A 57,671-nucleotide genomic window follows, 5' to 3' on the forward strand; every position below is an offset into this window, starting at 1 on the left:
CCACCGGGATTCCGCCCCACAGGACAATTCCTAAAATCGAGCCAACAATCAGCCCAAACATTAAATGGCTGTTGTTAGCTAATAAATGCAAACCCCGCCCATTCAAATTGGTGGCAATCGCGCCCCCTACCACTGCGAGGATTCCTGGCAAGGTAAAAAAACTTTGAAAGACTTCCTTGACATTGACTTTGCCCAAGGCAAACGGAATCAGCATGGCCATGGTCAGAAATAGCAAACCGATTTCCACCCCACGGCGCTCGAGGATGGGATATAAAAAATTCATGCGGGTAAACCGAATCACCAACAAGATGGCCGCTGACGCGGCAATCAGATTCGAGCGCGCCCACATGCCTAAAAGCAGCAGCAACAGTAAGCCAATCGTTTCTGTAGTGAACATGCTGTCTCCTTTGCTCCTTGTCCGACGGCAATATCTATGAAGGCCGCGCAAAAAAAAGACCGGCCATAAATATGGCCGATCCCCTCTTTGGTCAAGCAGAACACATGCTACTGGTTGACAAACCATCCTTCTTTATTGCGGACCACGGCATGGGGCAACAAATCGAGCCGTGCCGCATACTCTACGTCCGCGTCTAGGCCTTGCGCGATAATCGCGCGGGCATGCTGCGCAGTTTTGAGGCCCTCATAAAGATGGTCACGCCATTTGTCAAACAGTGCGCGGGCTATTAACGCCCGGTCTGTACACGCCTCTTGAGGCCAATGCAGCACAATGGCCCCAGCTGCCAACACATCCTCTAAAGACACCTGTCCCTCAGTTCCGGCGCACACAATCAATCCCAAATCATGGGCACTTTGTTGCGCTTGCGCCACAGCGCGGGCATTGACCAAAGATCCTAAGGCAACCCATGGAGCATGGGCCGTGCGCTCTACCGCTTGTGTCCCATTGGTCGTGGTCAAAACCACACGGCGTCCTTCAACCACCGCCCGAGGATAATCGTAAGGCGAGTTTCCGGCATCAAATCCCGGCAACGGCCGATTGTTGCGCTCGCCGCCAAGCACTAAACGCGGATCTTGTTCTTTCAGGGCAAACGCTTTCTCTACCCCTCCAACCGGCAAAACGGCTTGCGCTCCATTCGCTAAAATGGTGGCAATGGTCGTCGTCGCCCGCAAGGTGTCGATGACGACAACAGCCGTATGGGATACATCCGGAAGATCGTCCTGCCAGCGAAAAATGACATCAATCGAGCGGATAGGCCACCTCTCCTTTAACGTGCGGCCGGACCGGTTTTGGGCCTAAAGCCGGCGCACTGACTTGGCTTACCGTTAAATAGTAATGGCGTAAGGTGTCTCCGCGCAATCCCACCCGCAAAGCTTCTAGCGCTAAGACATCTTGCGGCTGCACATTGCCCAAATTCACATTGGGTCCAAAGCGCAAAATTAACTCCTGTTGCTGACTTTTTTGCGGCGCTTCCCACAGCAATCGACTGGGATCGGGAATGTGCGCTACCAATTCTTGCAGAGTTTCTTCCAGGACATTCCCAGAGTCGTCATAAATGACAACCCCTTCGCCACTCTCCCGGCCTTCCACAATGACCGTATCCGCCCCCGCATCGAGATCTTGTTGCACCTGTTGCCATAGGGGTTCCCCTGTTACCGCGTCGCGGGGATCTTTTTTGCCGACTTCACTAATCACTAAATGAAAACCGTACGCACGCGCCAGCTGAATCGTCGAAAATCGGGTCTCTGGGTCAATGGCAATCGTTCCATCTGAGACCTCAATCCCTGTAAATCCAAGTTCCCGAGCGCGATCAAGATATTCCACGATGCGCCCTTGCAATAACGCAAGCTCTAAGAACGTACCCCCGGGGAAAATATCCACACCATACGACTTGACCAATTCAATTTTTTGGCGAAGCAAGCGGGTTTTATAAAACGCCGATGTTCCAAAGGTCAGCTTCACCTGATCGACATAGTCACTCGCCAATTCCATTAAATCCCTAGTCTCCGTCATCCCGAGGCCTTTGTCGATTACCATGGTCATTCCCCGCTGCCGTGGTTTGTCTGTCCGGTCCGGGTGGGGAAAGTCCAGGATGTCAAACCAAGCCTTATCCTGTTTGCTCATATGTCGGGCCTCCCATTTGTTTTGCCGTTCCCTGCCACGATATTCGCGGGAAAAGCTGGAGGTGATTCAATAAATTTGATGTCATCTTGCCTTTCAAAACGGGACATCTTAACAGAGCATGAGTGATTTGAAGGAAATGGAGGCAGCGGCATGGCTCAACACGCCCAACATCGCAATAACCAGCAACCGTCAAAGCAAGAAGACCTTAAGTCGCATACGCGCAAGCTCTGGGTGCTAGCCACCGTCCCTTTTATCATGGTTCTGGGCAATTCCATGCTCATCCCGGTTTTGCCAAAGATGATGAAGGTCATGCACTTAAGCTTGTTTCAAGTCGGCCTGTTAATCACCATTTTCTCCATTCCCGCCGGCATCATCATTCCCTTTGCAGGAGCACTCTCGGATCACGTCGGACGGCGAGTGATCATGACCCCTGCGCTTTTGGTGTATGGCATAGCCGGTCTCGGTGCCGGGATTTCGGCATGGATTATCCCCCATCCCTATCCATGGATTATGGGATTTCGCTTACTTCAAGGTATTGGGGCGGGAGGAACCTATCAATTGGCTATGGCGGTGGCGGGCGACATGTTTCAATCGGAAAAACGTGCGGGCGCCTTAGGCACGTTGGAAGCCGCCAATGGTCTGGGCAAAGTCATTTCACCTATCGCGGGATCCGCGCTGGCACTTATCGTATGGTTTGCTCCGTTTTTTGTGTATGGTCTCTTGTCGTTTCCGATTGCCGCTGGGATTTGGTTTTTAATAAAGGAACCGAAAAACCAAAAGGTCGAAGGCGGCATGAGTCAATACTGGAAAGGATTGGCTACGACGTTCAAAACCAAAACGGGATCGATTCTCACCACCTTTTTGGGTGGAGCGGTCGTCTTATTTGTGCTATTCGGAGTCCTAAGCTATCTCGCAGACATTTTGGAAAAGAACTTCGGCTACGGGGAGTTTACGCGCGGATTGGTCATCGCCATTCCAGTGCTGGCCTCCGCCGTTATGTCCTATATCTCTGGCACGGTGTTGCAAAAACGATTAGCGCAGTGGTCGCGCCCCATTGTCGTCATTGGCATGGGATTAATCGCACTAGCGATGGTCATCGAACCGTTTTTTGCCACCACTAATCCTTATTTGGCCATCGGCATTTTGGTCATCCAAGGTATTGGAACGGGAAGTGTCTTACCCTCTATTAATACCCTTGTGACAAGCGCAACCTCCTCCAAAGAGCGGGGCGTCGTGACGAGTCTTTACGGGAGTGTTCGATTCTTCGGAGTCGCAATGGGACCGCCTATTTTTGCCATGGCCATGACCCACCGTTATCTCACCTTTTGGGGTGCGGCAGCATTAGCTGCTGTTACAGCGGTTCTTTCGTGGTTCTTTATTAATGAAAAGCTTATGCTGCCCAAAAATCTCCGGGGTGGAGGTTCAGGCGGCGGGGTGCGCACCATGTCGCAGACCCAGAGCAAAACGGATAAAAAATCACGCAGCCCGGTTCGTTAACGATTCATCACGGTTTCATACGATCCAAAAGATTCATAAATTCTTTCCAAACGTTACCGGAGTAAAAACGCCAGAGGGAGTCATACTAACCTCACCACACAAACAAGGAGGTGAACACGATGGCACGAGGAAGCAACACCGGCAACCGGGCGATGGTCCAAGGCGCTCAAAAGGCTCTTGACCAGTTCAAATACGAAGTCGCTCACGAACTCGGCGTGCAAGGCGTCGACGACGGCTACTGGGGTGATGTGCCAGCTCGCCAGTGCGGCGCGGTTGGCGGCCACATGGTGCGCAAGATGATTGAAATGGCCGAACAAAGCATGGCTGGCCGCACCAACCGGTAATATCCGGACTCTATTGTAGCATTTAAAAATGGACGGGCAACCGTCCATTTTTTATTCCATTACGCTATAATTACCATCAACATTTGCGAAAAGGATGTGGCGGCTCTGCCCTCTCTCTCTCGTTTATTGGCTGGCCTTGCGCTTGCGGGTGTGTTGGCTGGATGCGGTACGTCTTCGGTTGCTCCATCCCAAACGCCTGTGCACGTGGCGTACGCGGGCTCCTTGCAACTTTTGAACAATAATATTTTAGGTCCGACCTTTCATAAGCTAACCGGTATCCCCTTTCAAGGCCAAGGCGGCGGTTCGTTTGGCATCGCCCACGAAATTGCCCAAGGCAGTATTCCCGCGAATGTTTTTGAAAGTATTGGTGATGGCCCCATTCAATTACTGACACCGCAAAAGACGACGTGGGCCTTGGCCATTGCGGCCAGTCCTCTAGTCATCGCATATAATCCGCATTCACCCTTTGCTGCAACTTTTCGTCAAATTCAAGACGGACAAAAACCCTTTTCCGATGTCTTTGCGCTTTTAGCCCAACCTGGATTCAAACTAGGGCGGACAAACCCCAATACCGATCCGCAAGGCCAAGCCTTTGTCATGATGATTGAATTGGCCCAAAAGCAATACCATTTGAACCCGCAAATCGTCCATAATATTTTGGGACCTATTGACAGCGGATCCGAAATCTACACCGAAGAAGGTGTGCTATCCTTGCTCCAAAGTGGCGGTCTCGATGCCTCTAGCGCCTTTTTGTCCGAAGCCGTTGAACGCCACTTAGATTACATTGCATTACCCCCATCCTTGAACTTTGCCGACCCTCAGGATGCCGCGACTTATGCCTCGGCTCAGGTGAAACTCACAAATGGCAAAGTTATTACCGGTGCCCCATTAACGGTAGATGTCACCACCATTGGGCGCCCACCATCCACGCAAGCCGTTCGGTTTATCACATTTTTACTCTCTAAGCGAGGACAAGCCGCCTGGACGAAAAACGGCTATACGGTTTTTCCACCGCAAGTTGTTGGACACGTGTCTGAAATTCCGTCTCCCATTCGGAAGATGCTGCCCCATGCTTAGACGGGCGGGCACTGCAGTGACGGCCGTCGTTATCTTAGTGACGGTAATCCCCATCGCCGTGCTCATCACGCAAGGTGCGCCCAAATTTGGGCAAGCATTATCGGCTCCAGGGGCGGGACACGCGCTAGCCGTAACCGTCGAATCGGGAAGTTTGGCACTGCTCGTTATTTTTATTTTGGGTCTACCCACGGCCTATTATCTGCGTTATATTCGTTCTCCTGCATTCAAACGCTTCGTAGCTGTGGTGTTGGTCTTAGCGCTATTGATGCCGCCTTTGGTGCTAGGCTTGGTACTCGCCTATGTCTTAGCGCCCGCGACAGCAAGTGGAGCCATCTTAAGCCAGTGGCAAGCCGCGTCCAATAGTTTTCCCGCTTTAACACTGGCCGAAGTCTACGAAGCGCTCCCCTACTTTGTTCTAACCGCATGGAGCGCTATCAGTGCCATCCCCAAGGCGTGGGAAGAAGACGCTTGGGCGCTTCACAAATCGCCATGGCAAACGTTCCGTTTTGTCCTATGGCCAGCGTCGCGTCCCGGATTGGTCACGGCGACCGCTCTGGCTTGGGCACGTATTGTCGGCGCATTTGGGGCACCGGTCGTAGTGGCTTATCACCCGACAGCTCTTCCGGTGCAAATATGGATAACCTTAGAAGAGGCGGGGCTTCCTCAAGCCCTCTCTTTAGCCTTGTGGCTAGTCCTAGTGGGTCTTCCCCTACCGGGATTTCTAACGTGGCGACAAGGAACGGCCTCATGAACCTTTATGCCCAGTTCTCTGCGCCCGGATTTTTACATGGCCATAGTGAATGGCCTGCTGGTATGCATGCTCTTATGGGCCCCTCGGGGTCCGGCAAGACCACGTTGTTGCGGTCATTGGCTGGCCTAGGTTCTACGCTCGCTACTATTGGCCTAAAAGACAGTATCTGGCAAGGTCCTTCCCATGATTTTCTACCGGCCTACCGCCGGCCTTTGGCGTATGTACCGCAGCGCCCAAGCCTTATCCCTTTTCGCACCATCGGTCAGCAGATACGCTGGATCCAGCCTGATTCCACAGTCCCCCTGGTTACCCCACCGGGTCTCGCCCTCTCGGACTTTTGGGACCGATTGCCTCATACATTATCGGGTGGCCAACAGCAGCAAATCGCCTTGGTTCGGGCTTTGGCGACAACCCAGCCTGTTTTGTTATTAGACGAATCCTTGTCCCAAGTGGACCACATCCAGCGTCAGCGCATTATGCACTGGTTATTTGAGACGCGTCCCGCCTCTTGGATTCTCTTCTCAACGCATCAACTCTCTGAAGCCCTAACTTTTAGCGATACCGTCACAATCATTTATGAGGGGAAGGTCTTCCCCACCCGTACCCCTGAGGATTGTCTCATCCATCCGGACACCCCGGAAACTGCTCGACTATTAGGTTACTGTGGGAGTTTCGCTCTGGACAATTGCCACCACCTCCTGATTCATCCCGACTATCTCCTGATTGGCGCATTTCCAGACAAGGGAGAAGTGCTCGAAGCGGACGTGACTAGTATCCCTGGCCCAAGCCCCCTTGAGCGCACGTGGCGAGCCGTCTACCATAACCAGGTCGTCCAGTGGCGAGCGCCACACGCTGCTCGCGAAACGACCGCTCAGGCCTTAACCCTTCTTCGCGCCCCCATTGTGTCCTTTACGTTAAATGACCATTGAGGTCCAGTTTTAGACCGTCAAAACCATTCTGAATCAGTTCATCCCATGACCTAGCATTAATAGACAAATCCCTTGTAGGCTAAATAACGATTTATCCGTGTCATAAGCGGCAAATTAAGCCTCAAACCTCTTACGACAGTGTCGTCGACCTCAAATAGCGCAAAAACCCTAGGAGATCGACGACAATTAAAAAAAACCGCAAATCCACGGTTGGTAAGGGATCTCACCGTTTTAAATGCTTAGAAGTATGGCGAAACTCAAAATGGACGACGTTGACATCCTTGATATCACGCGGCAAAATGGGTTTGTAGCCTACCTATGAGGAATTGAAACATCGTCACTGATCATGATTGGACCCTTCTTCCTGAGTTTGTAGCCTACCTATGAGGAATTGAAACTGAGGTTAGAGAAGTACCTGCTACCATGCCAAAAGTTTGTAGCCTACCTATGAGGAATTGAAACCAAGGGCACAGCTCATCAAGCTGGCCAGGGATTGCGTTTGTAGCCTACCTATGAGGAATTGAAACACGGATACTCGCCACATACGCCTGACACGCTACACAGTGTTTGTAGCCTACCTATGAGGAATTGAAACTCATTCTACCACAGCACGCTAACGCATTTCAACTGTTACGTTTGTAGCCTACCTATGAGGAATTGAAACTCAAGGTACAGGCCACTGCGGGACTTCAGCCCGGAGGGTTTGTAGCCTACCTATGAGGAATTGAAACTGAGGCTCAGCGTATCGCCGCTGGGCGGGCTGGCAAATTGTTTGTAGCCTACCTATGAGGAATTGAAACACACGAGATCCACGGGCTTATGCATCACGGCTTGTTGGTTTGTAGCCTACCTATGAGGAATTGAAACGGGTTCCATACTCGCGCTACATAAGCCGTCCGAAAGTTTGTAGCCTACCTATGAGGAATTGAAACTTCAGTACGGTCGCTGCCATGCTTTTAGATGGTATAGGTTTGTAGCCTACCTATGAGGAATTGAAACTCCAGATTGTCTATATAATGGGAATAGCCCCGGAAAAGTTTGTAGCCTACCTATGAGGAATTGAAACCCCGGCAAATGGGCCTCTCCCGCCAGGGCCTCAATAATAGTTTGTAGCCTACCTATGAGGAATTGAAACATAGTGATAAAGCGTCCGCGTAGCAATATTCATAGTTTGTAGCCTACCTATGAGGAATTGAAACCCGTATCGACCGGAGAGCATGAAATCACCTTGATACCCGTTTGTAGCCTACCTATGAGGAATTGAAACGTCAGTGATACGGCCAAGAGCCAAGGCTTCTTCGGGTTTGTAGCCTACCTATGAGGAATTGAAACCTGTCAAGTAAACCCCTCCTTTTTATTCCTGTCGCCTGGTTTGTAGCCTACCTATGAGGAATTGAAACTTTGGGCCGGAAACGATAAAACCACCATTTATCTCGAACGTTTGTAGCCTACCTATGAGGAATTGAAACTCCCGCGCGACACAGCATAAGATGCACGGGCCGGCCCTGTTTGTAGCCTACCTATGAGGAATTGAAACCCGGGCATTGCAAAACTACCGATACCTGGGCAAATGTTTGTAGCCTACCTATGAGGAATTGAAACCAGCATAGAGACACTTCCAAGACACTTCCATGTGCCAGTTTGTAGCCTACCTATGAGGAATTGAAACAGATAATAGCCGAATTCGCGATCATACGATATGGCATGAGTTTGTAGCCTACCTATGAGGAATTGAAACGCCGATTCGAGACCATATTCCTGAAGCTTCTTTGCCGGTTTGTAGCCTACCTATGAGGAATTGAAACCACCACCTCCAGCCAGCCATAGTGCGGAGGCCGGATGTTTGTAGCCTACCTATGAGGAATTGAAACAGCCAAGTACGGGCGCAGGTCAAACATGCGCTGTGGGTTTGTAGCCTACCTATGAGGAATTGAAACGTGGGCACGGTTTCAAAGAAGGAGGTGTCTGTCCCCGTTTGTAGCCTACCTATGAGGAATTGAAACGGAGGGTATAGAACATGCGTGTACAGATTCGGGAAGTTTGTAGCCTACCTATGAGGAATTGAAACTTGTTTGACGCGGACCCATATCGCAGACAGGGCATAGTTTGTAGCCTACCTATGAGGAATTGAAACCTTGCTCGCGAATCTCTTGCATCTCAGTATTAGTTATCCGTTTGTAGCCTACCTATGAGGAATTGAAACCTTCGTAAATCCCTTCTCTAACTTGCATCCTCATTGTTTGTAGCCTACCTATGAGGAATTGAAACGCCCATCAGCCTCTTAAGATCACCGCGGAGTTGCGAGACGTTTGTAGCCTACCTATGAGGAATTGAAACACCGTATCCATAGGGACGGACGAAGGAGAAGAAGAAAGTTTGTAGCCTACCTATGAGGAATTGAAACTTTGGCCACGGACACCGCCGCGTTCCGGGCCGTGATCAGTTTGTAGCCTACCTATGAGGAATTGAAACTCACCACACATACGACGATCGATACGACCATTGAACCGTTTGTAGCCTACCTATGAGGAATTGAAACGCTAATGCAATATCCTGACACTCAGAACAATCCTCAGGGTTTGTAGCCTACCTATGAGGAATTGAAACTGGTGCTGGTATTTACCGCATTCCCTCCTTTCTGTGTTTGTAGCCTACCTATGAGGAATTGAAACGATTTTTGAAACCCAGATTATAGAGGTGTCCCATGGGTTTGTAGCCTACCTATGAGGAATTGAAACGGTAATCGCTCTTCTGTATGGATCGGGAACTGTTCGGGTTTGTACGGCCTTCTGACACGTACCAACTTTCTACCCTTCCATTGTCGTCGTACTAGAGAGAGAGCGGAAACTCGCATTGGTATTCACTGAGGAAGATGAAGCACTTGCCGATGGAGCCATCGCCGAACGAATGCTAAAGAATCACACTTGCTCCCATTCGGAATCCCAAGCTCTTGCTATGCCACATGGGCGGTAGGATGGCTTCTAAGCTCACCGAAGGAATACGGACCGCGTTTAAGGCTTGGAGCGGTCGGCCCGTCTGAGTTTGCCAAGCTTGACCCATATCCATCAATAAAATCTTCGTCATCATTTCAGATTGTTTCCAAGAAGGCTGCGAACGCTAACTCCCTTGAAAAACGAGGACACATCGATTTTAACTGTTGTAGATGCCCTTCACCATTGTGCTTAGGGCACGACCAGCGTTATTGGCGCGTAGCAATAACCAACGTGGATTCGAGAGGGCCAGAATCCGCTTGCATGACAAACGGCATAATTGGACCGCAAGAAAACAAGCTGGGATCAAATAATTCGTCGACTAAGAAGTGTGTAATCGGCACAAAGGTTCCATGGTAGTCACGTGACGCTCCTCGCAGAAGAAATCGTCCGTGTGGCTTTAGAATTCGGGCGACCTCTTGGACATATCTTTGTTGATCAGAATAAACCAGATGATGCATTAATCCTCTGTCTGAGACAAAGTCACAACTTCTTGTTTCTAGGGGCATGTTAAGAGCATTAGCATGGATCCACTCAACGTAGACTTGAGCGTGCGCTGCATTCTGGCGGGCGATGTCCAATGCCGCCCGGCTGATATCCAAACCGATCACATGAAACCCTAACCCCGCCAAAAAAACCGCGTCACCCCCCGATCCACAACCCAAGTCAACCACTTGGCCTCCGGCAGGGATTAATTGAGCCGCAACACAGGTCACAAGTTCTTGGGATGGATGTGAATAATGCCATTGTGCTAAATGTATTCCCCGAGAATACGCTTCTTCCCAATCAATACCCATCCAGCATCTCCTCCTTCGACAACGAAGTGAACGAATAGGGAATTCGCCGACTAGCGCTTTCCCAAACCGCCTCTTGCAAATCAATAGGCTAGCATGTGCCCGAGCCAATTTTCGACTGCCGCCGTAGAGTTCAGCGCGCCACCCGCGGTTCCTATAAACGGGCCAAAGCTGACCTTAAAGGATGATGTACTGTCCCGAGGCGTCCACGTCTCTAGGACAATTGCCCCATTAACGTGCTGCATCTTGGTCAATGTACCATTTTGTGACAGTAATTGCCTCACTGCACGTGTGCATGGGTTTCCCATAGCCACAATCCATCCGTCGGGCTCTAGCACCTGCATGATGGTCTGCAGTAACGTGGTATGATACGCTTGAACTTGTTTGGTGACCGAGCTACCAGGACCAAGGGTCCTTGTTACGGTTTTCCGTGAATGCATCGGTAGATACTCTGCCGCCATGATTCCGTAATCCTTAGCGATATCCCAAAAGGCTTGCAAACGCTTCTGCGACGGATCAACGGCCTCCTCATACTTGTCTTTCAATAACGTAAACTGCTTGTCTTTTAAGGTGCCCGTTATCGTGCCGAGATTGTAGTAATACCTGCTATGGATAGCCCACGGGAGACTTCCCGGCCATGGTGCGGAAGCTGAGAAAGGGTAGTTCAAGTAAAACTGGGCATAGGAATACCACGTGCCAGGAGGTTCTTCCACGTGGTAGGAGCTAGCAACTATTTTTTCCTGCAGTGCTCCCGCGTCGTAGTGAGGATTCAGGCCCCAAAACACTACATGGATTGGCCATCCAGTCACGGTAAAGGGAATCGGGGCGATGGGAACCAGCTGCTGCGTCTGGGGATGGGGTTCCGCATCACGGAATCTGGCCTCCCCTTTCAAACGCAACGCTTGGTTCCACTTCAGCACAATACTTTGTAGAGGCTGAAGGGCCACCTTCGTGTGCTTGTCAATCGCAAATCCTAGATCATTAAGCGCTGTAATAAACCGGTGGGGCAAAAAGGCTTCTGGACTGTTCGTCATTGATTAGCCCCTTAAGTATGTCTTATGACTCCATTTCCAATCCCGCTCATCATTCGCTCACGCTTACGTTCTAGGGCCGGATTTCGTGCGTCAAAGATGACCCTTGCTGCCTGTCGCCATTTCTCATTCCATTATATCCCCCACATCTTGGGCAAAGGAGAACGTTTCGTAGCCGTCATCACAATTTTTCAACGTATGACAAAACTTAGGAACTATCGTGGTTCGTGCAAGCAGGTTGGCCAATCTCTCATGGCCGTTGATACAAATCCAACCGCGTCAAAAACCAATCCTAGATCAAGGCGATTCCTCAATGATAGGCGCATCGAGCATAGCCAGCACGGTATATGAATCCCGCCATTCCCAAGGGGGCAGAAGAACAAGATGTGTTAGTTGTTTTAACAACGCCGCGAAGCGGCTCGAGGTCATGGAACGTCAATTTCCGTAGGTTTCCGAAACGTAAGTGGTCTACAAAGAATCCTCACGAAGCGACGAGCAAATTTGCCTCGCGTTCACGAGATCTAACACTCAAGACGTATAGGTTAGTCACCACCGAGTCGCTACGACCTTGTCCTAAACAGAAACTTGAGGAGTGGATCCTTCCTGTAGTTGTGGTAAGATAGCCGCCAGGGCACAGTCCCTTGGCGGCTTTGAACCCCGCTCTATTTGACAGCGATACCGCGCTCTTTGGCTCGGAACCTTTACGCCCATTCGCTACGATCAAGCTGCGGCTGAAGCGCGCGATTTAGGGATTCCGCGAGCACATCGGCCATATCGTTAATTAACAAATCAATTTCTTTAGGGGTCACCATCAATCCCCCCAAACGCTCTCCGAGAACTTCTTCGATAAGGGCATTTTGATTCGGCTCCCCCATCTCTTCGAGAATCTTATAAAACTTAGCATCATCCGCCAACTGCTGTACTAAGAGCCTCAGCGCTTCTTGGGCGATACTCATCGCTTGCACAACGGTACATACGCCAATCGCCGTGACCGGGACCCCCACAGATTCATGACTTAATCCTTGCCGTTTATTGCCCACCCCAGAACCCGGATGAATTCCAGTATCCGCAATTTGCACGCTGCCCAGCAGCCGGTCTAAACTCCTAGCTGCCAGGGCATCAACCGCAATGACCAAATCAGGATGGGCTTCGGAGACAATGCCTTTAATCATATCAAGGGTTTCGATGCCGGTGGTCCCCAAGACGCCGGGGGCTACAGCGGCGACAGGCCGCATACGCTCTTGAATCTCAGGAGGAACCAGCTCACTTAAATGCCGGGTCACCAGCAAACGTTCTACCACACGAGGGCCTAACGCATCCGGTGTGGCATTCCAATTGCCTAGTCCGACCACCAAGATGCTTTTACGGGTATCTTCGGGAATCAAGGCCTTCAATTCATCCGTTAATACGTCCACTAAATCCGCTCGCAATCCAGCTTCGCGCTCTTTAAACCCCGGCACATCGAGCGTCACGTAATGGCCTTGGGGTTTGCCCATAAGACGCGCTCCTTGGCTGTTGAACACCTCCACCCGCGTCACATCCACGTGGCGATCTTTTTGTTTGTCAACGCGCACTCCCGGCACTTCTTCATGCGCTTCTCCCCGAACAATGTCGCGTGCTTCAATAGCCATATCCGTAGCTACTGAAATCGGACGAAACTCAGCCATTGGCCGCCCCCTTTCCTTAGCGTTAGACTGCGCCCTCGGTTGGCACTTTATGCGAAACGAGGCGCCTCTCGCTTAAGTGCCAACGTTCATACACCGCTGACCATAAGACAACATCACGCCACGCAATAACAGGCACGACGGCCCGGCCAAAGCGAGCAGCCACCGGACTTCCCAGCGTTCCTAGCGCCAGCCAGCGCATGGCCAGCAAAAAATCCAACAGGCCCGCCACGTTGACCGCTACCAATAAAGGGGGGCTGCTGTCCACCCACAGTAGCGCGTACACGACCCATAGCATATATTGCGGGCTATACACCTTATTGCACAACAGCCACCACGCCAAAGCCGCCGTCCCAGCCTCTATGGGATCCAAGCGCCCCTGGGCCTGCGCCCAGAGTAAGGCTACCCCGCCTCCCACGGTCAGCACTAAGCTCAGCAAGTTGACGGTGTCAATGTGCAAGACACCACGCAAGATAAGCCACTGATAAAGGCCCGGGGCGGGTCCGCGGCCACTATTAAATGTAAAAAATTCCGCCCATCCCGGGCGTGCCCACAATGCGCAGGGCAAATTCAAGCCGCCCGCCGTTAAGACGAACCCCCACAGTAACCGCCGGGCCTCACCTCGCTGGTGGCGTTGGCGCAAACCCCAAAACAAGTACGGCACCAGCACCACGGGGAAAAACTTGGTGGCCATACCAACGCCTAGAGCCACGCCGGTGAGAGCCCAACGCTGATCTTTCCATTCCCAAAGCGCCCATCCCCAGGTCATAATGCCCAACAAATCCCAGTTCAATAAACCACAGACGAGAAGAAGGGGTGACGCACTAAACCACAAGGCTGCCCGCCATCCTCGGCTATGCCACAATGCATAGAGGGCTCCCACAAACGCCAACACCAAGCCAATACCAGAGCCCACCCAGTAGCCCCAAAACCCTGGCAGCCATGCCATGGCCCACATGTAAAAGCCGATTATCACGGGATATTCAATAATGTTGTGAAAATAGGGCAAGGCGCGTGCATACAAATGGCGGGAACTATATAGAGCCGCCACATCGGAATACGTCCCGTGGCTAAAACTATAGGAATAGTATTGCCGGTCGGGATGGCCGTGTGCTAAGGCTAACGCCGGCGGGGCCATTCGGATCAATGCCCACAGTAAGGCTCCTATACCCGGCACACTTACAACCCAAAATGTTCGTGTCTTCACCCCACTCCTCCTCATTTCGATAATGGTGCTCTTTTTCCCGCCGTTAGCAATTTCTTTGGCCTTGTCTCATACATCTAAGGGGAGGGATGGACATGCGCAAGAAACGCTCCTTGTGGTGGGGCACGCTAACGTTAACCGGAGCGGCCGTTGCGTCGCGAGGCTTAGGCCTCGTGTACCGCATGCTCCTCGCACGCTTTTTAGGGGCGGAAGGCTTGGGGTTTTTTCAGATGATCTTCCCCTTTTACGTGGCCCTCGTCACACTGGCCGTTGCCGGGACTCCCGTAGCGGTCTCGCAACTCATTGCCGAAGAGCACACCAATCCGAGACGTTTAATGCGTCTGGCCCTAATCATTGTGACCGTAGTAAGTGTGCCCTTAATTGGCTTGGTCATCATGCTCGCGAAACCTTTGGCCGTGATGCTGTACCATGACCCACGGTTTATCCCCTTGATTATTACGATTGCCCCTGCGCTCATCGCCGTGGGATTTTCCGCAGTACTGCGCGGGTACTTTGTAGGAATTCAACAGCTCACCTATCCGGCCTTGTCGCAAGTATCAGAACAACTTAGCCGCGTGGTAATTCTTTACACGATTCTCAACTTCATTGGCCGACATGCCTTTCACAATGCCCCGTTAGTCGCCGTGGCCCTTATTCCCATAGGGGAAGGTGTAAGCCTTGTCATCTTAGCGCTCGCCTATGTCCGGTCCTACGCCCCCCTCGCTGGGGTGATGTCCCACACCTCGAAGGTACGAGACATTCTTCGTCTCTCCGTCCCCGTCACCTTTAGCCGCCTTCTGGGATCCCTTGTTGGGGTAATTGAAGCCTTTTTCATTCCCATGCGGCTAGAAGCGGCCGGCATGTCTCCCTATAACGCCATCCGGTATTTTGGTCAGTTAACCGGCATGGCATTGCCGCTCATTTTCTTTCCCACCGCCCTCACGCTGTCTCTCTCGACAAACTTGGTCCCCGTCGTTGCGCACTGCCATTCCGCGGAAGACGAACAAGGCATCCGTGAGGCTGTGATGGAAGGCTTGGAAGCGACGGCGGTCTTCACCGTCCCCGTCACGATTTTGTTGTTGGCTTTAGGCATCAAGTTAGATGACCTATTTTTTCATGCCCATATTCATGCCGATGTATTCTATCCTTTGGTATTGGGAGGATTTTTTCTCTACTTTGATATTACCTTGTCGGGTGCCCTGAGAGGACTCGGACGCACCGATATCCCTATGCGCAATGACCTCATCGCCAGCGCTCTGGAAATACTCATGATTTACCTTTTGAGCATTAATCCCCGCATGGCGCCGACGGGCATTCCTACGGCCATTGGTTTGGGCTTCGTTCTCAGTATGGTGTTCAACGCCGTGAGCTTTACGCGCTTAAGCCGCATTCGTATCCCGTGGGGGAAAATCCTCCTCCGGCCTTTGGCGTCTTCTATTCCCGTCCTGTTAACCTTGGCGCTATGGCATATCTGGGGAATGGGACGGCATCTGCCCCAGGCAGAAAGCCTCATGGGCAGCATTGGCCTCACCATTTTGGCCTATCTACTGTCCTTGAGGCTTACAGGTCCAACCCATCACCGCTTACTCTGATGCGGGTGAAAAAGGTCAAGAAGAGGCAAGCAGCTTATGCAAATACGGCGCAATGCTTTGAGGAGACAACAAAGCCCCGCTGTAAATGGCCCGGATGCGTCCATGAGGCCCAATAAAGACAGACATGGGCAAGCCTTGCACCCCATAGGCCGCAGCCACGGCGCCTTGGGTATCAAGCAACACCGGGTAGTTAACCCCTTTGGCCTTCATGTACTGGGCCACGGTGGCTTGGGATTGCTGAACATCGACCCCATAAATGTCAATACGCCCTGCGTAGCTCGCTTGCACTTTTTCAATTTGAGGAATTTCTTTATTGCACCAGGGACACCATGTCGCCCAAAAGTTCAGCCAAACAGGGTGCCCACGCAGCGAAGCCAGACTCACCGTCTGCCCCGCGGTAGTGGTTAAGGTGAAATTAGGAGCGAATTGGCCCGCAGTCAGCCCATATTGAGCTGTCGAGGCGGACGCCGTGGACTTGGTCTTAGGCGCCGCCACCGTATGCGGTTTCGTTCCACGCCCCACCAGAAAGCCTGCATATATCAAGGCCGCGAGCAAAACAATCCATCCCGCCCACCGTTTCATCGCGAGAGACACCCTATCGCCTCCTTACATCAGAATACCGGGGCTTCCTTCATGTTCTCAATCGCAAACGTCAGCTCGCCATTGCGCTCATCCACTGTCACTTTTTGATGACCCGTTAATTCTCCATCGAGCATCTTCATGGCTAACGGGTCTTGAATCGTGCGTTGAATGAGCCGTCTTAGCGGACGTGCCCCATATTGCGGATCATAGCCGCGTGCCGCTAAATGGTCTAAAGCCGCTTCGGTAACCACCAGCATAATATCACGTTCGTCCAGTCTTTGCTGAATATCCTTCAAATTCACTTTGACGATCAGCCGCAACTCTTCGGGGGTCAGCCGCGAGAAGGTAATCACTTCGTCAATCCGGTTTAAAAATTCCGGCCGGAACGCTTCGCGCAAAATCCCTTCCAGTTGTTGTTGGCGTCGAGCAGGATCAGACTCCTCCAAAATCACGTGGCTGCCAAGGTTCGACGTCATGATAATCACGGTGTTACGGAAATCCACCGTACGGCCTTGCCCATCCGTCAAACGTCCGTCATCCAGTACCTGCAACAACACGTTGAACACTTCCGGATGGGCCTTCTCAATTTCATCTAGCAAAACCACCGAATACGGGCGACGCCGGACCGCTTCCGTCAACTGTCCACCCTCTTCATAGCCCACGTAGCCTGGCGGCGCACCGACCAGCCGCGACACCGTGTGGCGTTCCATGTATTCGGACATATCGATCCGAATCAAGGCATTTTCATCATCAAACAAGAACTCGGCCAAAGCCTTCGCCAGCTCTGTCTTTCCGACCCCTGTCGGTCCTAAAAAGAGGAAGGAGCCCATAGGACGTCTAGGATCGGCCAATCCCGCTCGAGCCCGCCGGACCGCATTGGATACCGCCTCAACCGCCTGCTTTTGTCCAATGACGCGTTCGCCCAAGCGCTTTTCCATTTCCACCAATTTCGACCGCTCGCCTTCCAACAGTCGGTTGACCGGAATACCGGTCCACTTGGCCACCACCTGCGCCACGTCTTGTTCGGTCACCTCTTCACGTAAGAGCCGATTGGATCCTTCCAAATCCTGAAGCTCTTTTTGTGCCTGCTCCAACTCTTTTTGCAAAGACAGAAGTTTTCCGTAACGCAACTCGGCTGCGCGTCCCAAATCGCCTTCCCGCTCTGCCTGCTGTTCTTCAGTCCGCGCCTGCTCAATGGCTTGCTTGACCTGACTCACTTTGGCAACTTGCTGCTTCTCCTGCTCCCAGCGCGCCATAAGTGCGTTGCGTTTTTCGCGCACATTGGCCAGTTCTTCTTCGAGCTGCGTTAAACGCGCTTGCGACGCGGGGTCATCCTCTTTGGCCAACGCCTCGCGCTCAATTTCCAATTGCAGACGGCGCCGTTCGAGCTCGTCTAACTCCTCCGGCATGCTATCCATCTCGACGCGCAAATGCGAGGCAGCCTCGTCGATGAGGTCAATCGCTTTATCAGGCAAAAACCGGTCCGTAATATAGCGGTGGCTTAACCGCGCAGCCGCAATTAACGCCCCATCACGGATCCGCACCCCATGGTGTACTTCGTAGCGCTCCTTTAATCCCCTCAAGATGGCAATCGTGTCCTCGACCGATGGCTCATCCACATAGACTGGTTGGAAACGCCGCTCTAACGCCGCATCTTTTTCAATATACTGGCGATATTCGTCGAGCGTGGTAGCACCCACAGCGCGCAGCTCGCCCCGCGCCAAAGCCGGTTTCAGCAAGTTGGCGGCATCGACCGCGCCTTCCGCTTTCCCTGCCCCCACAATTGTGTGCAATTCATCGATAAAGAGAATAATCTGGCCTTGAGCGCCTTGGATTTCTTTCAATACCGCTTTAAGACGGTCTTCAAACTCGCCCCGGAATTTGCTTCCGGCAATTAACGAGCCCATATCTAAGGCGAGAACCTTTTTGTCTTTCAGTCCGTCGGGAACATCTTGTTGCACAATGCGCTGGGCTAGCCCTTCAACAATTGCGGTTTTGCCAACCCCCGGTTCTCCAATGAGAACGGGATTGTTCTTTGTCCGGCGCGACAACACTTGAATAACCCGGCGAATCTCCTCATCGCGCCCAATAACGGGGTCCAACTTACCACGTCGGGCCAAGTCTGTCAGGTCTTTGCTATATTTACTCAAAGCCTGATATTTCTCTTCCGGATTTTGGTCCGTTACCCGGGCTTGACCCCGAACGTCCCTCAGCGCTGTAAACACGGCGTCCCGCTTGACGCCAAAGTCTTTAAGAATCCGCCCAGCTGGTGTATCGGGATGTTCAACCAGCCCAAGCAATAAGTGTTCTGTGGAAATGTACTCATCCTTTAAGGCTTCGGCTTCTTTTTCAGCTTGTTCCACCACCGCCGTGAGTTTTTGACTCATGTAAGCCCCGGGCTGGGTTCCCGAAACTTTCGGCAGCTTATCAATTTCTCGCTGCACATTGGCAGCGACAGCCGACAAAGGAATGCCGATTTTTTCCAATAAAGGCCGTACCACACCATCCGTTTGCTTAATAAGAGCCGCAAGCAAATGTTCTGGAGTAATTTCTTGATTCTGCATCTCCCGCGCAATGTTTTGCGCGTCGGCCAACGCTTCTTGCGATTTGACCGTCAACTTATCGAGGCGCACGAACCTCTCCCCCCTTCTCTGAATGGTTCTTTAACAACTCTTGATAAAGCGCGTCATCTTGAGCCGTAAACGGCTCAGGAAAGCGCAAGGTGACTTCCAACAACAAGTCGCCTTTGGCGCCACTGCCCCGTTGCGGCAATCCCAGCCCCCGCAATCGCAACATCTTGCCTTGATTGGTGTGTGGAGGAATTTTCACCATTACCGGATCCCCGGATAAGGGGGTCACAGGAACTTCACCCCCGGCTGCCGCTAACGGCACCGGCACCATGAGCCGACCTAAGAGGTTGCTGCCTTGCCGGACAAAGCGGGGATGCGGGGCAATCTCAACCCGAAGCCGGGCATGGTTGCCGACACGCAAAACCGATCCCGCTTCCACCCCTGGCGGCACCGTCACCGTAAACTTCTTCGGTTCCATCACTTGTCCTAGTCCTCCACACCGCGGACAATCGGCATTCGTACCGTGGCACACAGGGCACACTACAGGTTCTGACACAGAAATTGGAAGCGACACGCCACGCGCGACTTGTTCCAACGTCAACGTCACCGTCTCTTCGGGGACACGCTGGGTGCGCGTGTACGTGGCCCCAAGGTCCGGTCCGGCTTGGGCGAATAAATCTTCGAAAATGCTGCCCCAATCCCCAAATCCGTCCCCATCGTAGGAGACGCGCTGATAGCCAGGACCTTGGCTGCGGGCCTTGCGATTAGCATATCCTCGCCGCATCTGGTCGTACTCTTCGCGCTTTTTGGGATCTGAGAGCACCTCGTACGCCTCATTAATTTCTTTAAACTTGTCCTCCCCAGCTTTACCGCTAACATCAGGATGATATTTCCTGGCCAATTTTCGGTATGCAGCTTTAATCGCTGCCTTGTCAGCGGATTCGCTCACCTCGAGGATCTTGTAATAGTCCTTTGGAGCCGCCATCCACCCTCACCTCATCTGGAAAATGGGAGGACCGCTGAGCTGTGCTCTTGGTCCTCCCCCGTTATCATTATTCAGTCGGCCGGAAATCCGCGTCGATGACGTCGTCTCCGGGTCCCGCACCCCCGTCTCCCGGTGGTGGGTTGCCGGGATTCTCGGGATTGGCTCCCTGCTCTTTGTACAACGCCTCTGCCAACTTATGCGATACCGACTCGAGACGACTGAGCGCCGATTCAATGGCACTCTTGTCACTCTTCTCAATGGCCGCACGCACGTCTTTAATCGCCTCTTCGGCTTGGCTCTTGTCCGACGCGTCAACCTTGTCGCCCAAGTCTCGAATAGTCTTTTCCGTTGCGTACGCCATTGATTCAGCACGGTTCTTCAAATCCACAAGAGCCCGGCGCTCTTCATCCTCCGCGGCCTTCTCTTGCGCTTCCCGTACCATTCGTTCCACTTCTTCCTTCGACAATTGTGTCGAAGCGGTTACTGTAATCCGTTGCTCCTTCCCTGTGCCCAAATCCTTAGCCGAGACATTGACAATGCCGTTAGCATCGATGTCAAACGTCACTTCGATTTGGGGCACACCCCGGGGCGCCGGTGGAATATCTGCTAGACTAAAGCGTGCCAGCGTCCGGTTATCCGCCGCCATTGGGCGTTCTCCTTGCAAGACGTGAATTTCAACCGACGTCTGATTGTCCGACGCCGTTGTAAAAGTTTCGCTCTTGCGCGTCGGAATCGTGGTATTGCGCTCAATAAGCTTGGTGAACACGCCACCCATCGTTTCAATCCCTAAGGACAACGGCGTTACGTCTAACAAGATAACGTCTTTGACTTCACCTGCAAGCACACCACCCTGAATGGCGGCACCAACGGCCACCACTTCATCCGGATTGACGCCTCGGTGAGGCTCTTTCCCGGTAAGTTTCTTCACTAATTCCTGGATGACGGGCATCCGGGTGGACCCGCCCACGAGAATGACCTCATTGATTTGGCTTTCCGTAAGCTTCGCGTCCTTCAAAGCTTGTTTGAAGGGAATGACCGTACGTTCTGTCAAATCTTGGGTCAATTCCTCAAACTTGGCACGGGTAATCGTCATCTCCAAGTGCTTAGGCCCGGTTTGGTCCGCGGTGATAAACGGCAAACTGACCTGCGTTTCAGTCACCGACGACAATTCGATTTTGGCTTTTTCCGCCGCCTCAATGAGGCGCTGCAGGGCTTGCCGGTCATTGCGCAAATCAATGCCATTTTCCCGCTTGAACTCAGCAGCTATGTAATCGACAAGTTTCATGTCGTAGTCATCGCCGCCTAAATGCGTGTCCCCAGCCGTTGATTTGACTTCGAATACGCCATCGCCCACTTCGAGCACGGATACGTCAAACGTCCCGCCACCCAAGTCCCATACTAAAATGGTCTCGTTCTTTTGCTTGTCCAAGCCATAGGCTAACGCCGCCGCCGTTGGCTCGTTGATAATGCGTAACACATCAAGACCGGCAATCTTGCCTGCGTCTTTGGTCGCTTGCCGCTCTGCATCGTTAAAATATGCGGGAACAGTAATGACCGCCTGGGTTACACTTTCGCCCAGATATTTCTCGGCATCGGCCTTGAGTTTTCCGAGAATCATCGCCGAAATTTCTTCGGGGGTCATTTTCTTGCCCGCATTCGGCAAATCCACCAACACTTGTTGATTGGGCCCTTGAACGACCTTATATGGCACCCGCTCACGTTCTTGAGCCACTTCATCGTAGCGCCGTCCAATAAAGCGCTTAATTGAAAAGACCGTGTTCTCAGGATTCATTACCGCTTGTCGACGGGCTAGTTGACCGACAAGCCGTTCCCCTGTCTTTGAAAATGCCACCACTGATGGGGTGAGCCGACTCCCTTCCGTATTCAAAATAACGGTGGGCTGTCCTCCCTCCATCACTGCAATTACAGAGTTAGTCGTTCCCAAATCGATTCCTACGACTTTGGCCATAAGTCAATTTCCTCTCCTTGTCATCCGTAGTACGTTCTATGGATTGCTTCGCGGGCACCTCGGTGATTCCAAGAACCATGCGTATTCCCGCCGCATTCACGCCTTGTCGAGTGAGATCCCGAATTCTGACTAGACGATAATAGTCATTTTCGGAATACAACCGATTATTTGTCTCAGTCCGCGCGGGCGACAGAAGACACTCTTTTTCCCATACGCGAAGCATCTGCGATGACACTCCGACCAGCCGTGCCATGACGCCAATCGTGTAAACTGGCTCGTCAGGACCGTGGATCGGCATATCACATCACATCCTTAAATCGTACTCCGTTAGTCATGGTTATCTGACACCCCTATTGTAACAACAAACTTAAAAAAGATCTATAAGAAATCTATAATGCTTTGACAAGAATATGACAACAGCGGTCAGCATATGTATCTCTTGGAATTAAAAACAGTGTTGTGCCAGAATCCCCCCAAAGGAGGAACCCTATGCGCAAAGACCGGTTACTCCCTGGCTCCATCGCGCCCCGGATTGTTTCGTGGCGGCTTCCGTGGCAACAAGGACATGGCCCCGATCACCGCACCTTGCAAAGCCTTTATGGATGGAGTATTGCTGCCACCGCACTCTTAGTATCGCTCTACCAGTTCTTTAGTATTCTCCCTGCGGGCCGCGCGTTGACCCGTATGCTGTTGGGCATTGTGTTCGTCGTGGCTGGCGGATACGGACTGGTCGCGGGTCTATCCCGCGTAACCGGTATTTTGCTGCGCCGCATGGGGTTTTATCAATCCCAGAGAGAACTTGCCGCGCTCTTTATGGCCCTAGGGCCGTGGATTGTCCTGGCGACATTGGCAGCCGTGTTAACATCACGCACTTGGGTCACCGGTCTTGTGGGCATCTTAGGACTCATAGCCCTGGCTTATCACATGCGCCGAATGATAGGCGTGTCCTTGATGCAAGCATTCACCATTATTGCCGTCGAATTCGTGCCGCTAGTAGCCCTCGCCATTTACTGGTCGTGGTCCATGGGCTGGAATTTTACTCCTTTTTACTAAAATTTGTCCGGGGCATAAAAAAACCCGGCACAAAGCCGGAGACGAAGGGATGGGAATAACTCTCATCCCCTTTACCGTTGGTAGAGTACATGGCCATTTTTAATGGTACTAAGCACCTGATATTGCGCATCAAAAATCGCTAAATCAGCCCAAGCGCCTTCTTCAATCCGGCCGCGGCCGCCCAGAGCCAAGCGCCTAGCCGGCGCCTCACACCATGCTTGCACCACCTCACGCAGCGGCACCCCCCACTGCAACAAATTGCGCAAGGATTGATCGGGGGTCAAAATGCTCCCTGCCAAGGTTCCGTCATCAAGGCGCGCGGATACGCCGTCTACGTGCACCATCCACTGCCCTAATCGGTACCGGCCCGGGGTTTGGTCAATAGCTGAAATACCATCCGTTATCAAAATGATGCGGTGCGCTGCCAACTGAAACACCATGCGCACAATATCGGGATGGACATGAATGCCATCGGTAATCAGCTCCAGCCATAAATTCTCGGCGGAGAGCCCAAGACCCAGTAAGCCTGGCTCCCGGTGGTGCAACGGAGCCATCGCATTAAACAAGTGCGTAATGGCATCCGCCCCCGCTAACATCCCTTCCCACGCCTGTGAGCGGCCAGCTCCCGAATGCCCCATATTCACGTGAATCCCGTGATCGGTTAAAAGTCTTATCGCCTGGTCTGCAGAGCTTTGATTCGGCGCCAGCGTCATGACGCGCAACGGTCGCTCAGCGTGGCGCAAGGGGACAATAGCGCGTTCAATTTCCTCCAAATTGACTGCACGAATTGCTTCGAGGGGTTGCGCCCCCTTATACTGGCGATCTAAGTACGGGCCCTCCCAATGCATTCCAATACACGTACTAAGGGGACTCGGTGTCCATTGGCGAGCGAGGTCTGCCACCGCCATCAAATCGTCCCACGGCGCGGTAATCGTCGTCGCCAAAAACGCCGTCACCCCGTGACGACTGAGCGCATGCTCGATCTGTTCCCATGCCTCCGCATGGGCTTCCATGACATCATGACCACAAGCCCCATGAATATGTTCGTCAATAAAACCTGGTAAGACCACAGGCAAGGCCGTAGACCGGGTATCTAAGCGGGTCAAGCGTGTAATACGGCCTTGGACGTTCCACTCAATGCGCGCGGGCACCAATTGTCCTACAGTAGAAATATAAACCCGTCCTTCAATGGCTTGGTTCAATATGATATGGCCGCCCTTCTTGTTCCCACAACGCGCCCAACCGAATGGCGCCATAGACGGGATTTTCTGATATCACGCGCCACGAAGGACGCAAGGTTCGCACATACGGCTCCCACGCTTTGGCGAGTCCGCCACTGAGACCAACCAGAGAACACGCAGGCGCGCTGTCGACCATGCACACGATACCATACGCCTCCTCCGTTAATAACTTTTGACTCACAAGATCGCCCTCCCTGGCCAACGCAAAGACAAGCGGTGCAAAATCAGCAGGCGCTCGTACAGGTCGGCTGGGATCGTAAAGATAGTTTATTAGGCCCACCACATCCCGCGCTTGTGCCCACTGAAGAGCCGCTTCGGCTAACGCCGTCGGTTCCCCGGTCCCTTCTAATGCTTGAACCGCTAAGCGTAACCCTTGTTGGCCAAGCCATAATCCCGACCCCGTATCCCCAAGCTTCCAGCCGTACCCCCCGCGGCGCTCGGTTTTCCCCTGACATACCGAAAAGACCAACGATCCCGTCCCTAAGATCACAATGGTGCCGTCAGCGCCCCCCGTTAGAGCCGCCCACGGCAACCAATAATCTCCCACAATCCACGTATGATCCAGGTGTCTGTCACGAAAAAAAGCCTGCCAGCTTTCCCATACGGCCGGCCGGTCCGCCCCGGCTATCCCGACCAACCCGCTCTCCTGAGGTGAAGGGTTGAGAACTTCAAGAACCTGAGCCATGGCCTGGTACGCCGTGACTTGCCCTACCGCCAATATATTCGAGGGGCCTTGGGCCACGACCGGGCCACAGTCATGGATTCGTTCACAGCGCACGCCCCGGGTGGTTGAACCCCCTCCATCAATTCCCCACATCTTCTTGCCTCCCACAATCAAGGCTATTCGGCATCAGGCGCGATTTTCCTGCTTCTAACTGGCAAATGACTGACCCTGGGTCCATTGATGATATTGCGTAAAAAAGTCGGGATAACTAATCGCCACGTGCTGAGCCCCCTCTAAAAATACAGGCCCGTCCGCAACAGCGGCCGCTACCGCCAACATCATAGCCATGCGGTGGTCGCCTGCGGCCTCTACGGATGCCCCATGAAGCCGGGTAGGGCCATGAATCACCATACCGTCTTCCCGCTCTTCAATGCGAGCCCCCAGCGCCCGTAAATTTTTTACCGTGGCCGCTATACGGTCACTTTCTTTCACCCGCAATTCATGAGCGCCTGAAATGACCGTCTCCCCTTGTGCCTGAGTTGCGACCAAAGCGAGCAAGGGCACTTCATCAATCATGTCAGGAATATCTTCGGGCAATACGGTCACTCCCGCTAGCTGCCCTGGCGCAACGCGAATGTCCCCAACGTCGCCCTCTGCTCCCTTCCGCTCCGTCGTCACCATCGCCCCCATCGCTTGCAACAGACGATAAAATCCCATGCGCCGTGGGCTTATGCTCATTTCCCGTAATGTCAAATCTGAGCCCGGAATCAGTGCGGCTAAAGCCGCCCAAAAGGCCGCCGATGAGGGATCGCCTGGCACCATGGTATCGACAAGATGCAAGGAGCTGGGTTCGACCGTGATGAACCCCTCTTGATGCTGAACCTGTGCCCCCATCGCTCTCAACATACGTTCCGTATAATCGCGAGTAGGATAAGGCTCTTGGACACGGGTCGCTCCCAACGCCGTCACGGCCGCTAAGAGTATCGCCGATTTGACCTGAGCCGACGCCACTGGCATTACGTAGGTTGTTCCGTGATGGGCTCCCCCTTGAACAGTGACCGGGGCATGACCATCTTGGGTTTCGACAGCGATTCCCATACTGCGCAGGGGTCGTGCCACTCGCTCCATAGGCCGTGCGGATAGCGAATCGTCCCCGCTCAATTGGTAGCGTCCAGATCCGGCCGCTAGGAGTCCCATCGCTAAACGCATGGTCGTACCGGAGTTCCCACAATCGAGCACGTCCTGAGGCTTGCTCCACCCTTGTGGTCCAGGAGACTGTAAGATCCAGCGGTCTTGTTCGGCTCGGACTGTTACGCCCAAGCTCTCCACCACATGCCGACTCGATAAGGTATCGGCGGCAATCAGAGGATGTTCAATCACACATGCCCCTGGGGCCAGCGCAGAGAACAAAATTGCCCGGTGCGTTACCGATTTGTCGCTGGGGGGTCTTAAATGGCCTTTTAAGGGATTACGGCAGGGTGTCAGTTCCATGCGGAATATCGGTCCTTTCAGAAGAGGATAAGGTGCGTACGCGCTCGACTAATTGACGCACCGACGCCGCGTCCCTAAGGGCTTGGGGCCATAAACCTTGTTGAATATGATCATTCCATTCATTAATCAATGCGGTGTAGCGGGCGAAGGTGTCTTGGACGTTCTGTCGGTTGGCATTCAGAATGTCTTGCCAAAGGTCCACGTCACTTGCGCCAATGCGGGTCACGTCCATAAATCCCGTCCCTGCTACGTACGGCCAATGAGGCCATAAATCAGGCACCTTCTCCGTCAGGGCGAGAACCGACGCGGAAATGAGATACGGCACATGGCTCACCATACTCATTAGCGGATCGTGCCACTCCAGTGGAACCGTGACGGGCGTCGTGCCTAAAATCTGCATCCATGAGTCGATCAATTCCGCTCGGGGCTCGGCGTTGTTCCATGGCACCACTAAACAAGGCCGACCCCGAAACAGGTTCCCATCGCGGTGGGCAAACCCCCGCACTTCTTTACCCGCCATCGGATGGAGAGACACCAAGCACGAAGGAGAAAAGACGTGGCGGTAATAGGGCACCAAGGGCATTTTGACCGAGGAGACATCAACAATGACCAACGATTGGCTCGCCTCGTTTACCAGCCGTACAATCCACTCGCCCACGGTCGCCAAGGGAGCTGCAATCACAATCTGGTCAACCTCATCCAACCAGTCTTGCCAAGGCCCAAAGTGCATCGCTGCTTGCTCGCAGGCCTCTTTTAGCGTTTGATCGACGTCCCAGGCCCACACGTCCCAGCCGGCATTGCTAAATGCTTGGGCAATGGACCCTCCAATGAGCCCCAACCCGATGACTCCAAGTTTCACACGGTCCGTCCAATCGCCTCGGCAATCAACCCGAGAGAAGACACTAACTCGCCCAGATGGGGAAGATTTAAGCTTTGCGGACCATCAGACAACGCTTCGGTCGGATTGGGATGCGCCTCAATAATCAATCCATCCGCTCCTGCAGCCACGGCCGCCCGTGCCATAGGTGCCACCCAATTCCATTGCCCCGTTGAATGAGACGGATCAATCACAATCGGCAAATGTGATAACTGTTTAACCACTGGAATCGCACTCAAATCGAGGGTGTTGCGCGTCTTGGTTTCGTAGGTACGAATCCCCCGCTCACATAACACGATGTCGCGATTTCCATTGGCGGCAATGTATTCCGCAGCCATGAGCCATTCGTCAATCGTGGCGGAGAGTCCCCGCTTGAGCAACACCGGCTTTTGAATCTGGCCGACCGCTTTGAGCAACTCAAAGTTCTGCATATTGCGCGCCCCAATTTGAACCATATCAGCCCACTGAGCCACATGGTCCAAGCTTTCCCGGTCTACAGCTTCTGTCACGACCATAAGACCATAACGCTCACGGGCTTGAGCTAAAATTTTTAATCCGTCCACGCCCATGCCTTGAAAACTGTAGGGCGATGTACGCGGCTTGTACGCCCCACCACGCAGGACCGATAGCCCAAAGTCATGAACCGCTCGAGCCGCCTGCATGACCTGGTCCTCACTCTCCACCGCACAAGGTCCTGCAATGACAATGACGCGCTTGCCCCCAAAAGCGGCCGGTCCCACATTAACCACAGTATCTTCAGGATGAAAATCGCGACTTACCAACTTGTATGGGCGCCTCACCGGCACGACTTGTTCAACCGACTGCATGGATGCCAACCGAAAGACCTCCTCTGTGCGTTCACCGATCACTCCAATAATGGTTCGCTCGACGCCGCGAGAAATGTGGACTTGAAACCCTTCAGACTTTAATCGTTCTGTCACCGCATCAATATCCGTATCCGGAGCGTTTTTCGACATCACCACAATCATTGCTGATTCATCCCCTCACCACGCCGTTTTTGAAAAAAAATAAGGCCTCATTGTCCCTAGTTAGGGACGAAGGCCTTGTCTCCGCGGTACCACCCTATTGGTTGGTTGCCCAACCTCTCAGCTAGCTGCTAACACAGCTACTCCCTTTTAACGGTAGGACTCCGGATTCTCTACTAGCGTTTTGCCGCGTTCGATGCACACTCATGGGGGTACGGTCTGGATTCGAAGTATCGGCTTACACCACCCGCCGACTCTCTGCGCCTTCGAGAATCCGACCCCTTCCCAATCATCGCTTTCGTTATTTCCCGCATCATACACCGCATAACCAGCGGTGTCAAGGCCTTCTTAGGGATTTAATGCCTCACGCAACGAGGCCACAAATGCGCGTGCCGCTTGGGGGGCTTCGTCGCCCGCGTCATCGATAATACGCACCAACGCACTGCCCACAATGACACCATCTGCAACCGCCCCAATGCGGCGTGCATGTTCCGGTGTGGAAATTCCAAAGCCAATGGCCACTGGTTGGGTGATAAAGCGTTTGATGCGGGCGACCATGGATTCTACGCCGCTGTCAATATCTTGACGGACGCCCGTCACCCCGGTCAAAGACACCCCATAGATAAATCCGGTCGCGATCTCCAACGACGCTATATGGGCATCTGTAGACGTCGGTGCAACCAAGGGAATGAGAGAAATGCCTTCCGCCTCGCAATCATGAAACACCTCTTGGCTTTCTAGCCATGGCAAATCGGGAATAATGAGCCCTTTGACCCCGCTTTGGGCTGCCGCCCGAATAAACGCGCGGACCCCAAAGTGGTAGACGGGATTCATATACGTCAAATACACAATGGGCACAGAACTTTGGCTAATCTCTTTAGTTTGGTCCAAAATATCCCGCAGTTTGGTGCCGTTATTCAAGGCTTGGGTCGCAGCATGCTGTAAGACGGGGCCATCGGCTAAAGGGTCTGAAAAGGGAATCCCGATCTCGATAATGTCAGCCCCGGCCTCGTTCAAGGCCGAGATGAGCTGAGGTAAATCGTTCAAGTGAGGGTGTCCCGCGGTCACATACGGAATGAGAGCGGCTCGCCCCTCGCCTTTGGTTCGTGCAAATACCCCGCGTAGAGTAAGATCTGATGATGTCAATGCATTCCCTCCTCATATTCCCGGACTGCCTCAACATCTTTGTCGCCGCGGCCAGATAGATTAATTAAGACACGAGCTCCCAAGCTCCTGAGCCGCTCTTGCTCTTTAATGACCCAAGCGACCGCATGCGCGCTTTCCAGCGCGGGGATAATCCCCTCGAGCAACGACAACTCGTGAAACGCCGCCAATGCTTCTTGGTCGGTTATCGCGTGATACTCAGCGCGCTGGGTGTCGTGGAAATAGGCGTGCTCTGGTCCCACGCCCGGATAATCAAGTCCGGCCGAAATCGAGTGCGCGGGAATGATTTGGCCATCTTCGTCTTGCAACAAATAACTCAAACTGCCATGCAAGATGCCCTTCATGCCCACCGCAATCGTCGCCGCGTGCTTGCCAGTCTCCACCCCTTCTCCCCCTGCTTCAATCCCCACCAAGGTGACGGGATCATTTCGAAAAGCATAGAAGACGCCCATGGAATTTGATCCCCCACCAACCGGAGCCACAATGTGCGTGGGTAATGTCCCTGTGACGGCATGAAACTGACGACGCGCTTCATCGCCAATCACCGACTGAAAATCCCGCACCATCATCGGATACGGATGCGGGCCCACGACCGACCCAATGACGTAAAACGTGGAACGGACATTGGTGACCCAGTCCCGAATTGCCTCGTTCGTCGCATCTTTCAACGTCCGCGATCCCGATTGCACGGGAATGACCTCCGCACCTAGCAACCGCATACGATATACATTTAACGCTTGGCGTTTGACGTCTTCCTCGCCCATATACACTTGAGCCGACAAACCAAACAGAGCCGCTGCAGTGGCTGTCGCCACGCCATGCTGACCGGCGCCCGTTTCGGCAATGATGCGGGTTTTTCCCATTCGACGAGCCAACAGAATTTGGCCCATAGTGTTGTTAATCTTATGAGCCCCCGTGTGGTTTAAATCTTCACGCTTTAAGTAGACGTCGTATCCGACTTTCGCGCTTAATCGGTCCGCCCTCCGCAAAGGGGTAGGACGACCTACATAATCTTTGAGCAACGCGGCTAGCTCCGCTTGAAATGTCGGATCGGTTTTCGCCTCGGCATAGGCGCTGGTCAGCTCGTCGAGCGCTGGCATCAACGTTTCTGGAACATACCGACCTCCAAAACCGCCGTAGCGTCCTGCTTCGTCCGGTCCATCTTTCATGACTGCCATTGTTTGGCCTCCTTAATGAATGCGGTGATCTTGACAAGATCCTTTTCTCCGTCTGTTTCCACCCCGCTTGATACATCCACACCCGATGGCTTCAATGTCTCGACCACCTGCCGTACGTTGTCGGGAGAGAGCCCGCCAGCAAGCCATAAGGGTTGTGAAATCCACGGCCGCTGCCACGCCCAGGTGCGTCCTTGACCCGGTTCAGGCCCATCTAAAAGCACGATGTCCGCACGCTCATCCACCTGCGTGGCAATAGCTTGGCGTCCAGCGTGATGCACCATGCCGATCCAATCAAAAGTACTTGCACCATGATATTGAACCCCCCACACCCCGGTGGCGGCCAACAATTGCTCGAGGTCCTCTGCAGCCATATCCCGTACGACAGCAATAAAGCGGATGTGAGGCAACTGGCGTGTCAATGCTTGAGCTTGGTCTAGGGAAACGCGCCGGGAACTGGGGGCTAACACTAGGCCAATGAAATCCGCCCCCTGGTTGACCGCAGCTTCCGCCATCGCAGCGGTTTTCACGCCGCAAATCTTGACGCTTACCTCACTCATGACGCAAGTCCTCTAAGAGGGTGCCCCCTCGCATTAAATGTTCGCCCACTAATATGGCCGAATATCCCGCGTCATGAAGACGATCGACATCCTGACGCGTTTGAATTCCGCTCTCACTAACCTTCACAACCGTTTTCGGCATGAGAGGCGCCATCTCGAGAGAAAATTCCAGTCGCGTCTCAAACGTATCCAAGTCCCTATTGTTAATTCCTACCACCATGGGATCAATCTTCAATGCGCGCTCAAGCTCATTGGCGGCGTGCACTTCCACCAGCATTTCAATGCCCACGGCGCGCGCGGCTTGCGCTAAGTCATGCAGCTGGGCATCATCCACAATCCGGATAATGACCAGGATTGCATCGGCTCCCATCGCCCGGCCTTCAAAAATTTGCACCGGATCGATGACAAAATCCTTGCGTAACACCGGAAGGTGCACAGCCGCTTTCACCTTTTGCAGATCGGCCAGATGTCCGGCAAAAAACTCGGGTTCCGTCAAGACTGAGACGGCATGAGCTCCCTGGCGTTCATAGCCCAGCGCTTGTGCCGCAGGCTGATAATCATGGGTCAACCACCCCTTTGACGGCGACTTTTGTTTGCACTCCGCGATCACGCCCACAGGCATACCTCGATGCTCACGCAACGCCGCCGCTAACGACCGCACAGGCGGCAGCTCAAGTGCTCGGTCAAAGAACCACCCGGATTGCCCTTGAATGTTCTGCACGCGAGTCTTCACCGACGCCAAAATCTGATCAAGAAACATCTCCTGCCTCCTGCTCAATCGACTCGGCGCTCCTTTGTATGAGCGCTTCCAACACCGCCGCTGCGCGTCCTTCTTGAATTGACCTGCGCGCCATTTCTACGCCCTCACGCGGCGACTCGGCCATTTCCGCCGCATAGAGAGCGGTACCCGCATTGGCCAGCACCATATCCAAATAGGCACCGGGTTCTCCGGCAAGAATTCCGCGACAGATGGCGGCGTTGGTCACAGGATCTCCCCCGCGAAATGCGTCTTTCGGATACGTCGGTAATCCAAAATCTTCGGGAGACCACGTGCCGAAGGAGGTGGTGCCATTTTGTGCGACGCCATACACGGTCGGCCCCGCCAACGATACTTCGTCAAGCCCTCCAGCGCCATGCACAACGACCGCACGTTTAAGACCCAAACGCCCCAACACTTCGGTAATCGGCTTGACCCACGGCTCCGCGAAAACACCTAGCAGTTGGTATTCGGGGTGCGCCGGATTGGTTAGAGGGCCTAAGAGATTAAACACCGTACGCACCCCCAGTTCCTTGCGAGTCTGGGCCGCGTAGCGCATGGAGAGATGCACTTTTTGGGCAAACAAGAAGCCAAAGCCGACTTCATCCACTAATGTTGCGACCTCTTCAGGACTCTGCGTAATGTCAATCCCTAAGGCCTCGAGCAAATCGGCGCTCCCGCTTTTGGAGGTCGCAGAACGGTTGCCATGTTTGGCAATATGCGCTCCGGCTCCTGCTGCCACCATGGCCGATACGGTGGAAACATTGAACGTGAAAGACCGGTCGCCTCCGGTGCCGCAGGTATCAAGCAGGGGACGATGCGCGATGGGGACCGCTTGCGCATGACGGCGCATAGCCCGTGCAAAACCGGTTAATTCATCGACCGTCTCCCCACGAACGGCCAGCGCCATTAAAATACCTGAAACTTGGATGGGAGTGGCCTGACCTTGCATAATGGCATCCATCAATGCATACGCGTCATCTTCCGTTAAAGACTTCCCTTGGCTTAAAGCCAATAGGTTGTTCGCAATTACTTCCGTCGCATTAACCATTGGCATGATCTCCTTGGACTGTGGCAGATTCGGCCAGAGATGGCACGTTCTGCACAAAATTTTGAAGAATATCAAACCCTTGGGGCGTAAGAATGGACTCGGGATGAAATTGAATCCCGTAAATGGGAAAATGCCGATGGCGAATTCCCATAATCGTGCCATCGGCACTGGTTGCGGTCACTTCAAGATCTGACACACCTTCTACAGAAACGGCGAGGGAGTGATACCGGCCGGCCCGGAAGCCTTGGGGCAGTCCCTCAAAAATCCCTTGCCCATTGTGAAACACTTCATCATCCTTCCCATGCATCAAACGTACGGCTGGTTCGACAGAACCTCCAAATGCATAGGCAATACCCTGATGCCCTAGGCACACGCCTAATATGGGCGTAGACATCCCCAACTGGCGAATCACGTCAATCATGATACCGGCATCTTCTGGACGCCCTGGACCGGGCGACAAGACAATCCGGTCAGGGTGCATAGCGGCGATATCGTCCACACCCAACGCGTCATTGCGAATCACTTGCAAATCCTGGCCCAACATGCCCAAATACTGCACCAGGTTGTAGGTAAAGGAATCGTAATTGTCCAACACGACGATCACAGCCATTCCTCCTCACTGGCATCTAGAACAGATAAGGCAGCGCCCGCTTTATTCATCGACTCCTGAAATTCCCCAGCCGATTCCGAATCTGCCACAATACCGCCCCCGGCTTGCACAAAGACTTCATCCCCAATCACATCCATCGTGCGAATCGTAATACACGCGTCCAAGTCTCCCCGGTGTGAAAGATATCCAACGACTCCACCGTAAGCACCGCGCCCTTCCGGCTCGAGCTCTTCAATAATTTCCATGGCACGAATTTTGGGCGCACCCGTCAGCGTACCGGCAGGAAAGCAAGCGGCTAATGCATCGAGGGCATCATATCCGGGCTTGAGCACCCCCTGGACTTCAGAAACAATGTGCATGACGTGTGAATAGGTCTCACGGCTCATCAACTGCGACACCGTCACCGTCCCGAATTCTGACACCCGCCCCAAATCATTACGGGACAAATCAACGAGCATCACATGCTCGGCGCGTTCCTTCGGGTCCGCTATTAATTCCTCCCATAGCTGATCGTCCTCAGCCCCACTACTCCCTCGGCGCCTGGTCCCAGCAATAGGACGGTTGTATGCCGTCCGTCCCGTCACCCGCACCAAAGCTTCTGGCGAGGAGCCCGCTAAAATCCGCCGTGGCGTCTCTAAATAAAAGAGATAAGGTGAGGGGTTCACATGCCGCAACTTGCGGTAAAGCGAGAAGGCGTCGCCCGCGATGCGAGTCGACAGGATTTGTGATAAGACCACTTGAAAAATATCTCCGGCCACAATGTGCTGTTTGGCTTGCTCCACCATATGGTCATAGGCCACACGCGTCATGTTCGACTTAATCGGCGTGAGCCGGCGAACGCGTGGCTCGGCCAGCATCACCGGCTGCCGCAATGCGTCGACAAGAATTTCCATGCGCGTAAATGCCTGTTCCATTTGATCGCGTAGGGACTCGACCACAACAGCTAGCTGTTGCTTGCGGTGGTCGAACGCCACCACGGCTTTGGGCCAAACCCATTCCCAATCCGGCCCCCGTTTGGCGTGGCGACGCGGTAATTTTTCCAACCTGCGAATCCAGTTGTAAGCAAAATACCCTATCGCTCCGCCTACAAATGGCCACTCGACCTCAGGTGGGACAGGGATGCGTTGGCGCTTTTGCTGCTTGCGAATTAATTCCAGCGGATCATCAGAGACTTCGGTTCCGTCAGGACTGACCAAAATCGCTTGGCCATCCGCCTCTAAAAGCCGCGCCCATTCCCCAATGCCAATAAAGGAATAGCGCGCCACTTTATCATCCCCTTCCACACTCTCTAACAACGAGTGGGCCCCAAAGGGACGCAAGCGGAGAAACGCAGAAATCGGGGTCACTTGATCGACAGCAAAATACCGCACCACCGCGATGTGATCGCATTCTGGACTTTCCCATATCGCGTTGTGTCCAATGCGCTCCATGAATTGGCTCATCCTTTCGGAAATAAAAAAATAGCCTCTCATCCCTTACTGAAGGGACGAAGGCGTCTTCGTGGTGCCACCCTAATTTAGACTGATACCAGTCTCTTTGTCCATACGGGCTTAAAGCCGATATGGCTTCCCTGATAACGGAGGAAGAATCCGACCAAGCCTACTCTTGTCATTTCGGTTGGCTGCTCGTGGGCCCATTCTCCACCATCGACCTTGCCGAACTTTCACCAACGTCGGCTCGCTGAAAAGGTAAAGACGGCGATACTATTCCCAGTCATAGCATGTCAAGCGTTTAAGAATTCTTCTGTATTCTAAGACCTTATCTCCACCCTGTCAAGAACGGGTGGACATCTTGAGTCTCGCGAGGTGCCAAGCCGCTTAATGCAACACCTGCGACGGCATGGCGTCATCGAGTGCATCCCTCACCCATTGCCACAACAATTTGTGCTCAGGATAGGCAAAATGGGGATCGTCGGCCACTAACTTGACCGCCACTTGACGCGCCTCTTGCAACCAAGCCAGATCTTTGACGGGATTAGCCAGTTGAAATCCTGTTATGCCATGCTGGCGCATGCCCAGCACTTCGCCTGGTCCCCGGATGCGAAGATCTTCCTCCGCCAACTTGATGCCTTCGTGGTACTGGACCATGGCCTGTAATCGCTCCCGGGCTTGTTCGGTGCGAGGATCCGCAATCAAAAAACACTGCGCCGGCTTATTCCCGCGTCCGACCCGCCCACGCAACTGATGAAGCTGGGCCAAGCCAAACCGGTCTGCATCCTCCACCACCATGACCGTCGCATTGGGGACATCAACCCCCACCTCCACAATGGTGGTCGCCACCAATACGTCAATCTCATGGGCACGAAACCGGGCCATCACCTCGCTTTTGTCACCTGATGACATTTTTCCATGCAACAACCCAATGCGCCACCCCGGCACTTTTTCCATGCCACGCGCTAAATCCACGGCGGCTTTTGCCCCGCCATTTTCGTCATCGCCTTGCACCAACGGACACACCACATAGGCCTGCTCCCCGCGCATGACGGCTTGACGCACGGCGGTGTAGGCTTCCTTGCGCCTTTCATGCGTCACGTGCACCGTTTCGACAGGTTGCCTCCCCGGCGGCAACCCTGTAATTTCTGAAACGTCGAGGTCTCCATATACCGTGAGCGCCAACGTCCGGGGAATCGGAGTCGCCGTCATCACCAGCATATCGGGATACGTCCCCTTAAGCGATAGACGCGCTCGCTGCTTCACTCCAAATCGGTGTTGCTCATCAACGACCACGACCCCCAAACGAGAGAATCCGACGCCCTCCGCAATGAGCGCTTGCGTCCCGACCACTAACGGCAGTGTCCCTTGCTGTAACGCCTCGTGTGCCGCCGCTTTTTGCTTGTCCCGCCCCGTCAACAGCGCACACGGCACTCCCAATGGTTCTAAAAAGCGATGCAGCACCTGCCATTGCTGCTCCGCTAACAACTCTGTGGGCGCCATAAAGGCGGCTTGATGCCCCGCATCCACCGCCGCCAACATGGTTAAAATCGCCACGACGGTTTTCCCTGATCCGACGTCGCCTTGAAGCAAGCGGGCCATAGGGCGAGGCTCGCGCAAATCGCTTTGAATTGTCTCCCACGCTTTTTGTTGTCCGGGGGTTAGTTCAAAAGGCAATGATGCTAAAAAGGCTTTGACCATTGGTCCGTCGGGATTTTGCACAAGTCCTGCAACTTCGGGGTCCACATGATGCATGACCTGTACTGCCAGCGCAATGCGAAGAAACTCATCAAACACCAAGCGCTTGCGTGAAGCCTCCAACAGGGTCAAATCAGGCGGAAAATGTTGATACAACACCGCCTGTGCACGGCCAATCAACTCATAGCGCTCTTGAATAGCCACCGGCACGGGATCGGCTACTTGAGGGGCTAAACGCGGTACGACCTCTTTCATGAGCCGCTGAAGAAATCCCTGGCGAATCGATCCGGACAGCGGATAAATCGGCACGAGTCCTAACAGGGGCGGTTCTCCGGCTTTCAACGTCTGAACTTCGGGGTGGACCATGGTCATCTGGCTTGCGCGGCGTTCTACCTTGCCGGTCAATACCACTTGCTGCCCGGTAGGTAATTGCCGTTGGAGCCATGCCGCATGAAAAAACACCACACTCAAAGTGCCACGCCCGTCGCTTAATTCGATGCGCAATATTTGCCTAAATCGGTCGTATTGAGCACGCTGGACAATGCCCTGCACCGTCATGAGCTCAGCCTCGTGAACTTGGTCTAAAGGGGTCATCACACGACGATCTTCGTGCCGATGAGGCCAAAGCCCTAATAAATCTTCTAGGGTGTGCACGCCCAAGTTAGCAAATTCCTGCGCCCGCTTGGGTCCAATCCCCGGCCATTTGGTAATGGGATCGCGCGCACCATAGTGAGGAACTTGAGAACCTTCACGCATGGCTTTCATGAGGCGCTTGGCGCCTTCTCCTCTTTGACAACCTGAACCCCTTGCACTTCCACAATGACGCGCCTAGGACGCATAGAAACCGATTCCGCTAAACGGTCACTGCATTGCTGCACAATTTTTTGCCCTAGGACGGGAATCCGCTGGCCGTACGCCACGATAACAGCGACATGAATAACCAATCCTTGGTCGGTATCCTCTAGCCACACACCGCGCACGCTTTGGTCCTTCTTGACCATTTCGGTCAGCCCTTCACCCACCCGGAAGATGCCCATATCCACTACACCAGGCACGGCGAGGACCGCTGACTGGACAATGGCCGCCAACACATCATCGTGTACCGCCAGCGTGCCATATTCTGTGCGCACCTCCATAACTTCCCACTCCTTGCAGTTCATTTCCCCCTATGTTACCATAGCAACGAATGTCATGGCATCGAGGAGGTTCCACAAAATGGCGTTTCGCTGTGAGGTCTGCGGAAAGCACACCGTACATGGGAATAATGTGAGTCACTCCCATCACAAGACCCGACGCGTATGGAAGCCCAATATTCAACGGGTGCGCGCACGCGTCAACGGCAAGGTCAAGCATGTCTATGTTTGCACCCGTTGCCTACGGTCGGGCCGTGTCGATCGAGCAATTTAATCGGCGGCTTGGATTAACAATTGTTCAATTTGTTGCAAGGAGAAATGGTAGGCGCTGTGGCAATAATGGCAGACAACCTCTGCTCCTTTATTTTCAATTAACGCTTCAAGTTCAACCCGGGGTAAACTGGATAATATTTCCAAACTCCGGGTTTCACTACATTCACACCCGTAATAAATTGGTTCGGGATCGAACCAATGGACCGCGCCCCCGATTACATCCTCGGCCAATGCCTCAATCGTCTCATGATTGGCCAATCGGTGACTAATCTGAGCTAAACGCGGCAAGCGCTCAATAACCGTGTCAATCACATCTTGACTGCCCGGCAAGGCCTGAATAACTAAACCTCCCGATGCCATAATCTCCCCCGATGTGCCCACCAGCACTCCGACGGCCACAGCGCTCGGAATTTGCTCCGACAAGGTGTAATACTGGGCAAAATCTTCCCCAATTTCTCCGCTCACCAACGCCACTTGTCCCTGATATAGGGCCCCAGAGGAGTCCTCACGCGTCACCCGAAATACACCAGGCACTCCCACAGCTTGTCCCACGGCTAATTTGCCATCGGCGCGCAAGGGCAGCTCAATGTGAGGGTGGTCCGCCTTGGCGCGGACCCGCCCTCCGTCGCGCACTTCAGCCACCACGCGCCCCAAAGGGCCACTGCCCTCGACTTCCACAAGCATCAGCGCGGGATCTTTAAAATCTGAGGACAAAATCGCCGCTGCGGTCGCAAGCCGCCCCATGGCGGCGGCAGCGACCGGCGACGCGTTATGCACGCGTTGAATAGCGAGTGCCGTCTTTGTCGTATGGGCTGCAATAAGACGCAAACTGCCCTGTGCTGCCGTCGCCTTTCTGCGATAATCCGTGATAATCACCCCAACCTTATTTTTTATCCTTAGACCAAAACCCTAACACAACTTGTAAGATCTTGCCTACAATCCGCGGCACTTTGACCACTTGCACTTGCATAATGGGATCCTCTCCTTTTCGCCACGTTCTTAATAGGACTGGATTGCTTACCAACGATGCAACAAGCGCCACCCGAGCCATAACAGCGCAAGCCCCACGATCACGGGACCTAGTGCGGCCCATACCAGCCACAGGCCCACTGCCAAAGGCCAAATCCATAGCGGCAAGACTTTAATAATCAACAAGCCGCCGGCTACTGACAGTCCTGCTCCTCCTAGGCGGCGTTTGAGGACTTGCCGGGGGCCATATGCGTAATGACGAAACCGCCCCATCCCCTCACCCCCCTTTTACCGGTCCACTCCCCATGCTACGAAACCCACAGGAAATGGTGCATGGTTTTTTCGGTAAAAGGCCAAACGGGGGTGACCACCTTGGTTGGTCCCGTGCTATCCTATGCGAGAAAGCCTGTCTCTCAGTCATCATGCAGCCCCGGGAATATCAAGAAACCGCGTGGTAACTTTCGCCAGCTAATACGGCTTGACCCATTGCTCCAACATCACCTTGTAATGGGCATAACGGCCAAGGTCGAACCGCCCGGATTGTAGCCCGTCTAAAACGGCGCAACCGGGTTCATCAAGATGATAGCAACTGGCAAACCGGCATCGTGCCCCGTCCCATTCCCAAAACGCATCGCGAATGCGGGCCGCGTCTTTAACCGTGGTCTCTAAGGCTGTATAACCCGGCGTATCGGCCAACCAAAACGTCCCGGTCCGCAAGAGCCGTACCCACCGTGTCGTTTGCTGTCCACGCCCAATGCGGCTCAACTCCTGAACCTCAATGCGTTCATGTGGCAACAGAGCTTTGGCCAAAGAGGACTTGCCTGCCCCGCTTTCGCCCACCAAAACCCATACCCCTTCCCGCTTGGCACTGACCAACGCGTTGATGCCCTGCCCAGTCACGGCACTGACTGGCCACACCCGGTACCCGATATTTTGATATAGCGTAATCACATGGTGTTGGCGGCCTTCGGCATCGTTTAAATCCGTCTTGGTTACGACTATTTCCGCTGCCACCCCCATCATGTGTGCCAACACTAGGCGCTTGTCCAACAGTTCCAGACTGCCTTTGGGTTGTGACGCGCTAAACACCACAAACAAGCCGGCGACATTAGCAATCGGCGGACGCACCAGCTGATTACGCCTGGGCCACACCTTCGTCACAATCGCCTCGTGGGGATCTGTACGTTCAATCTCGACCCAGTCCCCCACCAAGATCCGCCCATGGTCCCGTTTAATTTTACCGCGCAAGTAACAAAGATAGCGCGCGCCGTCCTCCGTTTCCACGGTAGGACGATTTGCTTCAAGCAATACAACCAATCCCTGCACGTTATGCCTCCTTGCACCCTCGCCTTACGATGGGGGCGTCGTACCCACCGCGGGGCTGGTGGTACTGCCATTCGCCACTAAAGGCTGCGGGGCTTGGGCTTGCCCATTCAGAAAGACGAGCAACTGACCGGATGTGCCGTACCATGTCACCGGAATTTGAATCTGCTGACCTGGGTTGACTTGTTGATAAAAGACCTCTTCGTTGCCAGCGCTATCCGTCACCACCACTTTCAGAACCGATTTGGGCGCCGCGCTGTTAGGAATTTGCCATGTGGCCAGGGTGATATTCTTGGGCAAATGAGCACTTTGCGGACTCGGTCCTTGGGACACGGTTACATTGACCGACGTCGTGTTATTTAAACTGGAATACGGTTCCGGACTCTGATCAATAATCGTATTCACCGGTTCCGTGCTGTAGGTGGTGGTCGGCGTGCCCACCGTCACATTCATCGCGATTAGCAAGCTGGCCGCTTGCTCGACCGACAAGCCTTCCAAATTGGGCATAACGGCCACAGCTTCAGCCGGTCCCTTGGATACCCATAAGGTGACCGCTTGGCCTTCGGCTAAGCTCGCATTGGGCGCAGGGCTCTGACGCACGACTTCCCCTTGTGGACTATTGCTCTTAACGTGGTGAATAATCGCCTTAAGATTTTCTGTCTTGAGATTTTGAACGGCTTGAAAGACGTCTTGCCCTTTCAAATCCGGCACCGTTACTTGCTGTGGCCCTGTGGATACCACGACCTCCACATTTTGCCCCGCCTTGATTTGGGTACCCGCTGGGGGAATTTCATCCAGCACATAGTTTTTCGGCAAATGCGATGAAGGTGCTTTGCCCGTCACACTGACCGTTAACCCTAAGCGTCCTAGCTGGGCTTTAGCACGTCCCAGCGATTGCCCTTTAACGTTGGGCAACGTGACCACCGGCGAATAGATCCAGTGCTCGAAGGCCAATATGCCCCCACCGAGTAAGGCCACCACAATGGCTCCCGCCACCGCCCATGGCACCCACCGCCGTTTCTTTTTGGCCGGTTTGGGCGTCTGGGGCACGGGGGACGGGACAGGTTCGGGCAAATGCTCTTCAGGATGCAAGGCACGCTGAATGTCTTGGCGCATCGCTTGCGCGCTTTGATACCGTTCGGCGGGATCTTTGGACAGCGCTCTGCGCACAATTTTCGCGACCGGTTCAGGAACATCACTGCGAAATAGCGTCACATCGGGTGCGGTGTCTTGCAAATGTTTGATCGCCACCCCAATCGGGCTATCCGCCTCAAAAGGCAGCTTGCCTGTCAGCATTTCAAACAGCACAATGCCTAATGAATACAAATCCGACTGAGGTCCTACAATTTTGCCGCGGGCTTGTTCGGGGCTTAAGTATTGAACAGTCCCCAAAAGCGAACCGGTATTGACCAATGTCCCCGATGTGGCGGCATAGGCAATGCCGAAATCCGTGACTTTGACGGTACCATCTGTGGCAATCAAAATGTTTTGAGGTTTAATGTCGCGGTGCACCACTTTTTGGGCATGGGCGGCCTCTAACCCTTGTGCCACCTGATCTGCAATATCTAAGGCTTCAGCAATGGGCAATGCGCCCTCCCGGTCTAGTTTACTGCGCAAAGTCTCGCCCGCGACAAGTTCCATCACCATATAATGAATGTCTGGCTCTTCGCGCCCCACGTCATAAATTTGCACAATATGGCGGTTCACCAACGATGCCGCGGCCCGCGCCTCTTGGTCGAAGCGGTGCACCACTTCATCGTCTTCTGCCCACTGGTGTTTCAAAATCTTGACCGCCACTAAACGATTGAGGGTAATGTCCCGGGCCCGGTAGACCAAAGACATGCCCCCATTGCCAATGCGTTCCAACACCTCATATCGGCTTCCAAAAATTTTACCGACCATCGGTCTCACCCGCACCTGCATTATCCACTGCGACCACCACCGTTACATTATCCGGACCTCCTCGGCCCAGAGCGCCCCCAATCAGGTGATCAATCAGGTCTTCCCCCGAATAGGCCATACACATGCGCAAAATCTCCTCGTCGGGCACTACCGAGGTGAGCCCATCTGTACACAATAACAGCAAGTCGCCGGGCGTCCAGGGCATATCCGCCACATCCACCCGCACTTTGTCGAACGGTCCCAGCGCTCGCGTGAGGACATGCCGCTTCGGATGCTCCGAGGCTTCTTGCGCCGTTATGGTTCCCGCTCGCTCCATTTCGCCCGCCACGGAGTGATCCATGGTGAGCCGGATAATTTGGTCCTGGGCAATACGGTACGCACGCGAATCGCCCACGTGCGCTAACAAGAGCCGATCGGGATATAGCACTGCCGCCGTCAAGGTGGTGCCCATGCCTTCGAGGACGGGATTGTCTTGACCCATAGCAAAGATGGTGCGGTTGGCTAAGGAAAAAGCAGAGGTGAGCCGCGAGACGTCCGATACCAGAAGTCCTACCGCATTGTCTAAGGTGGTTAAAGCCAAATGACTGGCCCGCCGCCCAGCGGGTCCCCCTCCGATACCGTCGGCCACCGCCACTAAATAGCCGCCATTTTCTACCGGGCGGATCAAAAAGTCGTCTTGATTTTCACTCCGCACCAACCCTTGATCTGATCGGCCAAACGTCTTCACGGTGATACCTTTGCCTCCTCGCGCCGCCGTAACTGACCGCACGCCGCATCAATTTCCTGTCCCATTTCCTTTCGTATGGTACAGGAAATCCCACCTTCCTGCACGATGCGTTGAAATTGTTCGACTCGATTTTTAGATGATGGGGTAAATGGATGCTCCGGCACCGGATTCCACGGAATCAAATTCACATGACACGAAAAGCCTGACAAAATGTCGACCAACTGCCGTGCTTGCTCATCAGAGTCATTGACGCCGGCTAACAGGGCATATTCAAAACTCACCCGACGCCCGGTTTTCTCGCCGTAATAACGGCACGCGGCGATCAAGGGCGCAATCGGATACGCTTTATCCACAGGCATTAATGATTGCCGGAGGGGATCCGTCGGGGCGTGCAACGAGACCGCCAAGGTTACCGGCAGCCCTTCATCCGCCAAGCGGTAGATTCTAGGAATCAGTCCACTCGTCGACACCGTAAAGTGACGATAACTCAAGTTCAACCCGGCTGGATCATGCGCTAAACGCATGAACTTGACAATATTGTCATAGTTATCAAGCGGTTCGCCAATGCCCATTAAGTCAACGCGGCTAATCACATGGCCCCGCTCCTGAATGAGATCATTGGCTAAACGCACTTGGTCCAAAATCTCACCGGCTGTCAAGTTGCGCGACCGTTTCAAGAGGCCCGAGGCACAAAAATGACATCCCATGTTACATCCCACTTGACTCGAGACGCAGACACTATACCCATAGTCATGGGGCAACACCACCGTTTCGACTTGTTGCCCGTCAAATAGCTTGACCAAAATCTTGAGGGTCCCGTCGTGCCCTTCCTGGACCCGACTTGGCTCGACGCGTCTTAAGGGATAGGCCGTTTCCATGGACAGGCGCAGAGCTTGGGGCCATACTGTAAGCTCGCTGTAATTGGCAATTCTGTGACGCCACAGCCCTTCAAAGAGTTGTCGGCCCCGGTAACGTGGTACGCCTTGCGAAATCATGAGCTGTTCAAGTTCTTCAACCGAGGATGACAAAATATCCACCTTCTGAGACTCTGCCATTATTCTGCCTCCCTCACGTCTGCCCGTAACCGGGCAATGAAAAATCCGTCCATCCCTAGGTCCCCAGGAAGCAAGGTCAAGAAACCTTCCTGTGTGAAATCCTGAAAAGCCGACGCGGGAAGAAAATCTTGGACCGGCTCAATGTGTACAGTGGAATGACTCTCCAACACCTTGCGTACGACGTCCGTCGTTTCTTCCGGTTCAACAGAACACGTACTATAGACCAACACACCACCAGGCTTTAACAGGCGCACCGCGGCATCCAGCAAAGCCTTTTGTGTGGTAGCCAGCCCTCCTAAATCTTTTTCCTGCTTTCTCCACCGTGCATCTGAACGTCTCCGCAAAACCCCCAAATTGCTGCACGGAGCATCGAGCAACACGCGACCGAATTGCTTCGGGTGTTCTAAAGAAAAGATCCGGCTGTCTTGACCAACAATCGACACGTGATGCGCATAACCCAAGCGCATAATATTTTCGCGCAACAACGAAAGCCGGTTTTGGGCTAAATCGACCGCCGTCACTTCGGCCTCGCCCTGCGTTTTCTCTAAAATGTGTCCCGTTTTTCCTCCCAACCCCGCGGTTAGGTCCACAATGCGTTCATGCGGCTTGGGATCTAAAGCCCATGTCACCAACATGGCACTTTCGTCTTGAACCGTCACGTTTCCTTCTTGAAAGGCGGGGAGGTCCTCTAACCATAAGGGTCCTGATACCCTAATGGCTTCGGGAAGATAACGCGACGCTTCCGCCCGCACTCCTTGCGCCTGGAGTTGGGCCAAAACCGTCTCCCGAGCAATGCGCCCTAAATTGACGCGTAAGGTCAAAGGTGGTACTTGGTTGTCTACCCACAACATGTGCCGCGTCCGCTCGAGTCCATAACGCGCCTGCCAGCGCCTGACAATCCAATCCGGGTGGGAAAACTCGACGCCCAGCGATACATTTTTAGGCTTCTGACTGGGCGCCCGCCGCAAGATCGCATTCACCATGCCAGTAGCCCGGGGAGCTACCGTTTTTGTTTGTTCGACCGCCGCATTCACAACCGCATACGTCGGCACGCGATCCAAAAACCCGATTTGGAACAAGGCCATCCGTAAAATATCGCGCACACTAGGATCAAGTTCGCCTCGTAAAAACGGTTCAAGCCACGCATCCAAATACCGTTGGTTGCGCAAAACTCCGTGCACAATCTGGGTCATCAGGGCGCGGTCCGCCGGGGAGAGAGAACGCTTCCCCGCTTCACTTAGCGCCTCACTCACCCCCGCGCCGTGACGAACGCGTTCCAACACGTTCCAGGCTTCCAGGCGTGCGGGACCCGCCCCCTGTGCGGACTCTGTCATTCGCAGACCACCTCGCCTGAAATATGTTGTCCCCGGATGAAATCGCCTGGGGTCATGTCTTTACGGCCTGCGGGCCGAATTTTGGTCACCGTCAGCACACCGTTCCCCGTTCCAATCTTCCACGCATTGCCGTAAAGACGAGCCCGCCCTCGCATCTGCTCCCCCTCATCGTACGCACACTCGGTGATTTTGATACGGGTTTGGCAACATTCCGTATACGCGCCTGGGTCGGGTGTCATACTTCGCACCAGCCGGTGGATTTCTATGGCGGGGCGCGTCCAGTCAATTCGGGCATCATGTGGATCAAATTTGGGCGCGTAAGTAATACCTGCTTCCGGCTGCGGCGTCCTCACCGCCGTGTTATCCATAAGCTGGCCTAAGGATTGAACCAAAAGCTCACCAGCCGCCTTGGCCAACTCTTGGGTCAACGAGCCCGTCGTCGCATTGTCCCCTATTGTTACTTCCGACATTCCCACCACTGGCCCCGTATCCACGCCTTCATCCATGGCCATTAGCGTCACACCCGTCACCGTATCGCCTGCCCGAATAGCCCACGCAATCGGATTGGGCCCACGCCAACGCGGCAAAATTGAGGCATGCAGATTAAATGCCCCACGGCGTGGCAATTCCAACAGCCAGGGGCGAAGAATTTTTCCATAAGCCGCCGTAATAATCAGATCGGGGGCGAAGTCCTCCCACGCCTGACGAAACTCTTTCAAGACCGCGGGTTTGTCGATCTGCACCCCCGCCTCCTTTGCCGCTTGAGCAACGGGGGACGGCGTCATCTGCAAACGCCGTCCTTGAGGCACATCGGGTTTCGTCACCACGCGCACTTCCCACGTAGGGTCTTGTAAGAGACTCAATAAAATGATTCGGGCATAATGGGGCGTTCCAAAAAAGAGTATCCGTGGGCCGTTCAGTCCAACACCACCTCATCCTCCGCTACTGGCGTCTCGCGCGGCACCACTTTCAAGGCCAAATCTGTGAAGAGAATCCCATCAAGGTGGTCGATTTCGTGCTGCAAGCACCGCGCCATCAACCCGTCACACTCCACCCATACCTGCCGTCCATGCCGATCGAGTCCCGTTACCCGAATGGTCTGGGCGCGTTCCACTTCCCCCATCAAATCGGGAATGGACAAACAGCCCTCAAACCCGGTCTGCGTGCCTTCACGGTATAAAATCTCAGGATTCACGAGCTCAACCAGTCCGTCTCCAATATCGGCAACCACCACGCGGCGGGATACCCCCACTTGGGGCGCCGCGAGTCCAATGCCATCTGCTTCATACATCGTTTCGGCCATTTCCGTCAATAACTTTTGAATCTCCTTGTTCACGCGCCGCACCGGTTTGGCCTTTTGGCGCAAGACGTCGTCCCCTACGATCCGTATGTCTAACACGGCTTATCACCTCGTTCATCGTCATATCTCACTCTTTATAGCATATAATACGGGTCAACTGTAATGCGGCAGCCAAAATCTTCCCGTTCCAGTTCACGCAAGACGTGATACACGTCTTCTGATTTGGGTCCCTTCACTAAGATATGAAAGCGGTACCGCTCCCTGAGTTTCGGCAAAGGCGCTGGCGCAGGCCCTAGTATCTCACACCCGTAGGCCATGAGCGATTGCACCACGTGCGCGACGCGTTCGGCCTTGCGCCGGGCTTCTTGAACAGAGGCATCGGCCACTTCCAACAGCCATAAATTCGCAAAAGGCGGATACTGCAGCTCTTGTCGAAATTCAATCTCCTGACGATAGAAGCCGTCATAATCGTGCCGGGCGGCATGGGCAATGGCAAAATGCTCGGGATCATAGGTTTGCACGACCACCGTGCCCGGCCTATTGCCACGGCCCGTACGCCCCGACGCTTGCACCATCAATTGGAATGTGCGTTCGGCCCGTCTAAAGTCGGGCAAGTGCAAGGCCACGTCCGCTGCAATGATGCCCACCACCGAGACATTAGGGAAATCCATCCCTTTGGCAATCATCTGCGTGCCCACCAATACATCCGCTTTGTGCTCAACAAAATCAAAATACAATGCCTCATAGCCTGCACGGTTGCGTAGGGTATCGCGATCAGCGCGGGATACACGCGCGTTGGGCCATAGTTTCTGCACCTCTTCGACGACCCGTTCCGTCCCCGCCCCAAAATAACGGATTTTGGGGCTGTGGCATGACGGACACGCTCGCGGTGGCTTCGTTGTATAAAAACAATAATGGCAAATCAGTGCGTCTTCGTGCTGGTGATAGGTCATCGTCACGGCACACCGCGGACACTCTATGGCCTTTCCACATTCCCGGCACAGGACAAAACTCGCATAACCACGGCGATTTAAGAACAAAATGACTTGCTCATGCTGTTCTAAGGCTTCTGATACGGCGTCTTGCAGGACGCCGCTGAATATGGAATGGTTGCCTTCTTTTAACTCGTGCCGCATGTCGACCACGGTAACCGGCGGCAGCGCTCTATCCCCCACGCGCGAGTCTAACCGGATCCAGCCGATGAGACCTTGACGCGCATAGAACGCGGTCTCCAGTGACGGCGTAGCGCTGCCCAGAACCAACTTGACCCCGGCTTGGCGGGCCAACCACATCGCTACCTCCCGGGTATGATAGCGCGGATGCTCTTCTTGCTTATACGTGCTTTCATGTTCCTCATCCATCACAATGAGACCCAGTTTGGCAAATGGTAAAAACACCGCGGAGCGCACGCCTACCACCACGGATATGCGCTGGGTACGCACATCGTGCCACGTCTTCGTACGCTCGGCAGGACTTAAACCACTGTGCCATAGGCCCACCATATTGATAAACCGTTCGGAAAAGCGCAGGACAGTCTGTGGGGTCAGCGCAATTTCAGGCACCAAGACAAGCGCTTGTCCCCCTGCACGCAAGACGGATACAATGGCCTGCAAATACACTTCCGTCTTCCCCGAACCGGTCACGCCTTCTAATAGCCACACTGAACCGGGTGCCGAAGTGATGATACGTTCAGCCGCTTGTTGTTGTTCGGTCGTCAATGTAAAGGGCGAGGGGGCAATGGATTGTGGTAAACGTTGGGGTAGCACGTGACGAATTACGACGCTTCCTTCTTTAATCAGCCCCCGCAAAGATCCCGCAAGTTCCGGCATTTCTTCGTGAATGCGTGTTTGCAAAACTGGTCCACGTTCCCGCAAAATGGTCCATAGGCGCTGCTTTTTGGACGCACGCTTGGCCCGTTCGCCCACGGCCTCCACCAGCACTAAGGTAGGTTCCTCAGCATCCAAACCGTTCGGCAGCATGGCTTTATATGCTTGGGATGGAAAACACAAATATTCCTCAGCCATCCACTGCCCAAGGTCTACCATTAAAGGACTCAAGGCGACGTAGTTATCGGTCACCGCCTCAATACACTTAAGCCCACTAGGCACCGCGTCATTAGCCTCGCGGACGGCTAACACAATACCTTGGGCCTTGCCCTTGCCAAAAGGGACCCGCACTCGGCACCCTTTGGAGATTTCCATGCCCGCCGGTACCTCATATGTCCAAGTACGGTCCAAGCCCCGTGCAATACGGTCTAATACGACATCCGCCAGTCTCATGTCCCACGCCGCATTAACACAACCATTTCCGCCACCATATACCCTTCGTTCTCTCGATCTTCGGCCCGCACTGACACTGTCACCAAGCCCCCTTGGGGCACGGTTTTAAGCGCGGTACATTGAACTCGCGCGTGCAGGCATGTCCCAATGGTCACGGGGCGGATAAAGCGCACCCGGTTTAAGCCATAGAGCGCTAAAATTTCAGGGGCCTTCAAGGGAATCAAGCCAAAGGTTAACGACAAGACCCCAAGCCCGTGCAAGATCCGTTGGCCGTAACGTGTCTGTGCTGCAAAGGCCTCATCCGTGTGCAAAGGGTAATGGTCTCCACTCCAATTGGCAAACACAGTCAAATCTTCAGCCGTTACTGTGCGCGCAGGACTGATATATTCATCGCCAACGGCTATGCGGTCAAAAGGACGATCAAACACGGTCAGACATTCTCCTTGCTGTGTGCAAATCCGTGACCAGCTCTGCCACCTTTTCTGCTAGTCTTTCTTTGGTCATAGGTTCTAAGGTGCCGTCCACGTCGCCACCTCTTAAAATGGCCGCCTGGTATTCCCCTTCGCCAAACCCCAGCCCTTTTCCCACTGCGTTCGCAACAATCGCATGAAGCCTTTTGCGCTCTGCCTTCGCGAGTGCCGACGCCACCACGTTATGCGTTTCTGCTGCAAATCCGATAAGAATCTTGGAGTCATGATACAAGCGGCCCATTTCCGCCATAATATCGGGGTTAGCCTCCATTAACCACGCCTGCTCCAATGCACTCTTGGGCATTTTTTGGCTTGCCGGATGAACCGGTCGGAAATCGGAAACCGCAGCCGCTCCTATTAACACATCGGCGGCGGGCATAAGCGCTGCGACGGCGTCTAACATATCCCGCGCCGATTCGGTCGCCACATAACGAATCCCTGGCCATTTCACGGTGGACACGCCGGGACCGTGCACCACTGTCACCTGGGCTCCACGCGCCGAAAGCTCTTTGGCCAACGCGATGCCGACGGACCCCGTCGATGGGTTCGTCAGCAACCTAACCGGATCAAAATGTTCCCATGTCGGCCCCGCCGTAATGACGACCGAAACCCCGGCCAAGTTCTTTGGCTTGGCAAGACGCCACAACGCGTCGATTATTTCTGCAGGCTCTGCCATCCGGCCTGGTCCCATATAGCCTGACGCCATGCGGCCATGATTCGGACCAACGACCACCACCTGGCGTTGATCAAGCAGGTCCTCCATCCGTTTTTGGGTCTGGGGGCTCAGCCACATTTCCGGCTCCATGGCAGGCGCGACAATAATAGGGCCTTGAAATCCTTGAAAGACTAATGACAGCATGTCCGACGACAATCCTAATGATAAACGGGCGAGCAAATTTTGGGTTAAGGGTGCTATTATCATTACTTGAGCCCAGCGGGCTAAGCGGACATGAGACAACGGCCCCATCGGTTCATCGGCTGCTGCAATGGCGACCGGCCGGCCACTAAGCGCGCGAAACGTTAAGGGGCCAACGAATTCAGAAGCGGTTTGGGTCATGACAACCGATAATTCGTGGCCCTGCTGAACCAAGCGGCTCGCTAAATCACAACTTTTATAGGCGGCGATACCGCCGCCAACCCCTAAGATTACACGCATAGAGATTATTTAATGCCAATAGGAGGGACGTCCACCGAAATGGCCCCATGCCGGATTTCTTCCAATGCAATAGTGACGGGCTTACTGGCCGTTGACTCCACCAAAGCCTGACTGCCTTCGGTGATTTGGCGCGCGCGCCGGGCCGCGGCCACGGCCAAAGCGTATTTGCTGTCATGCCGGTCCGTCAAATCTTGGACTGTGACGCCTTTTTGATTCATGACTTTTCCTCCTCCACGACCTCGTCGTCTTCATCCTCGTCCTCTTCCAATTCCACAGCAGAGGTCTCCCGGCTGGCTAATCGGTTGGCCACGGTTTCAGGCTGCACGGCGGACAAAATGACGTGATCGCTGTCCGTAATAATCACCGCACGTGTCCGGCGACCATAGGTAGCATCAATCAGCACCCCGCGGTCGCGAGCTTCCGTTATAATGCGCTTAATGGGCGCAGAATCAGGACTGACAATTGCCACGATGCGGTTTGCCGATACAATATTGCCAAATCCTATGTTGACGAGTTTTATATCCAAGCCGAGGTTCCTCCTGCCATAACGTCACCGCCACTGATCGCCGGTGCTGATATCGTGTTAAATGATATCATACAAAACCTGTCACATAGTACGCTGCAAGAGTTAATTTCACGACGAGCTGTCAAAAGCTTGTTTGGCCCATTGCGCTAAAAGACCCAAGGCGCGGTCGCCAATGACGGTAATGTTCTGGTTACCCGCGTGAAAGGCCAATGTGCTCCATAAACCGTCTGTCATCCCGGTAAAACCCGGATAGCCGCTGATATGCTCCGTAAACTGCCATGCCGGTCTCAATGGCTGGTGACTGGGAGACATAACGACGATGATTTGATTAAGGCCATGGCCATACCGCACCATGACTTGATTTCCTGCATATGCTACTTGCGTTCGCACGAGTGGTCCAAAGTGACCGGGAATACTTCTTAGGTGAGCATTTCCTTCCGCGAAAAACAAAGGACTCGTATCATAATCCGATATTCTTTCAGCATGCAGATCACGACTAAACCTTTGATACACAAAATGCCCTGTTTGTGGGATGAAAGCTCTTGTGTCTTGTGCATGGACCAACGGCTGTACCATCAGTCCAGCGGCCATACCCAAAGCTCCCACAGCACTCAACACCGTTCCCATGCGCACCCAGCTCATGATCCCCACCTCCTTTGGGTATTCTGCCCGCAAATGGGCCAGATATCCTCCGGTCATCCACGTATGCTATACTAAACGTCCAATGCTTTTCGGCACCATTCGATTCCATGAACAGGGCCTAATCACATGATTCTCGCTGGAGGGTGAACTGTGCTAAGCGCAATCCATACCGTTACGGTTTGGCTCAATGAGGTGGGGTATTTGGCTGTTTATCTCGTACTCTTTGTCGAAAGCATTGGCGTACCAAGTCCGTCCGAGATTATTTTGCTATTTTCCGGCTATGAAGTCTGGTTAGGGCATTTCTCCTATCCCATCGTGGTTCTTGTCGCTGCCGCGGGCAGCACAACCGGGGCGACCGGCGCCTATTTCATTGCCCGACTTGGGGGTCGTCCTTTATTACTCAAACATTTCCGTTGGATCTTCCGCACTCCGGAACGTCTGGCCTATTGGGAGAATTACTTTCATACCAAGGGCGACAAAGTCGTGCTCATTGGCCGTGTGATTTCCGGTGTACGCATGATTATTTCTTATCCGGCGGGTATCTTTGAGATGCCCTATCCCCGGTTTTTGTTGTTTACCATTATTGGGTCTATTTTATGGCCGTTAATTGCCGTCACAGCAGGCTGGCTCTTAGGCCCGCATGTGGTCTCTGGACTTGAGGCCGTTAAACAGTATGAGGCTCCGGTAGCCATTGGTATTGTCCTGCTATTGGCTCTGTGGTGGTGGTGGGACCGCCAGAAAAAGAAACGTCAGGTACTTCCAGTGGCTGACGATCCCCCAGTAAAATCCACCTCGAGTAAAAAACCCACGCCTTAACGCAGCGCAAATGTCCCTTCACACACTTCCTGGGCCGGACCGGTGAGAAAGACATGGCCGGTGGCTTCATCCCACAAGGCTTCCAAAGTCCCGCCGGGCACGGATACCGTGACCTGACGTGCAGTGCGCTGGGTTAAAACCGCCGCCACAGTAGACGCGGCGACGCCTGTACCACAAGCCAAGGTTAATCCCGCGCCCCGCTCCCAATGCCGGATTTTTAGATGCGTATAATCCTCAACTTCTACCGAATGCACATTGGTGCGCCGTGAAAATAGGGGATGGTGCTCAATGGCTGCCCCCCGTTTCGCCATGGTGTCTTCGTCCCATAAGGGTCCAAAAATTATCACGTGCGGGTTCCCCATCGAAACACACGTCATGCTATAAACTTCTCCATTGACATCCAAGGGTTCCTCAAGACAGTGCGCGTCAGGCTGCCCGGTCATTCCCATGTCTTGTCTGGTCAGCCGCGGAGGGCCCATGTCCACGCGGATAATGCGGGCACTGCCGCCTTCTTGCGATACAATTTCGGGATAGAGCAATCCCGCTCCGGTTTCAACCGCTTGCCCGCTTTGAAATTGACCTCGGTCAAAGAGCCATTTGGCTAGAGCGCGCAAACCATTGCCGCACATTTCCGACTCGGAGCCATCCGCATTGAAAATCCGCATACGCACGGGCGCCACGTTAGAGCGCGCAATCAATATAATCCCGTCTGCCCCCACGCCAAAGTGGCGGTCACTCATCAGCACCGCATAATGACTCCAAACGCTGTCTGGCTGATCGGCCATGTCCCGGATATCAATATAAAGATAATCGTTACCTAGTCCATGCATTTTGGTAAAGCGCAAAGGTTCCATGCTTAGAAATGTCCACCTCTTTGTAGGAATTTGTTAAACAGTATAGCCTCTGCCAATCCGAGAATATAGAGGTTTTTAATAATACCACGACTTTATTTGGCCTTACGTATTTCGCATTAAACCAAACAACACAATCCAACAAATTTGCAAAAAAGACTTGACCTCCAGATATTTTGCTTTTATTCTCATAGTAATCGTTTACGTGTAAACGTTTACGAGTTAGGAGGTAAGACCCGATGGCTACAATCCGCGATGTCGCTCAAAGGGCAGGGGTGTCGATTGCTACTGTCTCGCATGTCATTAACGGAACCCGCCCTGTTGCTGAGAGCACTCGCGCCACCGTATTAGAAAGCATGAGGCAATTAAATTTTGTGCCTTCAGCATTAGGGCGTGGCTTACGGACAAATAGTTTAAAAACCATTGGTTTTATCGCCGCAGACCTTACTAATCCATTTTTTGCCCAGGTATTTCGGGGCGTAGAAAGTATGGCGCGAAATGCCCATTACACGGTTATTGTCAGTCATTCTGGAGAAGATGTAGACCGCGAAGCGGAGTCAATCAGTAATCTCATCGCAAAAGGCGTTGATGGCATTTTATTGGCGCCCGTGCGGGCTTTATGGGACGAATCGTCCATTTACACCAGTATCCCGGTGCCCGTTGTCACCTATGATCGCCAACTACCTTCCGCGCAGTTACCCAGCGTCGTTACCGACAGCAAAACGGCAGTGTTTGAGGCGGTATCTTACTTTAAAGCCCGAGGACATTCCAATTTCGCACTCATCACCGGCAAGCCTGGACTCTCAACCACCCTAGCACGCCGCACCGGATTTGAAGAAGCATGCCACGACGCAAACTCCTCAATTTTTGAAGGAAATTCACGTTATGAGGGGGGAGTACAAGCCGCACACTGGCTAGCATCACAAAAGCCCCAACCCACTGTTACGATTGTCGGTAATAACCTCATGGCGATGGGGCTTGTCTCGACCTTACAACTTACTTATCCTCGAATTCTTGAGTCCACGATTTTAGTTACGCTAGACGAAGAACCGTGGAGCATCTTCGTAAGGCCCGCATTATCAGTAATTTCACAACCCACACACGATATTGGTGTCATGGCTGCAAAATTGTTGCTACAAAAAATTCACCATGAAGAGATTCCATTGCTGACAACTTTACCATGCACTTTTATTCCACGAGGCGATAATGCTCTGCATCGTGACGTCCCATTTGAAACTAAGGAGGGATAATTTATGGCAAGCCATTTGAAAATAGCACCATTAGCCCTAGCCGCAGCCGGTTCTCTATTGCTTGCTGGTTGTGGAACTTCTTCTAATTCATCTCAATCCAGTTCCATCAATTTGACCTTTGAAGAGGGAATTCAGTCCCCTCAAACCCAAGCTTATGTTCAAAAACAAATTAAGCTCTTTGAAAAAGCACACCCTAATATCCACATATCTATGCAGAATTACGGGGCTGCCGATACCGAAATTCCTAAACTTGAGAGCGCAGTTGCAGCCCACAATCCGCCTAACTTGCTGTGGATTGCCCCAGCTTACACCGGCCAATTTGCATCGTCGAACGCCATCGTAGAGTCACAAAAATATTTTAAGTCTGAACATTTTAATCCTTCTACGATATTTAGCGGATTGCTCAAAACGGGAATGTACCGTGGAAAGGTATGGACAATGCCCTTCGACGCTAACGATTTAGGAGTCTACTATAATAAGACTCTCTTTCAAAAGGCCGGGATTACCACTCCTCCTACAACATGGTCTCAATTTCTTGTGGATGCGAAAAAATTGACGCACAATGGAACCTATGGATTTGAAATGCCGATTGGCAATCAAGAGTGGACCGTATGGATTTGGGAAACGCTCTTATGGCAGGCTGGGGGCCATTTGCTTAATTCATCCCAAACACGGGTCGCCTTCGATAGTCCAGCCGGAATTAAGGCCCTCAATTATTGGGTAACCCTCATGAAGGACCACGTAGCCACATTTGGTCCGTTAAATTTGTCGTATCAGCTCGGAGACTTTGAATCAGGAAAAGTAGCTATGATGATAAATGGTCCGTGGAACTATGGCGCATTACAACAGCAACACGCGGTTAACTACGGAGCATTTCCGCTTCCAAAAGACAAAATTGCCGCTACTAATATTGGAGGAGAAAGCCTCTTTATTTTCAATACGACACCTGCGCAAAACAAAGCGGCATTCCTTTTTGCAAAATACGTAACAACGCCGGCATTCCAAATAGGATACGATACGGGCAGTGGTTACCTCCCTGTTTCTAAAACAGCGGAAGATTCCCCTCAGTTCCAAAAGTATCTTAAAGATAACCCATTCATTGAGGTATTTGCCAAGGCCATGTCAGTTGGCAGGGCGCGTCCACCTATTCCTGCATACTCTCAAATAAGTGCAGACATCGGCAACGCGATAGAAAACGCCCTGTATGGCCGCATGTCAGCCGCTCAAGCATTGCACCAGGCAGCCATTCAAGCCCAACAGGCCCTGTCGAGCTCACAATGAATAATCATAACCCCTATCGAGAATTAGGAGGAGGAACGCAATGGTAGGGCAGAAGCGTTTATGGTGGTGGGTAGGCATTTTCTTAGCTCCCGCAGTACTCCTCACAGCCGTCTTCTTTTATTACCCAATGGCGTATATCGTATGGCTCAGCTTTCATCAGTGGAATGGATTGACTGCCATTAAACCTTTTTCGGGTTTTCGCGAGTATCGCAACCTTTTTGCAGAACCAATCTTTGATATGGTTTTGCGCAACACAGTGATTTTTGTAGTCGGCACTGTAATACCGAGCATTGCTATCGGATTGGGGTTGGCCTTAATGGCCAACCGCCCCTTTCCTTTTCGCAACCTCCTCCGCGGGATTAGTTTTGCTCCATACCTCGTTTCATTTGTATCGGCTGGTCTTGCTTGGGTCTGGATGGGGAGTTCCTCGGGATTGTTTAACCACGTCTTAAATATCTTTGGCCTACATCCCGGTAATTTTGTCAATAATCCCGCATATGCCCTCCCCTATGTTATAGCGATGTATACATGGAAAATGTCGGGATACAACATGGTGTTATACTTAGCGGGCCTACAGACTATTCCACGGGAAATATACGAAGCTGGCGCTATTGATGGTCTTCAAGGAGGATGGACACAGTTTCGAACTATCACGTGGCCTCTGTTGCAGGAAACCACATTCTTTGTACTAATCATTAACCTGATTTTCAGTTTTCGAGCATTTTCGGCGATTTATGTCATGACAGACGGTGGCCCTGTCCACGCCACCACAACCCTCGTCTATTATATTTGGCGCCTAGCCTTTGTGCATAATACATGGGGCCAAGCAGCAGCTGCCTCCACCTTACTATTGCTGGTAGTTCTTATTCTCACTATCGGCATGGTTCGTTACTTTACTACAGACTCAACGCGCGCATCGTAATTCCTGACCAGACGGAGGTTCGACATGGCAACAATTATAAAGCGTTCTCAATTAAGTTCTCCTCCTAGGAAAATCACCCAACCCCACACATGGTGGTATGGACTTTTTATGATTGTCGCGATTGTGATATTTGGGTTCCCTTTTTATTGGATTATCGTCGGCTCCTTAAGCTCCAACACAGCCATTAGCACCGGTTCAGTTCCATTGTTCCCATACGATCCTCACTGGGTCAACTACAAGGACGCATGGATTTATACGAATTTTGCGCGACAAGTTTTGAACACAGCTATTATGGCAATATCGGTTACTGTGCTCCAAGTCATTACGTCATCCATGGCCGGCTTTGCCTTGGCTCGCATGCATTTCCCTGGCCGCCAAGCCATATTCGTAGGATTCATCGCCACATTGATTATCCCATTTCAGGTTATTGCCTTGCCCATATTTGTCCTTATGGCTGACCTACACTGGATAAATACTTTTGGTGCTCTCATCGTTCCCACCGCAGTCAACGCATTTGGTATCTTCCTCTATCGCCAATTCTTCTTAACAATTCCGCAGTCTTTTGAAGAAGCGGCGATGCTTGACGGGGCGAATCCTTGGCAGGTACTGTGGCGAGTTTATTGGCCTTTAGCCAAACCCGCCACAG

General features: G+C 53.2%; 56 protein-coding genes, 1 CRISPR repeat array and 1 other annotated feature (2 of these 58 only partly in view). Of the genes, 13 read left to right on the plus strand and 43 right to left on the minus strand.

What is annotated here, in order from left to right; genetic code table 11:
* The 3 genes from CO251_RS16680 to CO251_RS16690 all read right to left on the minus strand — a co-directional run.
* Window positions 1-397 carry the 5' portion of a DUF441 domain-containing protein gene (locus CO251_RS16680; protein WP_103376933.1) on the minus strand. It extends 74 nt beyond the left edge of the window, so only the first 397 of its 471 coding nucleotides appear in the window; the start codon lies at window positions 395-397; its stop codon lies off the left edge, out of view.
* Between the two features lie 107 nt (window positions 398-504).
* Window positions 505-1,209 (minus strand): 2-phosphosulfolactate phosphatase, encoded by a 705-nt coding sequence (locus CO251_RS16685; protein ID WP_103376934.1) that lies wholly within the window; start codon window positions 1,207-1,209, stop codon window positions 505-507.
* A complete protein-coding gene (locus CO251_RS16690) occupies window positions 1,196-2,080 on the minus strand; it encodes a phosphosulfolactate synthase (protein WP_103376935.1) in 885 nt (294 codons plus the stop codon). Before CO251_RS16690 ends, CO251_RS16685 begins: the two co-directional genes overlap by 14 nt.
* A gap of 150 nt (window positions 2,081-2,230) precedes the next feature.
* Between CO251_RS16690 and CO251_RS16695 the strand changes: the two genes are divergently transcribed.
* The 5 genes from CO251_RS16695 to CO251_RS16715 all read left to right on the plus strand — a co-directional run bounded on the left by CO251_RS16695 (window position 2,231) and on the right by CO251_RS16715 (window position 6,678).
* Window positions 2,231-3,577 carry an MFS transporter gene (locus CO251_RS16695; protein ID WP_242968668.1) on the plus strand — a complete coding sequence of 449 codons (1,347 nt, stop codon included), beginning with the start codon at window positions 2,231-2,233 and terminating at the stop codon, window positions 3,575-3,577.
* A gap of 119 nt (window positions 3,578-3,696) precedes the next feature.
* Window positions 3,697-3,921: an alpha/beta-type small acid-soluble spore protein gene (locus CO251_RS16700; RefSeq protein ID WP_103376936.1), complete on the plus strand. Its 225-nt coding sequence runs from the start codon at window positions 3,697-3,699 to the stop codon at window positions 3,919-3,921.
* A 96-nt stretch (window positions 3,922-4,017) separates the two neighbouring features.
* Entirely contained in the window at window positions 4,018-4,998 is a 981-nt protein-coding gene (locus tag CO251_RS16705) for an extracellular solute-binding protein (RefSeq protein WP_242968669.1), read from the plus strand.
* Entirely contained in the window at window positions 4,991-5,749 is a 759-nt protein-coding gene (locus CO251_RS16710) for an ABC transporter permease subunit (protein WP_103376937.1), read from the plus strand. The genes CO251_RS16705 and CO251_RS16710 overlap by 8 nt, the downstream gene beginning before the upstream one ends.
* Complete coding sequence (locus tag CO251_RS16715; RefSeq protein ID WP_158246406.1) at window positions 5,725-6,678, plus strand: ATP-binding cassette domain-containing protein; 954 nt, start codon at window positions 5,725-5,727, stop codon at window positions 6,676-6,678. The genes CO251_RS16710 and CO251_RS16715 overlap by 25 nt, the downstream gene beginning before the upstream one ends.
* 303 nt (window positions 6,679-6,981) lie before the next feature.
* Window positions 6,982-9,416: a CRISPR direct-repeat array (repeat unit 30 nt; unit sequence GTTTGTAGCCTACCTATGAGGAATTGAAAC).
* Between the two features lie 172 nt (window positions 9,417-9,588).
* Here the strand turns inward: CO251_RS16715 and CO251_RS17500 are convergent.
* From CO251_RS17500 to CO251_RS16735, 5 genes are all read right to left on the minus strand, one after another.
* Entirely contained in the window at window positions 9,589-9,765 is a 177-nt protein-coding gene (locus tag CO251_RS17500; RefSeq protein WP_158246407.1) for a hypothetical protein, read from the minus strand.
* 112 nt (window positions 9,766-9,877) lie between these two features.
* Entirely contained in the window at window positions 9,878-10,465 is a 588-nt protein-coding gene (locus CO251_RS16720) for a class I SAM-dependent methyltransferase (RefSeq protein WP_103376939.1), read from the minus strand.
* Between the two features lie 80 nt (window positions 10,466-10,545).
* A complete protein-coding gene (locus tag CO251_RS16725) occupies window positions 10,546-11,496 on the minus strand; it encodes a hypothetical protein (protein WP_103376940.1) in 951 nt (316 codons plus the stop codon).
* Between the two features lie 698 nt (window positions 11,497-12,194).
* A complete protein-coding gene (gene gpr, locus CO251_RS16730) occupies window positions 12,195-13,160 on the minus strand; it encodes a GPR endopeptidase (protein ID WP_103376941.1) in 966 nt (321 codons plus the stop codon).
* A 22-nt stretch (window positions 13,161-13,182) separates the two neighbouring features.
* Window positions 13,183-14,364, minus strand: a complete 1,182-nt coding sequence (locus tag CO251_RS16735; protein ID WP_103376942.1) for a glycosyltransferase 87 family protein — start codon at window positions 14,362-14,364, stop codon at window positions 13,183-13,185.
* A gap of 92 nt (window positions 14,365-14,456) precedes the next feature.
* Here CO251_RS16735 and CO251_RS16740 point away from each other — a divergent pair, with 92 nt between their 5' ends.
* Window positions 14,457-15,953 carry a polysaccharide biosynthesis protein gene (locus tag CO251_RS16740; RefSeq protein WP_103376943.1) on the plus strand — a complete coding sequence of 499 codons (1,497 nt, stop codon included), beginning with the start codon at window positions 14,457-14,459 and terminating at the stop codon, window positions 15,951-15,953.
* A gap of 15 nt (window positions 15,954-15,968) precedes the next feature.
* Here CO251_RS16740 and CO251_RS16745 read toward each other — a convergent pair whose 3' ends face one another.
* From CO251_RS16745 to CO251_RS16765, 5 genes are all read right to left on the minus strand, one after another.
* Entirely contained in the window at window positions 15,969-16,547 is a 579-nt protein-coding gene (locus CO251_RS16745; protein ID WP_242968670.1) for a TlpA disulfide reductase family protein, read from the minus strand.
* Between the two features lie 17 nt (window positions 16,548-16,564).
* The gene (clpB, locus tag CO251_RS16750) at window positions 16,565-19,168 is read right to left on the minus strand and encodes an ATP-dependent chaperone ClpB (RefSeq protein ID WP_103376944.1); all 2,604 of its coding nucleotides are present in this window, start codon (window positions 19,166-19,168) and stop codon (window positions 16,565-16,567) included.
* Window positions 19,155-20,090 (minus strand): DnaJ domain-containing protein, encoded by a 936-nt coding sequence (locus tag CO251_RS16755; RefSeq protein WP_103376945.1) that lies wholly within the window; start codon window positions 20,088-20,090, stop codon window positions 19,155-19,157. Before CO251_RS16755 ends, clpB begins: the two co-directional genes overlap by 14 nt.
* 67 nt (window positions 20,091-20,157) lie before the next feature.
* A complete protein-coding gene (gene dnaK, locus CO251_RS16760; RefSeq protein ID WP_103376946.1) occupies window positions 20,158-22,059 on the minus strand; it encodes a molecular chaperone DnaK in 1,902 nt (633 codons plus the stop codon).
* Window positions 22,022-22,357 (minus strand): MerR family transcriptional regulator, encoded by a 336-nt coding sequence (locus CO251_RS16765; RefSeq protein ID WP_103376947.1) that lies wholly within the window; start codon window positions 22,355-22,357, stop codon window positions 22,022-22,024. The genes dnaK and CO251_RS16765 overlap by 38 nt, the downstream gene beginning before the upstream one ends.
* Window positions 22,358-22,548: 191 nt before the next feature.
* Between CO251_RS16765 and CO251_RS16770 the strand changes: the two genes are divergently transcribed.
* Window positions 22,549-23,112, plus strand: a complete 564-nt coding sequence (locus CO251_RS16770) for a hypothetical protein (protein ID WP_103376948.1) — start codon at window positions 22,549-22,551, stop codon at window positions 23,110-23,112.
* A gap of 71 nt (window positions 23,113-23,183) precedes the next feature.
* Here CO251_RS16770 and nagA read toward each other — a convergent pair whose 3' ends face one another.
* The 14 genes from nagA to CO251_RS16840 all read right to left on the minus strand — a co-directional run bounded on the left by nagA (window position 23,184) and on the right by CO251_RS16840 (window position 37,952).
* Window positions 23,184-24,314 carry an N-acetylglucosamine-6-phosphate deacetylase gene (nagA, locus tag CO251_RS16775; protein WP_158246408.1) on the minus strand — a complete coding sequence of 377 codons (1,131 nt, stop codon included), beginning with the start codon at window positions 24,312-24,314 and terminating at the stop codon, window positions 23,184-23,186.
* Entirely contained in the window at window positions 24,298-25,170 is an 873-nt protein-coding gene (locus CO251_RS16780) for an N-acetylglucosamine kinase (protein WP_103376950.1), read from the minus strand. The genes nagA and CO251_RS16780 overlap by 17 nt, the downstream gene beginning before the upstream one ends.
* Window positions 25,171-25,224: 54 nt before the next feature.
* On the minus strand, window positions 25,225-26,508 hold the full coding sequence (aroA, locus tag CO251_RS16785) for a 3-phosphoshikimate 1-carboxyvinyltransferase (protein WP_103376951.1): 1,284 nt from the start codon (window positions 26,506-26,508) through the stop codon (window positions 25,225-25,227).
* On the minus strand, window positions 26,486-27,367 hold the full coding sequence (locus CO251_RS16790) for a prephenate dehydrogenase/arogenate dehydrogenase family protein (RefSeq protein ID WP_103376952.1): 882 nt from the start codon (window positions 27,365-27,367) through the stop codon (window positions 26,486-26,488). The genes aroA and CO251_RS16790 overlap by 23 nt, the downstream gene beginning before the upstream one ends.
* The gene (aroF, locus tag CO251_RS16795) at window positions 27,364-28,374 is read right to left on the minus strand and encodes a 3-deoxy-7-phosphoheptulonate synthase (protein WP_103376953.1); all 1,011 of its coding nucleotides are present in this window, start codon (window positions 28,372-28,374) and stop codon (window positions 27,364-27,366) included. The genes CO251_RS16790 and aroF overlap by 4 nt, the downstream gene beginning before the upstream one ends.
* Before the next feature lie 345 nt (window positions 28,375-28,719).
* A complete protein-coding gene (gene trpA, locus CO251_RS16800; protein WP_103376954.1) occupies window positions 28,720-29,517 on the minus strand; it encodes a tryptophan synthase subunit alpha in 798 nt (265 codons plus the stop codon).
* Window positions 29,514-30,713, minus strand: a complete 1,200-nt coding sequence (trpB, locus tag CO251_RS16805) for a tryptophan synthase subunit beta (RefSeq protein WP_103376955.1) — start codon at window positions 30,711-30,713, stop codon at window positions 29,514-29,516. The genes trpA and trpB overlap by 4 nt, the downstream gene beginning before the upstream one ends.
* Complete coding sequence (locus CO251_RS16810; protein ID WP_103376956.1) at window positions 30,701-31,270, minus strand: phosphoribosylanthranilate isomerase; 570 nt, start codon at window positions 31,268-31,270, stop codon at window positions 30,701-30,703. Before CO251_RS16810 ends, trpB begins: the two co-directional genes overlap by 13 nt.
* Window positions 31,263-32,030, minus strand: coding sequence for an indole-3-glycerol phosphate synthase TrpC (trpC, locus tag CO251_RS16815; protein WP_103376957.1), 768 nt, complete (start codon window positions 32,028-32,030; stop codon window positions 31,263-31,265). Before trpC ends, CO251_RS16810 begins: the two co-directional genes overlap by 8 nt.
* Window positions 32,020-33,078 carry an anthranilate phosphoribosyltransferase gene (gene trpD, locus CO251_RS16820; protein WP_103376958.1) on the minus strand — a complete coding sequence of 353 codons (1,059 nt, stop codon included), beginning with the start codon at window positions 33,076-33,078 and terminating at the stop codon, window positions 32,020-32,022. Before trpD ends, trpC begins: the two co-directional genes overlap by 11 nt.
* Complete coding sequence (locus tag CO251_RS16825) at window positions 33,071-33,682, minus strand: aminodeoxychorismate/anthranilate synthase component II (RefSeq protein WP_103376959.1); 612 nt, start codon at window positions 33,680-33,682, stop codon at window positions 33,071-33,073. The genes trpD and CO251_RS16825 overlap by 8 nt, the downstream gene beginning before the upstream one ends.
* A complete protein-coding gene (locus CO251_RS16830) occupies window positions 33,679-35,118 on the minus strand; it encodes an anthranilate synthase component I family protein (protein ID WP_103376960.1) in 1,440 nt (479 codons plus the stop codon). Before CO251_RS16830 ends, CO251_RS16825 begins: the two co-directional genes overlap by 4 nt.
* Window positions 35,119-35,167: 49 nt before the next feature.
* Window positions 35,168-35,414, minus strand: a binding site (T-box leader).
* Window positions 35,415-35,505: 91 nt separating this feature from the next.
* Complete coding sequence (gene recG, locus CO251_RS16835; RefSeq protein WP_103376961.1) at window positions 35,506-37,581, minus strand: ATP-dependent DNA helicase RecG; 2,076 nt, start codon at window positions 37,579-37,581, stop codon at window positions 35,506-35,508.
* Complete coding sequence (locus CO251_RS16840) at window positions 37,578-37,952, minus strand: Asp23/Gls24 family envelope stress response protein (protein ID WP_158246409.1); 375 nt, start codon at window positions 37,950-37,952, stop codon at window positions 37,578-37,580. The genes recG and CO251_RS16840 overlap by 4 nt, the downstream gene beginning before the upstream one ends.
* Window positions 37,953-38,031: 79 nt before the next feature.
* On the opposite strand from CO251_RS16840, the gene rpmB reads away from it, so the two are divergent.
* Window positions 38,032-38,223 (plus strand): 50S ribosomal protein L28, encoded by a 192-nt coding sequence (rpmB, locus tag CO251_RS16845; RefSeq protein WP_103376963.1) that lies wholly within the window; start codon window positions 38,032-38,034, stop codon window positions 38,221-38,223.
* On the opposite strand, the gene hslO is transcribed toward rpmB, so the two are convergent.
* From hslO to CO251_RS16920, 15 genes are all read right to left on the minus strand, one after another.
* Entirely contained in the window at window positions 38,220-39,098 is an 879-nt protein-coding gene (gene hslO / locus CO251_RS16850) for an Hsp33 family molecular chaperone HslO (RefSeq protein ID WP_242968671.1), read from the minus strand. The genes rpmB and hslO overlap by 4 nt on opposite strands.
* Before the next feature lie 141 nt (window positions 39,099-39,239).
* On the minus strand, window positions 39,240-39,464 hold the full coding sequence (locus CO251_RS16855; protein WP_103376964.1) for a hypothetical protein: 225 nt from the start codon (window positions 39,462-39,464) through the stop codon (window positions 39,240-39,242).
* A 195-nt stretch (window positions 39,465-39,659) separates the two neighbouring features.
* Complete coding sequence (gene rsgA, locus CO251_RS16860; protein WP_103376965.1) at window positions 39,660-40,517, minus strand: ribosome small subunit-dependent GTPase A; 858 nt, start codon at window positions 40,515-40,517, stop codon at window positions 39,660-39,662.
* 24 nt (window positions 40,518-40,541) lie between these two features.
* Window positions 40,542-42,416 carry a PASTA domain-containing protein gene (locus tag CO251_RS16865; RefSeq protein ID WP_103376966.1) on the minus strand — a complete coding sequence of 625 codons (1,875 nt, stop codon included), beginning with the start codon at window positions 42,414-42,416 and terminating at the stop codon, window positions 40,542-40,544.
* Complete coding sequence (locus CO251_RS16870; RefSeq protein WP_103376967.1) at window positions 42,406-43,143, minus strand: protein phosphatase 2C domain-containing protein; 738 nt, start codon at window positions 43,141-43,143, stop codon at window positions 42,406-42,408. The genes CO251_RS16865 and CO251_RS16870 overlap by 11 nt, the downstream gene beginning before the upstream one ends.
* A complete protein-coding gene (rlmN, locus tag CO251_RS16875; protein WP_103376968.1) occupies window positions 43,140-44,198 on the minus strand; it encodes a 23S rRNA (adenine(2503)-C(2))-methyltransferase RlmN in 1,059 nt (352 codons plus the stop codon). The genes CO251_RS16870 and rlmN overlap by 4 nt, the downstream gene beginning before the upstream one ends.
* Window positions 44,198-45,532 carry a 16S rRNA (cytosine(967)-C(5))-methyltransferase RsmB gene (gene rsmB / locus CO251_RS16880; RefSeq protein WP_103376969.1) on the minus strand — a complete coding sequence of 445 codons (1,335 nt, stop codon included), beginning with the start codon at window positions 45,530-45,532 and terminating at the stop codon, window positions 44,198-44,200. The genes rlmN and rsmB overlap by 1 nt, the downstream gene beginning before the upstream one ends.
* Window positions 45,529-46,452, minus strand: coding sequence for a methionyl-tRNA formyltransferase (fmt, locus tag CO251_RS16885; RefSeq protein WP_103376970.1), 924 nt, complete (start codon window positions 46,450-46,452; stop codon window positions 45,529-45,531). Before fmt ends, rsmB begins: the two co-directional genes overlap by 4 nt.
* The gene (gene def / locus CO251_RS16890) at window positions 46,449-46,931 is read right to left on the minus strand and encodes a peptide deformylase (RefSeq protein WP_103376971.1); all 483 of its coding nucleotides are present in this window, start codon (window positions 46,929-46,931) and stop codon (window positions 46,449-46,451) included. Before def ends, fmt begins: the two co-directional genes overlap by 4 nt.
* Before the next feature lie 35 nt (window positions 46,932-46,966).
* Window positions 46,967-49,111 carry a primosomal protein N' gene (priA, locus tag CO251_RS16895; RefSeq protein ID WP_103376972.1) on the minus strand — a complete coding sequence of 715 codons (2,145 nt, stop codon included), beginning with the start codon at window positions 49,109-49,111 and terminating at the stop codon, window positions 46,967-46,969.
* A complete protein-coding gene (locus CO251_RS16900; RefSeq protein ID WP_158246410.1) occupies window positions 49,108-49,539 on the minus strand; it encodes a MaoC/PaaZ C-terminal domain-containing protein in 432 nt (143 codons plus the stop codon). Before CO251_RS16900 ends, priA begins: the two co-directional genes overlap by 4 nt.
* Window positions 49,532-50,737 (minus strand): bifunctional phosphopantothenoylcysteine decarboxylase/phosphopantothenate--cysteine ligase CoaBC, encoded by a 1,206-nt coding sequence (gene coaBC, locus CO251_RS16905; RefSeq protein WP_103376974.1) that lies wholly within the window; start codon window positions 50,735-50,737, stop codon window positions 49,532-49,534. The genes CO251_RS16900 and coaBC overlap by 8 nt, the downstream gene beginning before the upstream one ends.
* 5 nt (window positions 50,738-50,742) lie before the next feature.
* A complete protein-coding gene (rpoZ, locus tag CO251_RS16910; protein WP_103376975.1) occupies window positions 50,743-50,955 on the minus strand; it encodes a DNA-directed RNA polymerase subunit omega in 213 nt (70 codons plus the stop codon).
* Window positions 50,952-51,263: an extracellular matrix/biofilm regulator RemA gene (remA, locus tag CO251_RS16915; protein ID WP_103376976.1), complete on the minus strand. Its 312-nt coding sequence runs from the start codon at window positions 51,261-51,263 to the stop codon at window positions 50,952-50,954. The genes rpoZ and remA overlap by 4 nt, the downstream gene beginning before the upstream one ends.
* Before the next feature lie 108 nt (window positions 51,264-51,371).
* Window positions 51,372-51,905 (minus strand): hypothetical protein, encoded by a 534-nt coding sequence (locus CO251_RS16920; RefSeq protein ID WP_103376977.1) that lies wholly within the window; start codon window positions 51,903-51,905, stop codon window positions 51,372-51,374.
* Between the two features lie 150 nt (window positions 51,906-52,055).
* On the opposite strand from CO251_RS16920, the gene CO251_RS16925 reads away from it, so the two are divergent.
* Window positions 52,056-52,721 carry a DedA family protein gene (locus CO251_RS16925; RefSeq protein ID WP_103376978.1) on the plus strand — a complete coding sequence of 222 codons (666 nt, stop codon included), beginning with the start codon at window positions 52,056-52,058 and terminating at the stop codon, window positions 52,719-52,721.
* On the opposite strand, the gene dapF is transcribed toward CO251_RS16925, so the two are convergent.
* Window positions 52,718-53,575, minus strand: a complete 858-nt coding sequence (gene dapF, locus CO251_RS16930; RefSeq protein ID WP_103376979.1) for a diaminopimelate epimerase — start codon at window positions 53,573-53,575, stop codon at window positions 52,718-52,720. The two genes, CO251_RS16925 and dapF, sit on opposite strands and share 4 nt — an antisense overlap.
* 236 nt (window positions 53,576-53,811) lie before the next feature.
* Between dapF and CO251_RS16935 the strand changes: the two genes are divergently transcribed.
* The 4 genes in view from CO251_RS16935 to CO251_RS16950 are tightly spaced (at most 40 nt apart) and all read left to right on the plus strand, a layout consistent with a single transcriptional unit that may run on beyond the window.
* A complete protein-coding gene (locus CO251_RS16935; RefSeq protein ID WP_103376980.1) occupies window positions 53,812-54,822 on the plus strand; it encodes a LacI family DNA-binding transcriptional regulator in 1,011 nt (336 codons plus the stop codon).
* A 3-nt stretch (window positions 54,823-54,825) separates the two neighbouring features.
* Window positions 54,826-56,103: an ABC transporter substrate-binding protein gene (locus tag CO251_RS16940; protein WP_103376981.1), complete on the plus strand. Its 1,278-nt coding sequence runs from the start codon at window positions 54,826-54,828 to the stop codon at window positions 56,101-56,103.
* A gap of 40 nt (window positions 56,104-56,143) precedes the next feature.
* Entirely contained in the window at window positions 56,144-57,025 is an 882-nt protein-coding gene (locus CO251_RS16945; protein WP_103376982.1) for a carbohydrate ABC transporter permease, read from the plus strand.
* Window positions 57,026-57,049: 24 nt separating this feature from the next.
* A protein-coding gene (locus CO251_RS16950) for a carbohydrate ABC transporter permease (protein WP_103376983.1) crosses the window boundary here: on the plus strand, window positions 57,050-57,671 show its 5' portion. It continues 245 nt past the right edge of the window; only the first 622 of its 867 coding nucleotides appear in the window; its start codon is at window positions 57,050-57,052; the stop codon falls past the right edge of the window.

Origin of the sequence: Sulfobacillus sp. hq2 (genome assembly GCF_002903155.1) — a bacterium.
GTDB classification, from domain to species: domain Bacteria; phylum Bacillota; class Sulfobacillia; order Sulfobacillales; family Sulfobacillaceae; genus Sulfobacillus; species Sulfobacillus thermotolerans.

Bases quoted from the DNA above. Each gene is read 5' to 3' on its own strand.
- CO251_RS16690 (WP_103376935.1), bottom strand. From the start codon at position 2,080: ATGAGCAAACAGGATAAGGCTTGGTTTGACATCCTGGACTTTCCCCAC.
- CO251_RS16695 (WP_242968668.1), top strand. From the start codon at position 2,231: ATGGCTCAACACGCCCAACATCGCAATAACCAGCAACCGTCAAAGCAA.
- CO251_RS16700 (WP_103376936.1), top strand. From the start codon at position 3,697: ATGGCACGAGGAAGCAACACCGGCAACCGGGCGATGGTCCAAGGCGCT.
- CO251_RS16710 (WP_103376937.1), top strand. From the start codon at position 4,991: ATGCTTAGACGGGCGGGCACTGCAGTGACGGCCGTCGTTATCTTAGTG.
- CO251_RS17500 (WP_158246407.1), bottom strand. From the start codon at position 9,765: ATGATGACGAAGATTTTATTGATGGATATGGGTCAAGCTTGGCAAACT.
- CO251_RS16720 (WP_103376939.1), bottom strand. From the start codon at position 10,465: ATGGGTATTGATTGGGAAGAAGCGTATTCTCGGGGAATACATTTAGCA.
- CO251_RS16725 (WP_103376940.1), bottom strand. From the start codon at position 11,496: ATGACGAACAGTCCAGAAGCCTTTTTGCCCCACCGGTTTATTACAGCG.
- gpr (WP_103376941.1), bottom strand. From the start codon at position 13,160: ATGGCTGAGTTTCGTCCGATTTCAGTAGCTACGGATATGGCTATTGAA.
- CO251_RS16740 (WP_103376943.1), top strand. From the start codon at position 14,457: ATGCGCAAGAAACGCTCCTTGTGGTGGGGCACGCTAACGTTAACCGGA.
- CO251_RS16755 (WP_103376945.1), bottom strand. From the start codon at position 20,090: ATGGCGGCTCCAAAGGACTATTACAAGATCCTCGAGGTGAGCGAATCC.
- dnaK (WP_103376946.1), bottom strand. From the start codon at position 22,059: ATGGCCAAAGTCGTAGGAATCGATTTGGGAACGACTAACTCTGTAATT.
- CO251_RS16765 (WP_103376947.1), bottom strand. From the start codon at position 22,357: ATGCCGATCCACGGTCCTGACGAGCCAGTTTACACGATTGGCGTCATG.
- CO251_RS16770 (WP_103376948.1), top strand. From the start codon at position 22,549: ATGCGCAAAGACCGGTTACTCCCTGGCTCCATCGCGCCCCGGATTGTT.
- CO251_RS16780 (WP_103376950.1), bottom strand. From the start codon at position 25,170: ATGTGGGGAATTGATGGAGGGGGTTCAACCACCCGGGGCGTGCGCTGT.
- aroA (WP_103376951.1), bottom strand. From the start codon at position 26,508: ATGGAACTGACACCCTGCCGTAATCCCTTAAAAGGCCATTTAAGACCC.
- aroF (WP_103376953.1), bottom strand. From the start codon at position 28,374: ATGATTGTGGTGATGTCGAAAAACGCTCCGGATACGGATATTGATGCG.
- trpB (WP_103376955.1), bottom strand. From the start codon at position 30,713: ATGGCAGTCATGAAAGATGGACCGGACGAAGCAGGACGCTACGGCGGT.
- CO251_RS16810 (WP_103376956.1), bottom strand. From the start codon at position 31,270: ATGAGTGAGGTAAGCGTCAAGATTTGCGGCGTGAAAACCGCTGCGATG.
- trpC (WP_103376957.1), bottom strand. From the start codon at position 32,030: ATGTTTCTTGATCAGATTTTGGCGTCGGTGAAGACTCGCGTGCAGAAC.
- trpD (WP_103376958.1), bottom strand. From the start codon at position 33,078: ATGGTTAATGCGACGGAAGTAATTGCGAACAACCTATTGGCTTTAAGC.
- CO251_RS16830 (WP_103376960.1), bottom strand. From the start codon at position 35,118: ATGGAGCGCATTGGACACAACGCGATATGGGAAAGTCCAGAATGCGAT.
- recG (WP_103376961.1), bottom strand. From the start codon at position 37,581: ATGAAAGCCATGCGTGAAGGTTCTCAAGTTCCTCACTATGGTGCGCGC.
- CO251_RS16840 (WP_158246409.1), bottom strand. From the start codon at position 37,952: ATGGAGGTGCGCACAGAATATGGCACGCTGGCGGTACACGATGATGTG.
- rpmB (WP_103376963.1), top strand. From the start codon at position 38,032: ATGGCGTTTCGCTGTGAGGTCTGCGGAAAGCACACCGTACATGGGAAT.
- CO251_RS16855 (WP_103376964.1), bottom strand. From the start codon at position 39,464: ATGGGGCGGTTTCGTCATTACGCATATGGCCCCCGGCAAGTCCTCAAA.
- CO251_RS16865 (WP_103376966.1), bottom strand. From the start codon at position 42,416: ATGGTCGGTAAAATTTTTGGAAGCCGATATGAGGTGTTGGAACGCATT.
- rlmN (WP_103376968.1), bottom strand. From the start codon at position 44,198: ATGGCAGAGTCTCAGAAGGTGGATATTTTGTCATCCTCGGTTGAAGAA.
- rsmB (WP_103376969.1), bottom strand. From the start codon at position 45,532: ATGACAGAGTCCGCACAGGGGGCGGGTCCCGCACGCCTGGAAGCCTGG.
- priA (WP_103376972.1), bottom strand. From the start codon at position 49,111: ATGAGACTGGCGGATGTCGTATTAGACCGTATTGCACGGGGCTTGGAC.
- coaBC (WP_103376974.1), bottom strand. From the start codon at position 50,737: ATGCGTGTAATCTTAGGGGTTGGCGGCGGTATCGCCGCCTATAAAAGT.
- rpoZ (WP_103376975.1), bottom strand. From the start codon at position 50,955: ATGAATCAAAAAGGCGTCACAGTCCAAGATTTGACGGACCGGCATGAC.
- CO251_RS16920 (WP_103376977.1), bottom strand. From the start codon at position 51,905: ATGAGCTGGGTGCGCATGGGAACGGTGTTGAGTGCTGTGGGAGCTTTG.
- dapF (WP_103376979.1), bottom strand. From the start codon at position 53,575: ATGGAACCTTTGCGCTTTACCAAAATGCATGGACTAGGTAACGATTAT.
- CO251_RS16935 (WP_103376980.1), top strand. From the start codon at position 53,812: ATGGCTACAATCCGCGATGTCGCTCAAAGGGCAGGGGTGTCGATTGCT.
- CO251_RS16940 (WP_103376981.1), top strand. From the start codon at position 54,826: ATGGCAAGCCATTTGAAAATAGCACCATTAGCCCTAGCCGCAGCCGGT.
- CO251_RS16945 (WP_103376982.1), top strand. From the start codon at position 56,144: ATGGTAGGGCAGAAGCGTTTATGGTGGTGGGTAGGCATTTTCTTAGCT.